Genomic DNA, 57,413 nt, shown 5'->3' on the forward strand with positions numbered 1-57,413 from the left:
GGTCCGAACTCACGATCGCAGCCATCATCCTCTGGCTCCGCGATTCACAGGACAGGCCCTAGTACGACGACCGTCTGGACCGGCCTCTCGCTCGCCTCCACCTGGCTGACCTCCCAAACTGAGAGGGACCGCATGCTCGCGGCCGTCACGGCGCAGCAACACGATGCTCTCTACCTTCTGGTCAACACCACACAGCCATCGTTCGCGCCCATGGGGGATGTCGAGGTTCTACGCGGCCTTCGCGACCTCATCGAAGTGATGACGGAGGCCTGCGTTCCGGTCATCGCTGGTCGGCGGGCAAGCAGCGGTCTGTTGCTTCTCGCGCTCGGCGCTGCCGGTTGGAGTACCGGTGTGAGCGCAAACCAGAAGAATGGGAGCGCACACCCCGAAGAGAGCCAGCAGGGCGGTCCGGGCCTCGACCGCATTTACGTGCCGCAACTTCTGAACCACATCAACCTGACGTCATACGTCCAACTTCTCAGCCTCCCGGCGGGCAGCGGCTTGTCCCCGACCACGAGTTACGGGCAGGGACTCGTGACCGCCAACCCGTCGCTGGATGACCTCACGACGCAGCAGCGTGTCCTGCTGAACCGGCACAACATTGCCGCGATGAAGATCCAGGTGGATACGCTGGCCGCCGCGCCTGAGCACGCCCGCCTAACCCGGATGCGGGAGTCCGTGGTTGAGGCGCGTGATCTCTACCAGCAACTCCCGCTGCAACGCTCCGGTGAGGACGGCGCGTTCTTGGATGCGTGGCTCCAGGTCCTGTAGGCCGGTGCTATCGAGGGCCAGTTCCAGCGAGTCGCGAGCGGTCCAGGCTTGCCTCAAGTACCCGCTCGGCTGCCATCCGGCGGCGCCAGGCGAACGCCGTCGAGTCTGTTGCGGGTTCGACGATCGCGTTCACGTGGCCGGGAAACACCGCGAGAAGTCCGATGCCGTGCCTACGCGCAATTTCCATCGTCCCTGCCTTGATGCGAGGACCTGGGAGGGCTAGGTAGGAGGCTTCTGCGAACGACCGGTAGCTGAAGGCCTGCGCGACGCCGCGGTTCACGTCCGAGAGCTTGAGTTCGACCGCGATGAGCACGTCGAAGGGGTCAGACGGGCATTGCTTTGAGCGCCACCGACCGGGTTCACGCTCTGAAAGCATCTCCGCCTGCACGAGCGGGAGGATCGCGCTGCGTCGTAGGTCCGACATTCCAATCGGCGCCCATTCGCGCAACTCGTCCTCAGTGCGAGTCGTTGCACAGAACTCGAGCAACTGGAGTTGCAACGACACGGTCACCGGGCGGGCTTGCCTACGCCGGTTTCGCAGCCGATTGAGCGGACCGACGCCAGCCACGAGGTCTGCCACGCCAACGCTTGCACCGACCTCGTGCGCGACACACGAACCGCCTTGGTCGCGGAGCCAGCGCACGACAGGCGCAGCCATCTGCGTCTCTCTGTCGAAGAGGGCCACGGCGCACCTCCTTGGATGCTCCAGCGTCGGGCAGGAACTCGCACGCGTTGAAGCCTGTCGTCGCGACGACACTCTCCTGCGTCTCGAACCGTGAAATGAGTCTGGCACTCCAGCACGGGGGACGCATTGCATCCGACTAACCACATGCGTCGAAGGGCGACGGTGTCACCCCCGGTAAACCGTAGCTGGAGCGCTGCGCCTCGTCCACGATCGCCCAGCCGACCTCCGGAGGCAGCCCGCCGCTATGGGTAGCCGTCACACCGTCGACAGAACTCTAGTCGTCGAGTCGGCGGGCCTTACTGCTGAGGCTTCCGTTCGACGGGGTGCACATTGCCCCCGACCAGGCGCAGGACCAGCTCACAAGGGTCCGCGGTTGCCATCACCGGCGCCCGATGGAAGTAGGCCCGGCTTCGGGATGTCGCATCTCGGTAGCACCTCCTCCTGCGGCGCGACGGTGAGTGTGCGCGAGCCATAGCCTCGACGGGTGGACGAATCGAAGCAGGAGACGGGACCGCTGCGCGCGCAGATGCTCGCGCGACTCGAGGCGATGCGCGGGTGGCCGCTTGCCGACGACGTGCGCGAGGTGATGCTCCGGGTACCGCGGCACGTGTTCGTCCCAGACGCTGCACTGTCGGAGGCATACGGACTGGGTGCGGTGGTGACACACCGGGACGACCAGCACGTTGCGACGAGCTCGGCGTCTGCCCCGGGAACGGTGGCGCGGATGCTGGAGCAGGCGGAGGTGCGGCCGGGGCACCGGGTACTGGAGGTCGGGTCCGGGACCGGCTACAACGCGGCGCTGCTTGCGGACCTCGTCGGGCCTGCGGGCCGGGTCATGACGATCGAGTTCGATCCCGAGGTTGCCGACGCTGCTCGCGCGCACCTGTCCGCCTGGGGCGCCAGCACGCTCACGGTGATCACAGGCGACGGCACCCTTGGCTCGGCGGAGCACGGACCGTTCGACCGGATCCTGGTCACTGCGGGCGCGTGGGACGTCGCCCCGGCGTGGGTCGAGCAGCTCGCCCCCGGCGGCCGGATCGTGCTGCCGTTGCGGCTACGTGGCCTGACCCGGGTGGTGGCGTTCGAGCGTGACGGGGATGGGTTGCGGAGCGTCTCGGTCGTCGAGGATGGGTTCATCCCGATGAAGGGCGTCGGCGCGGTGCCGGAGAAGAATGTCCCGCTCGGCGTGGGTCCGGATCTGGTGCTGCGGATCGACGACTGCCAGCGGGTCGACGCCTCCCTGCTGCGTGCCCTGGACGACCCGGCCGCACCGGTGTGGACCGAGGTGGAGGCGCCGTGGGCCTACACGCCCGAGCACGACTTCTGGGTCGCGACTGTGCCCGGCTTCTGCCGGGTCTTCCTCGACGACGCCGCGGTGGCCGCCGGTCGGGTCCCGCGTGGGAAGGACCCGTGGGGTGCGTGGGGCGCGTTCGACGGCGGGTCGCTGGCCTATCTCGCCGCCCGGCAGGTGGGCGGCACGGACGAGATGCCGATGCTGCAGGTCGGTGCCGCCGGCTTCGGGCCCGACGGCGCACGACTTGCCCAGCAGCTCGCCGACCGGGTCACGGCCTGGGCGCGGGACACCTGCGGCAGGATCGAGGTCTCGATCCAGGCGCGGCCTGTGTCAGAGGCGCTGGTAGCCGACGACGACGCGCTGCTCGTCGTAGAGAAGACCGACCACGTCTTCGTGGTGACGGCCTCGCGGCGGCCTGCCGCCGCCAGCGTGAGGGGTCGTGCTATCGGAGCTTGTCTCGGTCGTGGCTGACGGCTTGCTCGACGAGGCGGGGTCCCGGGAAGTCTGCGGGGATGGCGTCCATGAGGATCTCGTCGGCGGGTTGGCCGAGCCACATGTTGGACTGGCGGCGGGTGCCGATGGTGCGGAAGCCTGCCTTCTCGTAGGCCCGGACGGCGGCGGTGTTGTTGGCGATGACGGACAGGTACACGTTGCGCAATTGGGTGACGTGGAAGGCCCAGTCGAGGACCATCGTGGTGGCTTTCGTGCCGACGCCATGGCCGCGTGCTTCGTCGCCGAGATAGATGAAGAACTCGGCGGAGCGGTAGCGGTGGTCGATGACGAGTGAGGTCATCCCCACGGGGGCCCAGGTCTCGTTGTGCTGCCGGTAGACAGTGAAGCGGGTTTGTCCGTCGGTGTAGCGCATCTGGGACTGCAGGCCGTCGGTGCGGCCGGTGAGGGACTCGGGGGTCTGGCGGCCGTAGCCGGCCATGACGGGCAGGGTGTTCTCCCACCGCCAGTAGGTCTCGGCGAGGTCGGTGCGCAACGGGCCGAGTCCGACGCCGTCGTGGATGAGCCAGAGGTCGCGCTCGGTGATGTCGGTCATGCGGTCTCCTGGTGGTGTTCGGGGATGGTGCGCAGGGTGGTGAAGCGGCTGGTCGAGGGTGGCTCCGCGACAGGGGTCCGGTCGTGCTCGATCCAAGCGTGGAGGCTGTGGGGGTCGGTGGCAATGCCATGGCACCAGGTCACGCTTGCGCGGTCGAGGGCGAGCGCGATGACGGCCGCGACCGACTCTTCCAGGCAGGCGACGCGGACGGGGACCCAGCGTGCGACCGCGCGGACGGCGTGCACCGCCGTTGTCGCCTCGGTGGCGGTGGCTGGGCGTCGTGTGGTGCGGTGTATGCGCTCGACCAGGTGGAGGAGGCGGGCCATGGTGCCCGGCGTGCGTCCGGCGCCGCGGACGGTGAGCGTGAGGACGAGCGCCAGGACTGCTCGCAGGGCGAGGGTGGCTGGGACTCGTCGCCGGTGTTCTGTGGTCCCCGCTTGGTACTCCTCGTCGCCGAACGACAGCACGGTGGCCTTGCCGGGCACGGGTGGGCGGCTCGATCCGTGTTCGGTGAGCAGCCCGGCGTCGGCCAGCCTGGCATGGGCGGGTGTGATCGTCTCGGCACCGTCGGTAGCGGTCGCAGCCCAGATGTGCGCGGTCTGCCCGGTCAGGGCATGGACCGTCCCATGGCGGTAGTCGACGACAAGGGTGACGTGGTCGAAGCGGGCGCCCCGGAGGTACTCGGGGACGCCGAGTCGTGCCGGGCTCACGGGGCCGTCGCTCCTTGCGGGCGGGACATGGGAGCGGACCAGGACGGGGCGGGCTCGGACTCGAGGGCCGTGAACCATGCCTCGATGCCGAGGGCGGTGTCAAGCGTGTAGAGGGGGACGGCGGCTCCCGTGGCGGCCGACCGGAGGACGCCGCGGAGCCGGGCGGCGTCGACCAGGCCGAGGTCGGCAAGCCGGCCACCGGCGAGGTCGAGCAGGGCAGGGAGGTTCGTGCGCAGGCCTTGGAAGTAGTCCGAGGTGAAGGCGCCCTTGGTCGTCCTGGCCCTGAGCGATGGCGGGTACAGGCCGGCCAGGGCGTATCGGAGGACGGGCTTGTACTCGCTCGGCCCAGGCATGTCGGTGGCGGGGATCGAAAGGCACGCGTCGAGGACGCGGGAGTCGACGAACGGGTTGTGCAGGGTGATCCCGTGGTGGTCCGCGAGTTGCGCGTCGGCGAATGCGGTCCGTCCGACGTCGGCGGCTGCGTTCGCGATCAGGTGGCGACCAGCGTTCCCCGGCGCGATGGGTTGAGCGTCATAGGCCGCCTGGTCGGCGATATCTGCCGCGAGGCGGCGGGTCTCGTCGGTCAGCCAGGCTGGAGTGAGGGCCGGGGCGATCCATTCCCGGGCGGTGCGGGAAGCTCGGGCGGAGACGTGTTCGCCGCGCCAGATCCGGGCCTGGACGCTGAGAACATCGCCGGGCTGGGGTCGTACGTAGGCGGCCGCGCGCTCGAGGATCGCTCGCGGTGTCGTCTGCCGGACCCGAGCGAACCGCACGGCTTCGGAGACCGCACGTGCGATGAGGCCTCGGCTGAGCAGGTCGCCGATCCAGGCGAGCGGGGTCATGAGCACGGCGTCGCCACCGTCGCCGGTCAGGTGCGCGTCGCTCGCCACGAGGTCGTGCATGGCGTCGAGCTGGAACGCGAACCGGGCGTAGGCCTTGGCGGACGGTGCGGGTTCGTCCGTGGGTGGCAGCTGGTCGAGCCGACCGTAGGGCTGCTGGTCGGCGGGGATCGGGAGCGGGTGGTGCAGGATCCCCGGCCGTGTCGCGGCCTCGAGCGCGTAGAGCAGGTCACCTGACGGCGTATGGGTCGGCCTGTGCATGGTGAACGCTGCGACCGACCGGTCGGGGCTCAGGGCCTCGGCCGCGAGGAGCGTCAGTGCGGTTGAGTCCAGCCCGCCGGACAGGTCGGCGCTCGGAGACGTCGCGCCCGTGACGCGGAAACGCACGGCGCTGGCGAGCTCGCTGCGTAGAGCCTCGGCGCCGTCGGTCTGCCTGGCGATGGGAGCCCAGGCCCGGCGTCGATGGACCGTCCGGCCGGTGATTCGCACCTGGTGACCGGGCGGGAGCAGGCGGACGTCGTCGAAGTACGACCGGTCCGCGGAGAGCAGGGTCGCGGCCGGTGCGAGGAGCTCTGCCGCGATGCGGGGTAGGTCGATCCGCCCGACGGTCAGGCTGGCCAGGTGCCGGGAAGAGGTTGCCCAGTACACGCCGTCATCGGCCTGGTGAACGTAGATGGGGACCGCGTTCGCGAGGTCGGTCCAGATGGTCGTCGCAGCAGCGGTCCGCTCCACGACGGCGTACGCGCCCGACCAGCGGGTGACGACATCGTCTGGGACATCGCGCGAGGCGGCGAGCCTGTCGAGGTCATCGCGACCGGCACTGCAGGCGCCGATGATCAGGACGTCCCTCACCGGGGTCGATGCCGCTTGCAAGACTGCGCCCGGGAAGGCGCCGACCGCCCAGGCGCACGAGTCACTCACCGCCCAGAGCTGCTGGCCGTCGAGCGGGCGCCTCGGCTCCGGTGACGTTCCGTGGAATCCGGCGAACCAGCGCATAGCGTTCCTCCCTCCGAGTGGTGCGGTGGGGCCCGCCGTCGCCGGGCCCCACCGGGCCTGTCACTTGTAGGCGTACCGCTTGTCCTCGGTGCCGGCCTCCGGCGAACCGCCGAGCGTCAGCTCCACGACGTCACCGATCACGGTGACCTCCTCGAGGGTGCTCGCGGTCTCAGGCTGGTGCTTGATGTCCATGGCGATCTCCTTCCTGTGTCTGGCGGCAGGGAATCCCGCCCGCCTAGGGTGTGACCAGCCGTTCTGCACGACGCCGGGCGGTCCCGGCGCCACCGGAGCGGCCGTTTCGAACAAGTCGATTCAAGCCGTACGAGACCCGCGGTCCCATGCACCTGCGATGCACTCGCAGTGCACCGGAGCCGCACCAGGGTTCTGCCGACAGGGAGGCCGGATGACCGTCGTCGCCGAGTGGACCGGCCAGCACGCGATCACATTGCGGCGTGCGCTACGCCTGACGCACGAACGGTTCGCCGAAGAGCTCGGCACGGCGGTCCGAACCGTGGCCAAGTGGAGCGCCGAGCCCACCGTCGTCCCCACCCCAGAGATCCAACGAGCACTGGACACCCTGCTGAGCAGGTCGTCCGACGACGACCGGAAACGCTTCGCGCTGCTCGTCGCCAGCGCCGAACCCATCCCGGTCGGCGAAGTCCCGATCGAGAACCTCGCCGCGCTGGACCGCCTAGACACCGACCCCGACCTTCGCGGTGCACTCGACTGGATCGACCGCCTCACAGGTAACCCGAGCGGCAGCGCGAGACGACTTGTGATCGGCGCCATGAACGTCGGACCCCGACGATCCGGCGATCGGGCCGCGGCAGTGACCCGGGATCAGGTCGCGTCAGCACTGACCGGGTACTACGGCACGGACGGGACCCACACCCCCTATCGCGCTCGTACCGTGACCGGACCACTGCAGACCAGCATCCTGACGACCACCGACTGGCTCGACCTCGCCCAGCCGATCGGCCCCGACATCGACGACCTGACCCTCCGCTCTGCTGCCGTGGCCGACCGAGTCGAGCTCGATGCCCGGGCGGCCGTGGCCCGGCTCGCGCACGTCCTGCGATCGGACACCCAGCTCGTGAACGGGACGCTGTACCGCCTGACCGGGTACACAGCCGACCGCGAAGGCTTGCGGGGGACGGTTGCACCGACAGACTTCGTGCCCTACGCGCTCACGCTCGACCTCATGGACGGCGAGCTGACCGACGCGATCGCCCGCGACGACGCCACGACACGCGGCTTCCTGCCCCTGCGCGATCGCTACCTCCCCGACCTGAACAGCGTGCTTAACGTCGGCTCACGGCTCTGCGTAGGCGGGACACTGGCCCTGACCGCGATCGCCCGGCCTGCTAGCCGCCGACGACCTGCCGACTACGTCCTGCTCGTCCAGGAACGGTCGCAGCGCGTGCTCAACGCCAACGGTCGCCTGGCGGTGGTCCCCAAGGCATTCCACGGTCCCTTGGTCGACCACGCCGAAGATTCCTCGATCGGGTCCACGCTCGTGCGCGAGATGGAAGAAGAGCTCTTCGGTCGCACCGACGTCGACTCAACCCTCTCCCACCCCGTCCAGGCCGACCCCTTCCACCCGAGCCGCCTCTCAGCACCGATGGCGTGGCTTGTCGAGCAACCCGACACCTGGCGCATGGAGTGCACCGGATTCGGCTTCAACCTCGTTAACGGCAACTACGAGTTCGCCGACCTCGTCGTCATCCACGACGACGAGTGGTGGTCACGGTTCGGCGGCCGGATCGAGGCGAACTGGGAGTCCAGCGCACTGCGCAGATACTCAACGCTCGACCGGAATCTCCTCGATACACTCGCCCACAGCCCAGGCTGGAGCAACGAAGGCCTCTTCGCACTCCTCCAAGGCTTTCGCCGGCTGGCCGACCTCGGCGGCAGGCGTGTCGATCTGCCTGACGTCGATCTGGAGCTGTGAATGTCTGACAACTGGTACGCCGGGAACGCGAACGATGATGCCGACCAGCATCGCGGATGGCTCCTGGGCCACTTCATCGCTCCCGAGACTCCTGGCTCCACCGTGCGCCAGACCGGTGACCTTGAGATCAAGTGGGGCATCCACCCCGAGGGACAGCAGCGGCCGGAATGGACCGCCGACGACCAGCGCACCACCCTGCTCCTGCTCGTCAGCGGACGATTCCGCCTTGACCTGACCACCAGCAGTACCGTTCTGGAACGCCAGGGCGACTACGTCGTCTGGGGCCCCGGGATCGACCACAGCTGGCAGGCAGAGGCCGACTCCGTTGTCGTCACCGTCCGCTGGCCCTCTATCGGCTGACCAACCGGTGGGGCGACCGTCCGGCACCGCAGCGAGATCAACGCCGGCGTCTACCTCCAGTACGCCCACGCCCGGGTCCAGTCCATCCTGCGCAAGGCGGGCAACAACGCCGTCGGACAGGTGAACACCACGCTCCCGGCACACGCTGCCGAGAAGAACCTCGCGCTCACCCTCGACGCGTTCGACGTGACGCTCCGCGACGTCGCACAGACGCTGGAACCGCACCGGCTGTGCGGCTACCTCTACGACGTCGCCACCGCGTTCACCCGCTTCTATGAGGCATGCCCGGTCCTCAAAGCCGACGGCGTCGTCCGCGCCAACCGGCTCGCGCTTTGCGACCTCACTGGCCGCACCCTCGCGACCGGCCTCGACCTCCTCGGCATCGCGGCACCCGAACGTCTCTGATCCCGGCGAGCACAGAAGGGGCCCGGAACCGCAGAAGCCTGAGCGGTTCTGCCGATCCCCGCAACACCCTGAGCCCAGGAAGTTGCGGGGATCGTCTTTCGGAGGGGGCGCCCCCCCGAGGGTGAACTTCGCGCCAGCGGTTGGCTGTCCGGCGTGGAGAGGCAAACACTCCGAAGAAGTGAGTGACCTTCATCACACGCATGGCGTCTCGAACAGGCCGCTCCCGCCTCACTCCCAGTAAGAGGTCAGCCCAGCGCGACACAGGAGTCGTCATGTCCAGAAGGATCGGATCGCTCGTCGGAGCGACCACCGCAGCATCACTCGTGGCCACGGCCCTCGTCGCCACCCCCGCTGTCGCCGACGAGGACGACGTCTTCGCGGAGCAGGTGGCGGCCTGGGCCGTCGGGATCGGGGCCTCGGAGGTGCTGACGCAGCCGCTGCCCGTGGTGGGCGTCGCCCCCGGCGCCCTGCTCGCCGGCGCCGATCCCACCCTGAGCGGCGACCTGACGCGGGACGGCGACCGGTTCACGCTCGCCGTCACCGAGGCGGCGCCGACGTACCTGACGCTCGCGCCGGGGTTCCCCCTGTCCTCCCAGCCAGGGTCGATCACCACCGACGTGACGGTGAGCGTCGCGTTCACCGTCGCCACCGCCGACGTCGACGGCAGCCCTCACCGGTACGTCGTCGCCTCCGGACCCGACGCCCCCGCGATCACCGCGAGCGTCGCGCTCGACGGGCTCCCCGGACCGCTCGCCGCGTCCGTCGGCCTGCTCGGGGTGGACCTCACCGAGGCCGCGCCGGTCACCCTCACCGCCCAGTACGCCGGGAGCCTCGGCGACCCCGACGGCGACGGTCGCCTCGCGTTCGACGACCCCGGCGGCCTGCCCGCCGACGGCGAGCTGTCCGCCGCAGGCTCGGCCACCGGCCTCGCCACCGTCGAGCTCGCCTCCGCCGCCGCAGGCGGCACGCTCGCCGTGACGTCGTCGGGCGACGTGCTCGCCCAGCCCGTCTCCGCGCAGGTCGCGTTCTCCTGGACCGATCTCACCGACCCCGCGACGCTGACCGTGACGCCCACCGGCTTCGGCGCGGTCCAGGACTTCCTCACCATGAGCGTGCGCGACACCGCGGAGGGCCTGGTGCTGGTGAAGTCGGCGCTCGCGGCGTTCCAGCGCGCGCAGCTCCCGGGCACCGGCAACCTCGACCTGCCGTTCATGCGGGGCACGCTCGCCGACGCCCTCGTGCTCAACGAGCAGATCGTCGCGTTCCTCGAGGACAACCTCGACCCGGTCGAGCCCGGCGTGGTGGACCCCAACGACGGCCAGCCCGAGTGGACCAGCGTGCAGGAGCTCTTCACCCTGCTCGAGGCGGCCGAGGGCATCGACGTGCAGGTCGGGGAGTACGACGCCGTCGCGAAGCGCCTCCCGTACACCGTGTCGCTGGCCCGGTCGGCCACCGGCGAGCCGCTCGGCGACGCACCGGCCCCAGCCCCGGACACGGACATCGAGAACGACGCGAAGCCCGGCCTGGTCGAGCTGGGCGACGTGCTGACGGACGGCACGGGCCGGTCCGTGGGCGACGTGGTGGGGGCCGAGGCGGTCGCGACCGTCAGCCCGGACTACGCCGCGCAGCTCGAGCTCGCGCTCGACCTGTCGGCACCCGTCCAGCACGACCCGCCGCTCGCGGTGGAAGGCCCCGACGGCACCGTCACGCACTACGACGTCACGCCGATCGGCGTGGACCGCACGCTCCTGCGGGGCGCCACGGCGACCGCCGACTTCCCGGTGTCGACGGCCGTCGCGGCCTCCGGCTCCGTCGGCTTCGTCGGGGTCGACGTGGGCGGGCAGATCGACGTGGGGCGCCAGGACGTGGCCCAGCCCATGCTGTCGCTGACCGTCGGCGGCAGCGACTACCGGTCCGTCAGCGACGTGTTCGAGGAGCTGCGCGCCGACGCAGACGCGCTCCTCGACGTGGACCTGAACATCGCCGCCTCCGTGACGGACGGCACCATCGCCGTGACGGGGATGCCCGGCTTCCTCCCGAGCGAGGCCACCTGGTCCGTGCCGCCGTGTGCCATCGAGGACGTGCCCGCCGGGTGCAGCCCGCAGCTCGGCGGCCTCGCCGACCTCCTCGCGCTCGACGTCGACATCAACGAGCCGCGCGCCCTGCTGGGCCGGCTCGCCGACGTGCTGGCGCTGCTCGACGCCGGGCTCCGGTCGCCGTCGCTCATGGGTGAGGCGGCCCACGCGAGCCTGCCCCTCACGGGCACGAGCGTGGCCGAGATCCTGGCGGGTGACGGTGGCGGCCTGCCCACGTCCACCGCGCTCTCCCAGGCGGTGGATGCCCTGGTGACCAACCCGCCGACCACCCTTCAGGAGACGGTGACCGCGCTGGAGACCGCGCTCGGCACCGACCTGCCGGTACGCCTCACCGAGGTCGAGGGTGAGCCTTCGGTGGTGCTCGACGTCGACTTCGCCCGGTCGTACGAGCGCAGCGAGACGCTCGCGTTCGACGTGGACGGGGTGCCGCTCGTGGGCGCCTCCTCGAACGGGCAGGTGGACGTCTCCGCCGCCGTCGACGTCGAGACCGGCGTGGCCGTGCCCCTCGGCTCCGCGGCCTGGACCACGGGCGCCGACGCGATCCGCCTCGTGGACCCGGACATCACCGCCTCGGCGCAGGCCACCCTGGAGGGCTCGCTCGCGGTCTCGCTCGCCGGCCTCACGGCCCAGCTCGGCACCGAGGGAGACCCGGTCACGGGCGCCGTCGGGCTCACCGCCGCGTTCTCGCAGGACGGCGCCGTTGCCCTGGGCGACCTGCTCGGCGGCGACCTGGCGGTCACCGGCACCGACGCGTGCACGGGCGGCGCCGTGCTCTGCGCCGACCTGCCGGTGTACGTGCTGGGGCAGCCGCTGTCGGCGACGAGCAACTCGCTCGTGCTGAGCCTGCCGTCGCCCGGGACGCTCACCGGCGACTGGACCGGCCTGGACGTGACGCTGCCCGACACCGACGCGCTCGCCCAGCTCCTGTACTCGACGCCGTTCGACCTGAACAACCTGCCGTCCGGCATCCTCACCTACCTGCGGATGGTGGAGCAGGGCCTGCAGGCGGCGAGTCTCGGCGGCAAGGTACCGCTGCTGGGCGACCAGCTCGTGGAGGCGTCGAACGTCGTCGCCGAGGCGCGGGCCGCGCTCGAAGGGCTCGGCGACCTCTCCGGCCAGGCCTATGCCGACGCCAAGGCGGCGATCGAGTCCGCGCTCGGCGCCACGCTGACCGAGCAGTGCGGCGCGCTCCAGGCCACCACGGGGGTGGCCGCCCAGGCGGTGGTCGTCGCGCCGTCGGGCGACCCGCTGGTGAGCTACCGCTACGTGGTGGTGGGCCGTACCGGCGCCACGCCGACGCAGTACTCCGCGCCGAGCGAACCTGTGGACAACGAGGTGACGCTCAGCGCCGACAACCGCAACGAGGTGACCTGGGACGCGGACGGCCGCGCGAGCGGCTACCTCGTGCTCCGGTCGGTCGACGGCGGGGCGTGGGAGCAGGTGGCCGACGTCGCCGCCGGCACCACGACCTTCTCCGACGACGGCACCGCCACCCCGGTGGCCGCGCCGGCCGACCCGGGCGCCCCGGTGCAGGTCTCCGACTGTGGCGCGTCCAACCCGCTCGCCATCGAGGCGATCGTCGTGGACTGGGAGTTCGACCCGAACGGCCCCGACGGCGACCCCGAGCTGTGCCAGGTGGTGCCGCTCGACCTGGGCATCCCGGGCCTGGCGCTCCGCGCCTCCACCGTGCAGGGCGCGCAGGACCCGGTCGCGTGCGCCGACTCCCCGGGCGGCGGCCTGCGGGCCTCGCTGGACTACGGGTTCGGCATCGAGATCGCGCTCGACAAGACGGCCGGCGTCGTGGTCCTCACGGGCAACGAGGGCGCCACGGAGGACGACCCCGGCCGCCCGGAGGCGTACGTCGGCGCGGCGGTCGCACTCGACGCCGTCGACGGCGGTGACGACCTCACCGCCGAGCTGGCCATCCTCCAGGTCGACGTCGAGAAGAACGACCCGGCCGCCGAGGAGCTCTCGGGCTCCTTCTCGGTGGACCTCGTGGGCGAGCCGCTCGACGTGGCGGGCGCACCGGTCGAGGGCGTGCGGCTCGACGCGCTCGTCTCCTCCCCGGGCGACGTGGTCCACGTGGGCGCCGAGTTCGACGTGGACATCGACTGGCACCTGACCGCGGCGCCGTCGGTCAACGGGCAGACCCTGCCCGGCATCGCCACGGACTTCGAGCTGGCCTGGTCGGCGGACGCCGGGGCGGGGGCGTCGCCCACGTTCGGTGACCCCAACCCGGACGTGTCCACGGACCCGACCATCGCGTTCCGCAACATCAGCCTGGACCTCGGCAGCTTCCTCGACTCGCAGATCAAGCCCGCGGTCGACGAGGTCAACCGGGTCCTGGACCCGCTGCGGCCCATCATCGAGACGCTGTCGGCGCCCATCCCCGTGCTGACCGACCTGTCGACCATGGCGGGCGGTGACCCGGTGACGCTGCTGAGCATCGCCAAGGCGTACAACACGCTCACGGGTGGCACCGACACGCAGATGATCGACACGGTGGTCGGCGTGGTGCAGACCATCCAGAAGGTGGACCAGGCGGTGCAGGCCGTCGCCGCGGGCGACGGGATCCCGCTGCCCATCGGCGACCTGGTGGTGAACGGCGCCCAGGCGAAGACCACTGCGGCGACACCCGACCAGGTCCAGAACCTGAAGGGCGGCTTCACCGAGGCCGCTGTGCCTGACGGGTCCACCGCCGCCGAGGTGAAGGGCCTGCTCGGCCCTGACAGCGTCAGCGAGACCACCGACAAGGGCCGGTTCGGCTTCACGTTCACGCTCCTGGAGCAGCCGGAGCAGCTGGCCAACCTGCTGCTCAACGGCGACGTGGAGATCGTCCGGTTCGACACCGGCACGCTCGAGCTCGGGTTCTCCTTCGAGCAGTCGTTCGGCCCGGTGTACGCGCCGCCGCCCATCTTCATCACGCTGTCGGGCGCGGCCGGCGTCAAGGCCCGCCTCATCCTCGGGTTCGACACGTTCGGGTTCCGCCAGGCCATCCAGGCCGCCCGCGAGGGTGGCGGCGCGAGCTCCGCGCTGCACATCTTCGAGGGCCTCTACCTCGCGACCACCGACCTGGAGGGCAGGTCCATCCCCGTCCTCGAGTTCTACGGCGAGATCGCGGCGGGCCTGTCGCTCAACATCGTCATCATCCGGGTCGACGTGAGAGGCGGCTTCGGGCTCACTGTCGCCTTCTTCTGGAACGACCCGAACGACGACGGCAAGTTCCGCTTCAGCGAGTTCGGCGCGCAGGCCAAGATCAGCCCGATCTGCCTCTTCCGGACCGAGGGCAGGCTCTACCTGTTCCTCGAGCTCGGCGTCACCATCGGCATCAGCATCTTCTCGGTGTCGTTCGACGTGACGATCGCCAAGGTGACGATCCTCGACTTCACGGCCGAGCCGGACTGCGAGCCGGAGCCGCCCAAGCTCGCCGAGGTCAAGGACGGCGTGCTCGTCGTCTACCTCGGCAAGGCGGGCGGCCTGCGCGGCGGCTCGTGGGCGCCGTCGGGTGACAAGCCCGAGGTGTTCAAGGTGTACGAGCGTCACGACCACCACGCCGGCACCGAGGGCGACCGGCCTGTCACGGGCTACGCCGTCGAGGGCCTGGGCATCGTCCGGGAGTTCGAGGGCGCGGTCACCACGGTGGTGGTCGACGGCGGCGGGACGGCCACGCCGTTCCACCTCACCTTCCTCGGTGACTCGGACCGCGAGAACCCGGACCTGCGGGCGGGCTTCCGCACGCCCGTGGTCGTGGTGGGCTCCACCGGTCCCGACGAGATCAAGACGGACGAGGGTCCCGCGTACGTCGACGCCCGCGAGGGTGACGACGTGGTCACGGCCTCCAACGCGCCCGGCCGCCCCGCCCGTGTGGCAGGCGGGCCCGGCAAGGACCGCGTGACCACCGGCCAGGGCGACTCGGTCGCGGCGGGCGACTCTGCCCTGCCGGTCGAGAGCACCGTGAGCGTGGGCGGCCAGAACGTCGCCACCGCGCTCGGCTCGCCGTCCGCGGGGACGCTGACCGGCGACGACGAGGACGCGGTGGCCGTCGGCACCGGCGCCAACACCGCGTTCGGCAACGGCGGCAAGGACCGCGTGGGCGTGGTCGGCGAGCAGGGCGACCAGCGCTCGGCGCAGCCGAACATCCTGGTGGGCGGCGACGGGCCGGACCTCCTCACGGGTGGCCCGGGGCCCGACGTCATCTACCCGGGCATCGCGCCCGCAGGCGGGCTGCTCGACCTCGGTGGCGCGCCCTACACGCCGGGCGGCGGGCTCACGGACGCGCAGCGCGCGGCCCTGGCGGACGCCACCGGAACCGGCGACGTCGAGGGCCCCAACACCGTGGACACGGGCTCCGGGTCCGACGTGGTGATCGGGTCCGACAAGGTCGACCTGGTGCAGTCGTCGTCGCTCGGCTCCGAGGAGACGTCGTCGTACCTGTTCGGCGGGTCCGGCGAGGACGTCCTCGCGGGAGGCTTCGGCGGCGACCAGGTGTTCGGCGGGCCCGACGACGACTACGTGCTCGCCGAGCCCACCGACGTGGGCGCGCCCAGCAACCCGGGCGACGGCTACGGTCCGCAGCGCAGCCTGGACCGGCACGACCTGCCGGCGGGCGAGGTGGCGGCGCACGACCTGCTGGTCGGCGGCGCGGGCAACGACCACCTGCTCGGCGGCGACGGGGGAGCGGACGCCTGGGGCGACGCCTTCCGGCCGGCGGAGCTGTGCGCCGCGGGCGACCCGGTCGCCAGCGACGGGGACACCCCCGGCGCCGACGCCGTCCCGATCGCTCCCGACACGGGCGCGGCCGACGGCCAGGACACCATCACCGGTGGCCGGGGCGTGGACGTGGTCCGCGCGGGCGGCGGTCACGACCGCGCGACGCTCGCCGAGGCCGACGACCGCGGCTGCGGTCAGGGCGGCAACGACGTGGTGCGGGGCGGTGACGGCGCGGACGACCTCTGGGGCGGCGGCGACGTCGACACCCTCTACGGCGACGGCGGCACCGACGAGGTCTTCGGCAACGCTGGGGCCGACGTGGTCTACGCCGGTGAGCACGCCGACGTGGCCGAGGGCAACGACGGCGCGGACTCGCTGTTCGGCGGGGCCGAGGCCGACCTGCTCGTGGGCGGCACGCGCGCCGAGGGCCGCCCCGACACCGGTGACGCCCTCTACGGCGACGCGGGTACCGACACCCTGATCGGCGACAACGGCGCGGCCGACGCGGATGCTCCGCTCGGGTACCGGCCGTTCGACCTGACCGGCCCGGACACGGCGGGCGGCGCCGACCAGCTCTACGGGGCCGCGGGCGCCGACCTCGGGTTCGGCGGGATCGGTTCGGACCTCCTCGTGGGGGCCGACGACGCCGACCACCTCGAGGGCGGGCCCAACCCGCTCGGCACGCCGGACGTGGTGCTGGGCCAGGGCGGTGCCGACGAGCTCGTGGGCGGGTCCTTCCTCTCCGCCCCCGACGCGGACGACGTCGTCGAGGGCGGCGAGGGCGCGGACGTCCAGCTCGGCGACAACGCCTCGGTGGTGCCGACGTCCGTCGACCCCGCCGGGACGCCGGTCCTGACGGGCCGCGCCACGGCGGCGCACACGGTGGTCGAGCTCGACACCGAGGCAGCACCCCCGGCCGGGACCTCCGGCCCGGACGTGCTCCGCGGCGGTCCGGCCGACGACGCCCTGTTCGCGCAGGGCGGCGACGACCCCGAGGTCGCGGGCGGCGACGGCGACGACCTCGCCGTCGGCGGCCGCGGCTCGGACACCGTGACCGGCGACGCCGGGCGCGACGACCTCGTGGGCGGCTCCGTCACCCCGCTGGGGACCACGGTCCCCGGTGGGCCGGGCACCGACGGTCAGCCCGACCAGGGCGACGTGGTGCGCGGTGGTACCGAGGGCGACATCGCGCTCGGCGACAACGCGGTGGTCACGGTGGCGGCGGGCGCTCCGCCGTCGGTCACCCCGCTGCTCGCGGGACGCGAACGGGCCGACCAGGCCCCGCGCGTGCTGCGCCTCCTCGACCTGGGCGGCGACGCCGGGCCCGCCGAGGGCCCGGGGGCCGACGCCGGGGGTGACCTCGTCCAGGGCGAGGCGGGCGAGGACGTGCTGCTCGGCCAGGCCGGCGACGACCGCGTCCAGGGCGGCGACGCCGACGACGCGGCCGAGGGCGGACCCGGCACCGACTGGATCGAGGGTGGCACCGGCGACGACGACCTCGTCGGCGGATCGACCACCCCGGCCGCGGCGCCTGCGTCGAGCGAGCCCGGTACGGGCAGCACGGCGTCGACGGGCCAGCCGGACGCGGGCGACTACGTCTTCGGCGGCTCGGGCGACGACGCGGCGATCGGCGACGACGGAGCGATCCTCCGTGGCGCCGGAGCGACCACGTCGGTGCTCGAACGGAGCTCGACGGACGGCACGCTCGTACGGCAGCGCGGGGTGGTGCTCTACGACCTCACCGCGGAGCTCGGCGGCGGCGACTACCTGCTGGGCGGCGACGGCGTCGACGCCCTGTGGGGCCAGGACGCCCGGGACGCGATCACGGGCGGCCCGGACGACGACTACGCGGAGGGTGACGGTGCCGGCGACGTGATCTACGGCGACGCCCCGGTCCTCACGCTGACCGAGGCGGGGGAGCCGGCGTCGGGCGTGGTCGAGGTGCCGCTCCCGGTGGCGACGTGGCCGGGCGCTGCGGCGCCCGAGGCCGAGATGGGCCCGCACGGTCAGGACGACCTGATCGGCGGGGCTTCGCTGGCCGGGTTCCGCGACGCGGGCGACCGCATCGCGGGCGACGGCGAGTCGGACGTGGCCCTCGGCGACGACGGCACGCTCCTCCGCGACCCGGTCGAGGCGGGCGGGCTCTGGTCCGACCGCGTCGAGCCGGACCGCTACCCGGTGAACGTGGCCGACCCGGCCTACCCGGCCCGCCTGTTCGCGGTGCGGCTGCACGACCCGGGCAAGGTCCCGGCCGGGCAGGACGGCACCACGAGGTTCTGCGCGCAGGTTCCCGACCGGACCACCTGCGAGCCCGCGGGCGCGTGGGGCGGCGACACCGTCTCCGGCGGAGACGGCGACGACCGGCTCTGGGGCCAGGACGGCGACGACACCATGACCGGCGGCGCCGGCAACGACGACCTGACCGGTGAGCTCGGCGACGACACGCTGTCGGGCGAGGGCGGCGAGGACACGATCCTGGGCGACCGGGGCGGCGTCGTCGGCCAGTGGATCGACTCCGCCGCGGAAGGCACGTTCACCACCTCGGTGAGCGGCACCCCGCAGGAGTCGTACACGGGCCTGCGGCCCGGGACGCTGGACCGGCGGGTGGACCTGCTGTCCGACGTCGAGGACCGGGCCTGGGTCGACACCGACGCCCAGCCCATGCCGTACCCGGGCCTCCGGGTGGGCGGGAACGACCGCATCCGCGGCGGCGACGACCACGACGTGGTCTTCGGCGGCGCGGGGGCCGACCTCGCCAACGGCGACAGCGGAGGCGACTTCCTGTTCGGCGGCACCGGGTCCGACGTGGTCTGGGGCGGGCGCGGCCTGGCCGACGGAGCACCCGACCGGGGGGCTCAGGACGAGCACCTCGACCTCGTGTTCGGCGGCTCGTCGGTGGCGGGGGCCGGCACGGACTCCGTGCTCGGGGCCGACATCCTCGACTGGAACCCGCGGGGCTCGGCCGACGTGCCGGGAACCACCTGCGCGGTCTCCGGGGCGCCCGCCGAGGTGCCGGGGACGGTGGTAGACCCGTGCGTCTGGTTCGCCATGACGGACACGGACGACGCCGACCCGGCGAACGACCAGCACCACCACGGCACCGACTGGATCTACGGCGGCTGGGACCGTGACGTGATGCAGGGCAACGAGACGGCCAACGGTCCGAGCGACCACGACGACCGCCTCATCGACTGGAACGGCGCCTTCAACCTCTACTCGCACTGCAACGCGGCGTACGGAGGTTGGAACGACATCCGGCAGCACAGCCCGTCGATGAAGTCCTTCCTGCGGGCGGTGGCCTACGCGGCCGGCGCGGGCCGGGACGCGGACGACGTCACCACCCCGGGCAGCTCGGCGTTCGTCGAGGTGGCCGTGGTGGAGCCGTCGGACAACGGGCAGCACGGGACCGGCAAGGCGTTCCCGACCACGCCGGGGCACTTCGACGACCCGGCGGCGTGCGCGGTGCCGTAGCCCTGATCACCTTCGGGCGCGGCCTGCAGAAGCGGCCCCGTCGTTCGGTCTCTGCCGGACGACGGGGCCGTGGTACGGGTCAGCAGGGTCAAGGCCCGACGCGGGCCGGTGAGCGGTGCCGCGGTTGCGTGCTGAAGATCTCGCTGTTGTGCAGGTCAGGGCGTTCGAGAAGGTGGAGCTTCGACTCGTACGTGAGTCGACCGTGGACAGCGGACCGGAACGTGCGACCGGACCACTCGAACTCGGATTCCTCGACCATCTGGAAGTGTGAGGCCCGACTGATGAGGCCGCAGATCCAGTCGGCGAACTGGATGCCAGAGTTGAGCTTGCTCTCGATGTGCAGGGGAGCTTCGATCACTCGCTTCATCTCGGGCTTCGGCCGGGAGTAGATGTGGGCATACATCTTGGCGGCCAACTCTTGTCGGCTCTTGTCGGTGAACGCGTCCGCGAGGATCAGGAGGTCGTTGCCCGCGCTCTCAGCGTGCCGGCACAAGCGATTGATCGTCTCTCGAAGGGCATCGCTCATGATGGTCGCCGAGTCACGACCGGTCTGCTTGAGGGTGCCGCGCGCCTTCTCGTCGCCGTAGTAGAAGAGTTTGCCGTCGTAAGAGTCGAGGCGTCGGAGGAGTCCGTTGAAGGCTCGGACCTGCTCGGGACGGCTCCTGATGCTGCCTGTGCTGAAGTACTCGGAGCCTTTGCGCTCCCATTGGGCAGGCGCCTTCGAACTCTCGATCTCGGTCTTGAACAGCGTGGTCTTGACGCGCTTGAACTCGGCGCCGAGGTAGCGCGCGTTCTGTGCCGGCAGGACGAAGCCGGCATAGCCGAAGATCGGGTGCTGCCCGAACTTCGGGTGCCCGTGCTCGATGTAGGGCCCGACATGGCCGAACTCATCCAGGTAAGCGATCAGCATGGGGCCCCCTCCCATCCTGTCAACGCAAGAACCCACGCACGAGTGCGTGGGTTCTTCGGAGTGGCGCGTGTTCCGTGTCTCAGGAGTCGCTACCGGGTCACACCTTACCCACGGGGAGCGGCGACCGCCATCGGTGAGTCCTTCCGGAGGAAATTCGGAAGGACTCTGGCGTTATTCGCGTGCGGCCGCTACGGTCGTCCCAACTCGGACAAAGACGTCCGGTCGACATCGAGGTCCGGCACAGGCCGTTCGCAAGGAGCCCCCATGCGCCACCACCATCCCAGCACCACGAGACGTCGCGTCGCGGCCGCCGCAAGCATCGCGGCGGCACTCACCCTCGGCCCGGCCGCGCTGAGCGCGACCGCGGCCTCCCCGCAGAAGGCCCCCGAGGCGCCGTCGGGCACCGTCACCCAGGGTGCCGACGGCATCAACGGCTACAAGGCCGTGGGCTACTTCCCCGGCTGGGCCCCCCAGTCGAACGACTACCAGGTGTCCGACCTGGTCCGCACGGGGACCGTCGAGGACCTGACGCACCTCAACTACGCGTTCGGCAACGTCACCACCGACCTGGTGTGCGACATCGCCGACACCACAGGCCCCGAGGGCATCGAGGGCGACCCGTCTGCCGACTACCTGCACCTGGTCTCCGCCGAGGACTCCGTGGACGGCGTGGCCGACACGGCCGACCAGGTGCTCGCGGGCAACTTCAACCAGCTCCGCAAGCTGAAGGAGGTGGCGCCCGACCTGCAGGTGCTCATCTCGCTGGGCGGCTGGACCTGGTCGGACAACTTCTCCGACGCGGTGTCGACGCCGGAGAACCGGGCCCGCCTCGTCGAGTCGTGCGTGGACCTGTACATCCGCGGCAACCTGCCGGTGTACGGGGCGCAGGGCGGCGAGGGCGCCGCGGCCGGCATCTTCGACGGCATCGACATCGACTGGGAGTGGCCGGGAGCCGACGGCGAGCACCCCTCGCCCCGGCCTGCCGAGGACAAGGCGAACTTCCTCGCGTTCATGGAGCTGCTGCGCGCCGAGCTCGACGCCGTCGAGGCGGAGACTGGCGAGGACTACCTGATCACGGGCTTCGCGCCCGCCGGCTGGGCGCCGCGCACCAACGGCGGCTGGGTGGACCCCCGGCTGTCCGCGGTGGTCGACTTCCTCAACGTCCAGGGCTACGACTACCACGGCACCTGGGTGTCGAACCGGACGGGCCACCAGGGCAACCTGCACAAGTACGAGTGGCCGGACACCCCGGGCACCTGGGCCAACTGGGGCCTCGCCGCCGACGACCTGCTCGGCGCGTACCGCGCCGCCGGGTACCGGGGCGACCAGATCAACCTGGGCATCGCCGCGTACGGCCAGGGCTGGAGCGGGGTCACGGACCCGACGCCGGGCGCCGCGGCCGGTGCCGCCGTCGGGACGCGCAACTACAACCTGCTGCGTGACGTGGGCGAGGAGTTCTACGACGAGACCGCCATGGCCGGCTACCGCTGGGACGGCGACGAGTGGTGGAGCCTCGACACGCCCCGCTCGGTGACCGACAAGGCCGAGTTCGTGGCCGTCAACGGGTTCGGCGGCGCGTTCTTCTGGGACCTGTCCGGTGACTACGAGAACGAGCTCGGCAACGCGCTGACCGACACGCTCCGGGCTGCGACGCCGGGACCGCTCGTCGCTGAGGGCGGGGCGAACCCGTGGTACGCGACCGGGGTATACACCCGCGGTGACGTGGTGACGTTCGACGGCGTGGAGTACAAGGCCAAGTGGTGGACGCGGAACCAGGAGCCGGGCGAGGCCGCTGGCCCCTGGGCTCCGACCGGGACCGTGACGCCCGCACCCGCGGCTGAGGAGTGCGCTCCGGCGTGGTCCGCTGACACGGTCTACCGCAAGGGTGCCGTGGTCTCGCGGGCCGGGGTCAGCTACACGGCCATGTGGTACACGGTCGGGTCGCGGCCCGGCGACGACGTGACGGGCGCGTGGGACGCGGGAGCGCCCTGCGTGTGACCTGGCGCGCGTGATGCGGTGCCCTGCGGGCCCGTGATCCGGTGCCCCACTGGCCCGTGATCGGCAGAACGTCGGATGATCGGCAGCTCGGGCTGCCGATCATCCGACGTTCTGCCGTTCAGGCGGGTGCTGCGTGAGTCACCGGCGGTGCCCGGTCACGGGCGGCGCTGGACCGTCAGCTCGGCCGGCTCGCTCGTCTCGCGGCCGTGCGCGTTGGTGGCGGTCGTGCGGACCAGGAGACCGTCGTGGGTCGGGTTCACGCGGCCCAGGCTGAGGGTCGACGTCGTGCCGTCGACGCTGACCTTGCCGTCGGCGGGCTGCCAGGTGGCGCCGTCGTCGGCCGAGGTCTCCCAGAGCACGAGCGGGCGCGGCGTGCCCTCGGCCGTGGCCGAGAAGGTGGCGACCCGGCCCGGGCGGACGGTGCTGTCCTGCGGGCTGCTCGCGATGGTGGCCGCGCCGACCGTCTGGTCGACGACGGGCCAGCCGTCCTCCCAGCCGAGGCGGTGCAGGCCGAGGGTCGGGAAGTAGGGGATCGCCTCGTTGAGGGCGTCGTAGTAGTGGAAGGCGAGGACGCCGTCGTGCACGGACTGCCCGCCCGGGCCCACCATCGCGCCGTGCTGCTCGAGGATCACCGTGCCGCCGCCACCGAACATGTCGCGGCCGGCCATGTCGAGGAACGGGCCGGTGACGCTGCGTGAGCGGCCCACAGCCACCTGGTAGGTGCTGTCGCCGCCGCGGCAGCAGAAGTTGAACGAGACGAACATGTAGTACCAGCCGTCGTGCTCGTAGACGAACGGCGCCTCGACGGGGTTGCCCGGCATGAAGCGGTCGACGACGTGCTTCGCGTTCGCGAGGGCGTTCGGGGCGAGCTTGCCGCTGGGCCACTCGAGCTCGACCATGAAGATGCCGTACCAGAACGAGCCGATCGCCATGTAGGGCGTGCCGTCGGCGTCCTCGACGATGCCGGCGTCGATCGCGTTGAACGTCTTGTTGTTCTCGATCGGGTTGGGCGACGTGATGACCGCGCCCTGGTCGACCCACTCGTAGTCGGGGTCGTCGGGGTTCAGGGTGGTGTTCGTGGCGAGAGCCGTCAGCGAGTTGTTGGTGCCGAAGCGGCTCGCCGAGTAGTAGAGGTAGTACGTGCCGTCGTGCTCGTAGATCTCCGGCGCCCACAGGTTGCCGGGCAGGTCGCCGTCGGCGAAGTGCTCGTCGATCCACGCCGGGATCTGGTCCCAGACCGTGCCCTCGTAGGCCCAGGTGGTGCCCTCGTCCTCGGACGCCCAGATTTGGATGGTGCCGCCGTTCTCGCGGTTCACCAGGCCGGTGGAGTAGACGTACCAGGTGCCGTCCTCGTCGTCGACGATGAGGGCCGGGTCGTGGACGGGCGAGGTCTCGCCGGTGATGCTGATGCCGCCGGGGGCGGTGCTGGTGCTCGCGGCTGTGGGGCTTCCGGCTGAGGTGGTCGCGGTGGTCGTGGCGCCGGCCGCCGACACCGCTGGCGCGACCAGGAGAAGGCTGGTCAGCGCGGCTGCCGCGATCCGGACGGGGGGACGGGAACGGCTCATGGGGTGTTTCCTCTCGATCCACGGCGCGTGGCGCCGGTGTCGTCATCGACCTGTGTCCCGATCTGTACAACGTTGTAAACCGTGGACGACATGAGGTTAGCCAGCCGCGTCCCGGGCGGTCAAGGGGACGATTCGGTGTTCGGGCCCGGGACCAGGTATCCTTCTACGGCCCGGTCAACCCGGGCGAGGTAGCGTGTCCGAGTGGCCTAAGGAGCACGCCTCGAAAGCGTGTGTGGGTGAAAGTCCACCGTGAGTTCGAATCTCACCGCTACCGCCTTCTGTAAGCGTAAGAGCCCCTGACCAGCGGAAACGCAGGCAGGGGCTCTCGCGTTCTCGGGGGTCCTCGATCAGGCTCGGGAGGTGGCCCGATGGCTGAGGGTCCCGAGCGCACGGTCTACTCGAAGAGCCAGGGCGGCCACGTCGTCGGCCATAGCCGTCGCGCCGAGCGCTCGGTAAGCCTCCAGCGCTTTGCCCAGCTCCTCGTCCGCACGCATGAGGCAGCGCTCGACGTTCACCAGTGCATCGGCCCTGTCTCCCCGCGGCCGGTCCTCGAGACGACGGGCCTCGTGCGCGACCTCGGCAGCACGGGCTCGAAGCACCTCCAGGTGGCCGGCCGCAGCCGGCTCGATGCCTTCGAGATGGCGCATTGCCGCGCTGACGTCGTCGGCCGCGTTCGCCAGCCACCGCGCGGCGTCGGCTCCCTCGTAGGGGAATGCGGGAAGCCCGCTCTGCCCCGGCCCACGTTCCATCATTGCCCCCTGTGGTTGTTGCCGATCCAGCGGCCGTGCTCGTCGTACGCGTCGGGGTTCTGCTCCCGGTGCGCCGCGTCGGCCTCCATGCGCACGAGCAGGTAGAGCTCGTTCGTGTTCTGCTCCAGCGACCGGGCCTGGGCCGCGTGGACCGTGAGCCCATGGAGATCGAGGGCTCGGACCGTGCTGCGCAGGTCGAGCGATGCCCGCGAGAGCAGGTCCCAGGCGAGCGACAGGGCTTCGGCGCGGCCCATGTCAGGACGCCTGCTCGTGCGGGTGCTTCACCGGTGACTGGCCCTCGATCGTCATGTGCCCCCTGTCATCAAGTCCTCATTAAGAGTTAGGCCAGCACAACATGACGTCCGACTGTCGTCAAGTCCTCATGAGGACATAGCCTGACGTGGGTTGGTCAAGGGAGAAGGTGAGCAGATGGCCGACGTCGGCCCCCGCGCGAAGAAGTACCACGTGATCGCGGACGCGATCCGTGCCCAGCTGCGCGACGGCGAGTACAAGCCGGGCGACCGTCTGCCCGCGGAGACTGTGCTCGCCGAGCGGAACAGCACGAGCGTGCCGACGGTGCGCCAGGCCCTCGGAGTTCTGCGCGGGGAGGGTCTGATCGAGTCTCGGCACGGAAGCGGCACGTTCGTGCGCGAGACCAGGCGCCGGGAGCGTCGGTCACGGAGCCGCTATGGCGACGCTCGAGGCAGGTCGGGCCTGCTGACCAACGCGCTCCGGCACGACATCGTCGCTGCCGGGCCAGCCCCCGTGCCGGTGCACATCGCCGACACCATGGGCGTCCCGGCCGGCTCCGAGGTGATCGTGCGACGGCGGCACTTGTACGACGAGGGTGGTCACCTGCAGGAGATCGGTGCTTCGTACCTACCTGCCGAGTTCGCGCGGGGCACCTATCTCGCTGAGCCTGCCGTCGTGCCCAAGGCTCTCTTCCGCTGTGTCGAGGAGTTGACGGGAAGGACCTATGCCCACGCCGTGGACCGGTGGATCGCCCGCCCGGCAGCGATGGAGGAAGCCGAGCTGTTCGGGCTCGTGATCGGCGAGCACGTGATCCACGTGGTGCACACTGCGACGGACGAAGCCGGCGCAGTCCTCGAGGTCTCGGAGTCGATCTGGCCCGCGGATCGCATGACGTTCGTCGACGAGTACGACATCCCCGCTCATGCAGAGACGGCCAACCCGAAGTCCGACATCTGATGACCGACTACGACGCCCTGTACGCCGACCAGCCCGCGATGCGCGATCACTGGTGGTGGCGTCCGGGCTGGGGTGTTGGCACGCGGTTCTACGCGTTCCACATCACGCAGGCCGAGCACCCCGGTGTGGTGGAGCTGGCTCAGGCGTACCAGGGGGCCGTGAGCGGTTTTCCGACTCTCGACCCGATCCCGGCCGAGTGGCTGCACATGACCCTGCAGGGACTCGGTCACGTCGAGGATGTCGACGACGTGACGGTCGAAGCCGTCCTCAGAACCGTGGGCACAGCGCTTCAGGGATTCGGCCCGATCGTCGCGTCGTACCACCGGGCGCACATCTCTCGTGAGGCGCTGATCCTGCCGCCGTCGGAGCCGAAGCGGTTCTCCGAGCTGCGCCGGCTCATCCGCCAGGGGATTGCGGAAGTCCTCGGGACCGCACCCGAACCGGAGGAGGGCTTTCGACCGCATGTCTCGGTGGCATATGGCAACGGGCCCAGCGATGCGGCACCGATTCGCCCGGTGCTCAACGGCGTTGAGGCAGACACGGAGCCGCCGACTGCGGTCTATGACCAGGTCCCGCTCATCCGGATGCACCGAGACCGGCGCATGTATGTGTGGGAAACCGTTGCCTCACTTCAGTTGGCCGAGTAGGAGGGCGTGACGCTTTGCGCAATGCACGGCGATCGGGTACCGGGCATATAGGTCGCAAGGCGTGACCTCGCTCGGCCGCCCACCTCCTGCACCGTGGCGTCCTCCTGCGAGTGGCTGCACTTCCGTGCGACCACCGGCCTGCCCAGCTGGACAACGACTGCGTCGCTAACCTTGCCTGCATGGGGCTATTCGACCTGTTCAAGAGGCCTGTCCGGACGTCGTCAGCAGGCGGTCCGAATCCAACGGCCACTGCGGCTGCCAATCCGAAGTCTGCACGAGAACTCGCACATGAACTCTTCGAACGTCACCCGGACGGCGGTGTCAACTGGCATGAGGTGGACTGTTTGGGGCTCGACTTTGAGGACGTCGCGAACGAGTACGACGCGCTTGTCGACGCGGCACGGGTTGAGGTGGTGACCGTCGAGCCCGGATCGCTCCGCGTCCTGGACCTGACGGACCTGGAGTCGACCCGTACTCGGATCAAGGGGCTGGCCCACTGGTTGCAGGCCGCGGAGCGGAGCGCTTTCGGGGGACGTCAGTACCTGTTGATCCGCGAACCAAACAATGAGCACGATGCTTCGGCCGTTGCTGTGTTCAGCACATCCGGCCGGAAGGTCGGCCACATTTCCGCATCGCGCGCGGCGTCGATGGCCCCGCTCCTGGACGAAGTCGATGTAGATGCGTTTCGCGTGAACGGGACTGGTGTGACGCCGAACAGCTCGCAGCTGTGGGTCGACGTCCCGAAGATGGGGCCACTGCGCAAGCGCCTACGGGGTTGAGGGATCGCGACGGGCGGGCCCCCGTGCTCAGCTGGGGTTATGACCAGCAGAAGCGCCGGGCCGGTGCTTCCGCCTCCTGTTGCATGTATGCAACGGTGTCGCTGTGCGCGTGTTCGACGACGAGGGTGCAGAGGTCGACTCGACCTTCATGATCGAGGTGCACGGTGACGACCTGTCGCTCGTGGTGGAGAGCCGGGGCGGCACCGTGGGCACTGCCAGCGCGCGGAACACCGAGTACACCTACGGGTTCACGATCCTGCTCCGCCGGTTGAGCGACCTCGGGGCGACGGTGACCGACGCGGCTGTGGACTCGCGCGGGACGAAGAACGTCGCCTGGGACGACCGCCGGCTCAGCCCCGTCCCCGCACCGCTCGGCGAGATCACGAACATCGACGACCTCGCCAAGGCTCTGATGCGCTCGCAGGGCCGGATCGGTCAGGTGCCCGGAGCCAAGGGCGGCAACACCACGAGGCGGATGCGCCTCCTGCTCGACGTGCCGGGATACACGACGGACGACGCCACGAGGTTGGAACGAGACCTCGCCCACGCGCCCAGCCCGGAGCAGCGCCGAGCCACCCGCGACCCGGTCGTAGCCGCGCCGGTCGGTCGCGACGACATCCCCGCCACCTACGACGGCCCCACCGATCTCGCCGTCCGACTGATGCGCCGCGGCGAGCAGCCGACCCTGCGACGAGGCCTTCTTCAGGGCCGGACCGAGGCGCCCTGCGCACTCTGCGGTGAGGTGCTGCCCGTGAACGCGCTGTGGGCGGCCCACATCAAGCGTCGGTCGGCCTGCACGGAGGACGAGCGCCGCGACCTGGCCAACGTCGCCATGCTCGCGTGTCTCTTCGGGTGCGACTGGCTGTTCGAGCTGGGATACGTCACGGGTGCAGACGGTCACTACGTGGCGACGGACGAGGCTGTCGCGCCGGCAATCTCCGCGCGCCTCGACTCCCTCGACGGTCGGGCGATCCCCGGGTGGGACGGTCGCGCAGAGTACTTCGCCTGGCACCGCGAGCACGTCTTCCGCGGCCGAGCCGCCCCGGCCGGCCCCGCCTGATCACCCGTCCGAGAACGCCCACCCCGTCCACCGCGTCACCGCGATCCGGATGACCGGGCCGCGCGGCGGGTCGTCGTCGTACTGCGGGTAGCGCCGCGTCAGCAGGTCGATCGCCGCCTGCCGTGCCGGGCCCTCCGCCTCTACCGTGGCGGTCCCGTCCGCGCGGACCCACCAGAGCTGCGTCCAGTCGTCGGCGTAGTGGTCGCACAGCACGGCGACGCGCGGGTTCTCGGCGAGGTTCCGCAGTCGGCGGAGGTTCGTCGTGGTCTTGGGCTTCTGGTCGATGGCGATCGAGATGACGTCGTCGGCCAGCGCGAAGACCACGGGCACGACGTGCGGCGCGAGGTCCGCGCCCACCGTCGCGAGGTACGCCGAGCGGGCGGCGCCCAGGCGCTCGCGGCACTCGTCGGGATCCAGGCGCACCGGCCCTCCTACCGCGGCGCGTACATGATGACGCCCACCCCGGCCAGGCAGATCAGCGCGCCGACGACGTCCCACCGGTCCGGCCGGAAGCCGTCCACGATCATGCCCCACGCCAGGGAGCCCGCCACGAACACGCCGCCGTATGCGGCGAGGATGCGGCCGAAGTTCGCGTCCGGCTGCAGGGTGGCGAAGACGCCGTAGATCCCGAGCGCGATCACGCCGGCGCCCACCCACAGCCAGCCCTTGTGCTCCCGTAGGCCTTGCCACACCAGCCAGGCGCCGCCGATCTCGAACAGCGCGGCGGCGACGAACAGGATGATCGAGCGCGTGACGGTCATGGGACCAGGGTGTCAGGCGGGGCCGGTGGGCCGCGCGGCCTCGGCGGGCAGCAGGTCGGCAGGCAGCAGGTCCGCGAGCAGCGGGCCGGCGTCGGGCGGCGCCGTGATGGTGAGGTCGAAGACCGGGCCGCGCAGGTCGAGGCGGAAAGAGTAGAAGGTGCAGCACCCCTGCTCCTGGGCGGCGAGCGCGGCGGTGCGCTCGAGGACGGCCAGGGGGAGGGTGGCGCGGACGCCGTCGGCCACCTCCTCCAGGAGCGCGCCCGCGAGGAGGGCGTGCCACTCGGCGGTCCTGGCGGCGTAGTCGCCGGCGCCGAGGGTGCAGGCGACGGGTGCGTCGGCTACCGCGGCAGCGTCCGGCGCAGGCCCGACCACCGCAGCGGCGACCTCCGCAGGGACCCCGCCCGAGGCCGCCGTCGGCCCGTCGAGGTGGACGCACGTGTCGTCGCAGGGCGCGTCCCGCTCGGGCAGGGCGTCGAGCCGGGCGACCGCCTGGGCGAGCGTGTCGCGGAGCGCCCCCAGCGCGACGAGGCGCTCCGCGACCTGCGCGGACCGCTCGACGAGCAGGGGCCGGTACGCGTCCCGGACGCTGTGGCACGGCTCGGACTCCCACGCGGTCACGAGCTCGCGCACGGCGGCGAGCGGAAGGTCGAGGTGCCGTGCCTGGGCGATGAATGCCAGGCGGTCGACGGCGTCCGGACCGTATGCGCGGTAGCCGTTCCCAGCCCGCGGAGCCGGGAGCAGGCCTTCCTTCTCGTAGTAGCGGAGCGTCGTCGCGGGCATCCCGGTGCGACGGGCCAGCTCGGAGATCCTCATGCCTGCGACGCTAGACCTTGGACCCGGCTCGAAGGTCAAGCGTGGTCGTGCTCCTCGACGAGCTCGCCCTCCCACGCCTCCTTGCCCTCGTGGATCGCGAACACGGCGATGACGAAGCCGGCGACGGGGTCGAGCCAGGCGGCGCCCGTCCAGGCGAACAGCAGCAGGCCCGCGAGCGTCGACACGGAGAGGAGGACGCAGATGCGGGTCTCCGCGGCGTCGGCCAGGATCAGGCGGTCGCCGCCCAGGGCGCGGCCCACGCGTTCCTTCGCGGCGGCGAGCAGCGGCATCACGATGAGCGACGCGACCAGGAGGCCGATCGCGAGCGGCGACGTCTCCGGCGTCTCCCCCGTGAGCAGCGCGCGCACGCCCTCCACCGTGACGAAGCCGGCGAGGAGGAAGAACGTCACCGCGACGAGCCGCAGGGTGAGCTTCTCCTTGCGCTCGTCGGGCTCGGCGTCGGGTCCCTGGCGCAGGCGGGCGGCGAGGCGGAGCCCTACGAGGACCGCCGAGATCGACTCGATCGCCGAGTCGATGCCGAACCCCACCACGGAGACCAGCCCCGCCAGGACGCCCGCCGTGATCGCGACCGCGCCCTCCACCACGTTGTAGCCGACCGTCACCTGAGCCAGGCGCAGCCCTCGCCGGGTCAGCCGCTCGGTCTCGACCGACGTGGGGTTGTTGGGGCTGCTCATGACGCGCTCCCGTCCACCCCGTACACCGGGCACAGGACGACGGCGTCGCCGGTGAGGCCGAGCAGCCGCTCGGCGGCGGCGAGCAGGTCCAGCGTGGCCTCCGGGTGGGACAGCGAGTACACCGAGGCGCGTCCCTGTGGCCTCGAGTCGACGAGACCGCAGTCACGCAGGCAGGCGAGGTGCTGGGAGACGGTCGACTGGGCGAGCCCGAGGTGCCGGGTCAGGTCGACGACGCGGTGCTCACCGAGGGCGAGGTGGCGCAGGATCCCGAGCCGGGCGGGTTCGGAGAAGCCGTGGAACAGGCAGGCGGCGGCTTCCAGGCTGCGTCTGGTATCGGCTTCGGTCTCTGTCATCGTCACAGGACGATGCTAGCCGATCGCCGCCGGCCCCCGGACCGCGTTGACCACCAGCACGCGCGACTCGTCGGTGACCGGCTCGTCGTGCCAGCCGCCCGCGACGCGGACCTCGCCGAAGCCGGCGGCGGCCAGCGCTTCACGCACCGCGAACTCGTCGCGGAAGTGCAGCTCCGTCGTGTACACACGGTCCTCGCCGCTCGGGAGCTCGTTGTGCGCGTCGAAGACGACCCGGCCGTCCGACGCCGAGGTCACCTCGATCCACTCGCGCAGGAGGCCGAGGTGCGTCGTCCGCTCGCCGAAGGTCGCCTCGCGGGTCCATCGTTCCCACTCGCGGAAGGCGGGGTTGCGCGTCTCGAACGCGAGCACGCCGCCGGGGCGAAGGCTGTGGACGACGGCGTCGAGCGCCGCGGGCAGCTCCTCCGGTCCGATGTGCATGACCGCGTTTCCGGTGCAGACCACCAGGTCCGCCGCCGCGTCGCCGGGAAGGGCGGAGGCGTCGCCCAGGATCCAGGTGACGGCGTCGGCCCCGGGCTGCGCCTGGGCGTGGCTGAGCATGGTGCGGCTCGGGTCGACGCCGACCACCCGCCGCCCCGCCGTGGCCAGCGCACGGGTGAGCAGGCCGGTGCCGCAGCCGAGGTCGAGGACCGTTCGCGCGTCCAGGGCGTCCGCGAGGGCGCGGTAGTAGGTGTGGTCGGCTCCGGCGGGGTTGTCGAGGTCGTAGAGCGCGACGAGGTCGGGGTCGCCATAGGGGTCGTGATCGGGCATGACGTGAGGCTACGGCGGGGGTGGGGTGGTGGGCCTGGGATTTCCGGTCCGCTTCGAGAACGTCATGGGGTCATGCTTCGGGCGGCGAAGCATGGCCCCATGACGTTCTCGAAGCGGACCGGCACCCGCCGTCCTGCTGGGAGCCCACCGGCCCCGCCACGACGACCGACGCCGGCCGGTCACCTTCTCAGGAAAGGCGACCGACCGGCGTCGGGCGAGAGCGTCAGAACAAGACGAGCAGAACCTCAGCCACGCCCCCGCGCCAGGTCCACCTGGAACAGCGTCGTGGTGCCGGACACCTCGTTGGCGACCGCGAGGAGCGGCTTGTGCGTCGGCGAGCCGGCGGCGGGGATGAACGCGAGGCCCTCGGGCCCGAGGTCACCGGCGGCAGCCAGCGCGGCGGAGGTGTCGTCGGCGTCCTCGACGGAGACGGAGTAGTCGCGGTTCGACACGTAGGTCACGAACTCGGACCGCGCCGGCGAGCTGATGTCGTAGACGATCACGCCCGAGGCGCGCTCCAGCCCGATGAACGCGTACGTCCGGCCACCCACGGCACCGATCGCGAGGTTCTCCGGCTCGGGACCCTTGTCGTCGGAGCGGCCCTCGAAGTTGGTCTCGGTGTGGTTCGTGTTGAACGCGTCGCCGAGCGCGGCGGACGTGATCTCCTCGAGCTCGGTGCCCGAATCGAAGACGAGCTCGCCGTCGGTGGTCCAGATGGAGAACGAGCGGCTGCCGAAGGAGTACAGCTGCTCGTAGCAGGTGCCGTCGTCGGACAGGCCGGACGCCGTGGTGATGTTGAGGCGTCCGAGGTCCGCGTCGCCGCGGAGCGCGGCGGCGGGGGAGTCGGCGCAGACGGGGGCGAGGCCCTTCTTGCCCAGGTCCTTCACGCGGGCCGGCTCGGCGTAGTCGCCCCACTCGCGGGCGTCGCCCTCGTTCGCGGAGACCAGGTAGGTCTCGCCGCGCACGGTGTAGGCGGTGAGGCCGTCCGGCATGTAGAGGCCCTGGACGGGGACCTCGCGGATCGCGGCCACGCCGTCCTTGTCGGACGGGTCGATGCCCTGCCCCACGACGGAGTGGTCCTTGCTGCCGAGCGGCCGGATCGTGGTGACCGTCGCGGACGCGAGGTCCACCTCGGCGACGGCGTTGGCCTCCTGCAGTGCCACGTAGGCGGTGACGGAGTGCTTGTCGACGGCCACGTACTCCGGCTCCAGGTTCCGCGAGACGCGGTACGTGAGCGACCCGTCGGAGCCGGCGACGTCCGGCCCGAAGACGCGCACGCCCGCGGGCAGCGCGTCGCCCTCGAAGGCGTGGAAGTCCGCCGTGCGGACGGCGGACTGGCCCGGTGCCGCGACGCGGCGGGGCAGCGCCACGACGGAGACGGTGCCCTCGGGGTCGACGGTGAAGTCGTCGTCGGGCTCGCCCTCGTTCGCGACGACGGCGGTGCGACCGTCGGGCGTGATCGTCACCATGTCGGGCAGCGCGCCCACGCGGACGGCGCCCAGCGCCGCGCCGTCGCCGGCCGCGTCGAAGAACACGAGCCAGCCCTGCGAGACCTTGTCGGGGGCCTCGACGGCGACGACGGCGAGGCCGTCGGCGCGGACGGTCACCGAGTTGGCGACGGCACCCTCGGGCACCGTCGAGCCGTCGGCGGCGGGGACGCCCGTGGTCTGCAGGGCGAAGAGACGGGCGGGCGCGGTGACGCGGGACACGTCGAGGACCGTCACCTCGCCGGCCTCCGCGTTCACGGAGAAGAGGCGCTCGCTCTTGGCGTGGTAGGCCACGATCTCGGCCGACGCCTCGTCGAACAGGCCCGTGGAATAGGAGCCGAGGGGGCGCAGCGACAGCGCGGCGCGGTCGGCGGAGTAGGTGACCGGGTCGGCGACGACACCGGCGCCGGGGGCGGACGACCCACCCGCACCGGCGGGCAGGGCGGTCGCTGCGGGCAGGGCGAAGGCGCCCAGCACGAGGCCGCCGGCGCACGCGCCCACGGCGAGAAGGTTCAGGGAGCGGGACATGCCGCGGACGCTAGGGCTCCGGGGTGTCGCAGTCCGGACGCGCCGATGTCGCAGGGGTGTACCGCCGGTGAACGAGCAGATTCACCCGCCGGTCCGCGACCACGGCCCGCACCAGCCCGGGCAGGAAGTCCCCGCCCCGCCGGACGCACCACGGCACGCCCGCGGTGACGAGCCAGGCGACCCGCTCGGGCAGGCTGGGCGGCGGCGGCGCGGCGGGGAGCAGGGCCGCAAGCCGGTGCCCGACGGCGGACGGGTCGCCTCCCGGCACCGCCTCGCCTCCGGCCACCGCCGCGTCCTCTCCCGGCGCCGCGTCCCCGTCCACGGCCGCGTACCGCCGGTCCAGGCGCGCCAGCGCCGCGGCGACCGACAGGGCGAGGTGGCGGTGCCCGGTGGGCGAGGGGTGGACCCGGTCGATGTGCCAGGCGCTCTTCCCGGCGGGCGCGACCGCGGCGACGCTGTCGACGACCAGGAGGCGGCCGAACGGGCCGTCGGGAGACCCCGCCGCGTTCGACCCGGCCATGTTCGACCCGGCCGCGTTCGAGACCGCGGCGTTCAGTGCGGCCACCCTCCGCCGCATCACCGAGCGGACGACCGTCGGCGCGAGCTCGAACAGGCCGATCCGGGGCAGGGTGGCGAGCACCACGTCGGTCCCGGCGGCTCGCAGGGCGGCGACGGTGGACCGCAGGTCGCGCTCCACCGCCAGGGCGCCGAAGTCGCTGCGCAGCACATCGTTGCCGCCCGTGAAGACGGTGGCGAGCGACGGCCGCAGCGCGAGCGCGCGAGGGAGCTGGTCGCGCCGGACGTCCCGGGCCCGGGCGCCGTTGGTGGCGAGGTTGGTGAACGCGTCGACCTGCAGGAGGGCGGCGAGGTGCGCGGCCCAGCCGGGCCCGTGGACGGCGTCGGGCCCCACGGTGTCGCCGACGCCCACGGTGATCGAGTCGCCGAGGGCCACCATCACGCCGGACTCACCCTCACACCGGGCTCACCGCGAGCTCGGGCACGCTGAGGTGCGTCTCGAACGCCGCCCGGGTGTGCAGCGCGACCATCGCCGCGCCCGTCGCGTCCCAGGGGAAGAGCTCGGCGCGGGCGCGGGCGGCGACCCGGCGGGCCACGGGGTCGCGGTCGAGGACGTCGTGCAGGGCGAGGGCGAGCGCGCCGGGCTCGGGCGCGCCGGCGGCTCCGGCGTCGGCCACCACCTCGGGGAGCGCGCTCGTGGACGAGCAGACCACCGGTGTGCCGGAGGCGAGCGCCTCGAGCGCCGCCAGCCCGAAGGTCTCGATCGGCCCGGGGGCGACGACGACGTCGGCGCACGCCAGCAGTGTCGCGAGACGCTCCCGGTCGGGGACGAACGAGAGGAACCGGTTCGGCAGGCCCGCCTGCTCGGCGCGGAGGCGGAGCGCGGGGAGGAGCGGCCCGGCCCCGGCCACGACGAGCCGGACGGGGCGGCCGTCGCGCAGCACCTGGGCCGCGGCGTCGACGGCCAGGTCGACCCGCTTCTCCTTCGAGAGCCGGCTGGCGACCACGACGAGCGCCGTCCCGCGGGGTGCAAGCTCGTCCCGCGCGGCGGTGGACCGGCGGTCGGGCCGGAAGAGGCCGAGGTCCACGCCGAGCGGCACGCGGTGCAGGGGCGGGAGGCGCAGGCCGGACCGCTGGGTACCGGGGCGGGCGCGCAGCCGCTCCACCTCGGCGGCCGCGTACCCGGTGGTGGCCACGAGCCGGTCGTACAGGGGGAGCGTCCGCGCGTTGTAGGTGTCGGCGAGCCGGGGCATGGTGCGGGCGCCCACCTCGCGGATGCGGCCGTCGGGCCCGCCGCCGGGGAGGAAGGCCCGCAGGACGCCGTCGACCCGCTCGTGCAGCAGGAGGACCGACGGCACCCCGGCCTCGTGCGCCCAGGTGCCGGTGCCGACCAGGGTGGTGCGGTCGCTCACCTCGAGCCGGTCCGGCTGGAGGGCGTCGAGGAGGCGGTGGACCTGCGCCGGGCGGGCCACGGCGCGGTAGCCGCCGCTGAACGGGACGCGCGGCGCGGCGACGGTCACCACCCGGACGTCGTCCACGACCGCGACCCCGGACCGCTCTCCGGGCACCACGAGCACCGGCTCGTGCCCCCGCCGCAGGTACTGCGCGGCGAGAGCGTGCATGGCGGTGCGGATGCCTCCGGAGCGCGGCCCGTAGAAGTTCGCGACGTGGACTATCCGCACGTCATACCTCCGCTGACCCGGCCCGTTCATGCACGCGTATCGCGTGCTCGTAGTGTCCTACGAGGTCCTCGCACACATCGTGCCAGGACCGGCTGGCGGCGTGCTCGCGCGCGGCCTCGCCGAACGCCTGGCGCTTGCGCTCGTCGCCCACGAGGTCGGCCACGTGGCCGCGCAGCGCCTGGTGGTCGCCGGGCGGGTAGAGCCAGCCGTCGTGCGAGTGGCGCACGATGTCGAGCGGGCCGCCGGCGGCCGGGGCCACCACGGGAACGCCGCTGGCGTGCGCCTCCTGGAGGGTCTGGCCGAACGTCTCGAGCTCGCCCGGGTGGACGAAGACGTCGAGGCTCGCCATCGCACGGGACAGCTCGGCCCCGCGGAGCAGGCCCGTGAAGTGCGCGTCGGGCAGGATCTCCTGCAGGTCGGCCCGCTCCGGCCCGTCGCCGACGACGACGAGGCGCACGCCGGGCAGGTCGGACAGCACGGCGAGGGCCTCGACCTGCTTCTCGGCGGCGAGCCGCCCCACGTAGCCGACGAGCACGTCGCGGCCTGCGCCGACACGGGCCCGCCAGGCCGGGTCGCGGAACCGGGGGTGGAACGTGGTGGTGTCCACCCCGCGGCCCCAGAGCCGGAGGTTGGGGATGCCGCGGCGGGCCAGGTGCGTCATCGTCGCCGTGGACGGCGCGAGGTTGAGGGTGGCGCGCTCGTGGATGTTCTTGACGCGCCGCCAGAGCAGCGACTCGAGGTGGGGCAGCCCGTAGCGCGCCGCGTACCCGGGCACCTCGGTCTGGTAGACGGCGACCGTGGGCAGCCGCAGCTGCTCGGCCGCGAGCACGCCCTGCCAGCCCAGGACGAAGGGCGACGCCAGGTGCACCACGTCGGGCGCGAACGCCGCGAGGGTGCGCTCGGTGCGCCACTTCTTGCCGACGACGAGCCGCACGTCCGGGTAGCCCGGCAGCCCGATGGACCCGAGCTCGACCACCGGGGCGCCGTTGACGAAGGGCGGCACCGGGCCAGAGTCGGCGTCAGGGGCGAGCACGAGAGCCTCGTCGCCCCGCCGCTCCAGGTGTTCGAGCACGCGCAGGACGGAGTTGGTGACGCCGTTGACCTGCGGGAGGAAGCTCTCTGCCACGATAGCTACGCGCACAAGAAAAACTTGACCAGCCGACGGTGACGACTGGGGGAGTTCTGGGCGGCGAACCGGAGAACGGCGGGCGACGGTATGGTGACGGCCCGGCGAGGCCGGGCAGGTCACGGCGTGGCGCCGGCCGTGGTCTCAGGTTCCTCGGTGGGTTCCGGCTTCTCCGTGGCTTCCGGTTCGTCCGCGACCGGACGCGCGAACGGCGTCGCCCCCAGCGCGAGCTGGAAGAGCCGGACCACGGCGCCCAGGAGCAGCACCACGATGAGGCCGTTGCGGATCCCGCCGATCCAGACCATGTGCGGCCAGCCGCCGAGGAACTCGCCGTACTGGGCGGGGAAGATCTCGAAGGTCAGGCGGCCGATCACCAGCGCCACCAGCAGGGGCGGCGCCCAGGTGCGCAGGAACGCGAGGCCTCGCAGCTGGGACAGGGCGATCCCGGCCACGAGCGGCGGGCCGATCCACGCGATGAACTGCGGGGAGCCCACCTTGTTGAAGACGATCAGGGCGAGCAGCTGGGCCGCGGCGCCCAGGAGCAGCACGTCCTGCAGCCGGTCGGGACGACGGCGGCCCGCCCACCACGTGAGGGCCGCGACCAGGAGCACCGCGATCGGGAGCACCACGTCGAGCGCGGCGGCGACCCGTGCGGCGCCGTCGGTCAGCACCTCGTAGGTGAAGATCTGGTCGTTGAACTCGATGAGGATCGTCGGGTCCCAGCGGTGCGCGACGACGAACGGGGTGGCCGCCACCGACTCGACCTGGAGGCCGCGGGCGCCCTGCTCGCCGAACACGTCGAGCACCCGGGTGCCGGAGCCGCCGATCAGCGCCCAGCCGACGGCCACGGCGGTGACTGCGGCGCCGGGCAGCACGACCTCACGCAGGGGGCGGCGGCTCACGGCCAGGAGCGCGACGGCGACGGCCCCGGGGGCGATCTTGATCCAGGCGCCCACCGTGGCGAGCGCCATCGCGGCGGCCGGGTGGCGCGCGGCGATCAGGAGCGAGACCAGGATGAACGGCGCGATGACGCCGTCGAGCCGCCCCAGGAAGATGGGCCCGAGCGCCACGAGGAAGACGAGCCAGGACCAGGCGGCGATCCGGCCGCGCGGCCGGGTGGACCCGAGCGCCAGGAGCGAGAGGGCGTCGAGCATGGTGACCATCGAGGTCCACGCGATCTTGTAACCCTCGGCGTCCTGGGTCCACAGGGCGGGGAGCGTGATGGGGATCAGCGCTCCGACGGGGTAGACGAACTCGCCGTCGAAGACAGGCCACCAGCCGGCGTCGAGGCCGTTCCGCGCCCACCACTCGTACAGCGCCACGTCGCCGTAGATCTGCGGCTCCCAGAGCCAGGCCTGCTGGATGAGGTACACGTGGACCAGGGCGAACCCGAGCCAGAGCGCGGGCCACGACCCCAGCACGCGCGCGGCGAGGTGGCCGGCGGCGCCCAGTCGCGTCGCGGGGCGGGTCGTCGGGGTCGGGTCGGTGTCGCTCGTCGGGTCGGCCACGCGGACATCCTGCCACCGGCGGGCGTCGCGTGGTGCAAAACGGGTGACCGCGAGTTAGAGTTCGGGTCACCGAACTTTATGGAGGATCAGTGCACCAGGTCCCGATCGCGACGCGCCGCCTGCACGGCGCCCGCCTCGTGATGCTCCTCGGCCCCGCGTTCGTCGCTGCGATCGCCTACGTGGACCCGGGCAACGTGGCGGCGAACCTCACGGCCGGCGCCCGGTTCGGGTACCTCCTCGTGTGGGTCCTCGTCGCGGCCAACGCGATGGCGGTGCTGGTCCAGTACCTGTCCGCCAAGCTCGGGGTCGTCACCGGCCGCTCCCTGCCGCAGGTGCTCGGGGAGCGGCTGCCACGCCCGGCCCGGCTCGCCTACTGGGTGCAGGCGGAGGTGGTGGCGGCCGCCACGGACCTCGCCGAGGTGATCGGTGGCGCGATCGCCCTCCACCTCCTGTTCGGCGTGCCTCTCGTGGCGGGCGGGCTCATCACCGGTCTGGTGTCGCTCCTGCTCCTCGCGATCCAGCAACGGCGTGGCCAGCGGGCCTTCGAGGCGGTCATCACCTCGATGCTGGTGATCCTCACGGTCGGCTTCTGCGCCGGCCTGTTCTTCGCGCCGCCGGACCCGGCCGGGGTGCTCGGCGGGCTCGTGCCCCGGCTCGCGGGGACCGACTCCGTCCTGCTCGCCGCCTCCATGCTCGGCGCCACCGTGATGCCGCACGCCATCTACCTGCACTCGTCGCTCGCCCGCGACCGGCACCACCCCGAGGAAGGGCCCGAGCCGGGGCAGACCCGCGTGCGGCAGCTCCTCCGGGCCACCCGGTACGACGTCGTACTGGCGCTCCTGCTCGCGGGCGGCGTGAACATCGGCATGCTGCTGCTCGCCGCGGCGAACCTGGGCGGCACCGCGGGCACGGACTCGATCGAGGGGGCATACGCGGCCATCGCGGGCACCCTCGGCCCGGTGATCGCCGTGCTCTTCGCCGTGGGTCTCCTCGCGTCGGGCCTCGCCTCGACCTCCGTCGGCGCCTACGCGGGCGCCGAGATCATGGCGGGCCTGCTCAAGGTGCGGGTACCGCTGCTCGCCCGCCGGCTCGTCACGCTGATCCCGGCGATCGTGCTGCTGACCACGGGCCTGTCGCCCACGTGGCTGCTCGTCGTGAGCCAGGTGGTGCTCAGCTTCGGCATCCCGTTCGCGATGATCCCGCTCGTGGTCCTGACCCGGGACCGCGCCCTCCTGGGCGAGCACCGGAACGCCGCGACCACCCAGGCGGTGGCCTGGGTGGTCGCGGCGGTGATCGTGGCGCTCAACGTGACGCTGCTGTGGCTCACGCTCACGGGCGGCTGAGTCAGCCGGCGGCTCGGGCGAGGTACGACACGTCGCCGTTGCTGCTCGTGATCCGCACCGTCCGGTCGGCAGCCGGGTCGGTGGGCGCCTCGATGACCTGGCTGCCGTTGGACGTGCTGATCGTCAGCGCCACAGGCTCGTCGGTCCCGTACACGGTGACGTCGCCGTTGCTGCTCTCGGCCCGGACGTCGCCGGTCACGCCCTCGACCTCGACCTCGCCGTTGTCCGTCACGGCCTCGGCCTCGCCGTCCACGTCGCGCACCGCGACGTCGCCGTTGTTCGACCGGGCGACCACCGCGCCGCCCGCGTCCACGACCTCGATGTCCCCGTTGCTCGACGTGGCCTCGACCTCGCCGCTCGCGTCGCGGACGGTGACGCGGCCGTTGCTCGAGCGGGCGGCGACGTCGCCGTCGATCGCCGTGACCTCGATCCGCCCGTTGCTCGACGCCACGTCGAGGTCGCGCGCCAGGCCCGTCGCCTCGATGCGGCCGTTCGAGGTGCGGACCACCACCTCGGTGTCCGCCGGGACGGTCACCTCGAAGGAGCCCGAGCACCGCCAGGACAGCCAGCCGCGGCACTCGTGCGACAGCACGAGCCGGTCGCTGCGCTCGTCGGCCCGGAACTCCGGGCTCACGAGGCCGAGCCGGGCGACCCGGTCCACCTCGATGTCGCCCTCCGCCGCCACGACCGTGACGTGGCCGTCCGCGACCAGCTCGACGGTGCCGACAGGCGAGTAGGTCTCGTGGACGGTCTCGGTGCGGGTCATCGTCAGGTCGACGACGAAGAGCGCACCCCACAGCGCGCCCAGGGCGGCGAGGCCGATACCGACCCAGAGGAGGACGCGTCCGCCCGGGGTGGTGCCGGGGCGCGTGTCGGGGGGACTGTCGACGATGGTCATGAGGGACTCCTTCAGTTGGGCTGGTGCTCGAGCCAGCGCAGGACCGCGAGCACGCGGCGATGGTCGTCCGAGTCCGGGGGGAGCCCGAGCTTCCCGAGGATGGACGTGACGTGCTTCTCGACGGCGGGCAGGCCCACCACGAGACGTTCGGCGATGGCGCTGTTGGACCGGCCCTCGGCCATGAGCGCGAGCACCTCGCGCTCGCGCGGCGTCAGGGCGTCCAGGCCCGTGCGGCGGGTCCGGGTGAGGATCTGGGTCACGACCTCGGGGTCCACGACCGTCCCGCCCGCGGCCACGCGGGCGAGGGCGTCGAGGAACTCGTCGACGTCGGCCACGCGGTCCTTGAGCACGTAGCCCAGGCCGCGTGCGCCGCGGGCGAACAGCTCGGAGGCGTAGCGCTGCTCCACGTACTGCGAGAGCACCAGGACAGGCAGGTCGGGGTGCAGGCTGCGGAGGTGCACCGCGGCACGGAGGCCCTCGTCGGTGTGGGACGGCGGCATCCGGACGTCGGTGATCAGCGCGTCGGGCAGGACGGCGTCCGGCGCGGAGAGCGCGTGGACCAGCTCGTCCGCCGTGCGGAAGCCCTCGACCTCGTGCCCCTCGGTCGTGAGCAGACGGGTGAGCCCGTCCAGGAGGAGGACGGAGTCCTCGGCGATCAGGATGCGCACGGCACCTCCACGGTGAGACGGGTGCCGGCACCGGCAGGGCTCGAGAGCTGGAACGTGCCGTCGAGGGCAGCCACGCGGCCGCGCAGGCCGAGCAGCCCGCTGCCGGCGGCGAGGTCGGCGCCCCCGCAGCCGTCGTCGGACACGACGACGCGCAGCCGGCAGGGCGCGCCCGGGACGATCTCCGCAAGGACCGCCGCGCTCTGCGCGTCGGCGTGCTTGGCCACGTTGGTGAGGGCCTCGGCGACGACGAAGTACGCGGCGGCCTGCGCTGTGGGGCCGGCCTGGGTCAGGGAGTCCGGGTCGGGGACGTCGACGCGGACGGGCACGGGGCTGCGGGCCGCGAGGGACGAGAGCGCGGCGTCGAGCCCGCGGTCGGCGAGCACGGCGGGGTGGATGCCGCGCACCAGGTCACGCAGCTCGGAGAGCGTCTCCTTGATCTCGCGGTGCGCGTGCTCCAGGGCGGCAGCAGCGGCCTCCGGGTCGGCGGCGGCCCGGCGCCGGGCGCTGCCGAGCTCGACGCCCAGGGCGACGAGGCGCTGCTGCGCGCCGTCGTGCAGGTCGCGCTCGATGCGGCGGCGCTCTGTGTCGGCGGCGTCGACGGCGAGGGTGCGGGTGGTCTGGAGCACGACGGCGCGGCGCTCGGCCACCTGCTGCGCGGCGCGCGCCGCCTGCGAGGCCGACGGGCCGAGCAGGGTCCGCGCCAGGCGCACCAGGAGCAGGGTGCCGCCCTGGGCGGCGAGCGCGGCGACCCAGGTCAGGACGAGCCCGGCGCCCACCGCTCCGGCCGCCTCGACGACGAACGGCTGGTCGTCGAGGCCGAGGTCGAGGTCGGTCCGACCCCAGCCGGGGAACAGGAGGAAGGCCACAGCCCCGCCGGCCGCGGTCATGGAGAGGCCGGCCGTGACCGAGGTGAGCAGGACGCCCACGAACGCGTAGAGGACGTGCGCCCAGGTGCGGCCGTCGGTGAGGACGGTCCACCAGGCGGCCCAGACCCCGGCGCGGCGGGGCGTCCGGTACTCCGGGCGCCCCACGTCCACGCCGGTCTGCAGCAGGAGGCGGGCGCGCTCGGTCGCGGCGAACCAGCGGGCGGCGTACAGGGCGAGCACCAGCAGCGGCAGGCCTGCGCCCAGGGCGGGCACGGCCCCGGCACCGGCGGAGACGAGGACGACCACGACGAGACCGGCCGTCAGCATCCAGGCCCAGCTGACCCAGACCTGGGCGACGGCCCGCCAGGTGGCCGGGGAGAACGGCGCCGCGAAGAAGCCGTCTCGGGACGCCCAGCCGGGCGCGACCAGCGCCAGGTCCGGCGAGGGTGCCTCGGCGGCGGCACGGGGATTCTCCATGCGACCGACAGTAGGCCGTGGCCTGCGGGGAAGGGCACCCGGTGGTCCCACAGACCGAGGGTAGGGCTAACCCCCGGTCCGCGGGAACGGACGGTCACACGAAGGCGGAAAGACCAGTGATCTCGCGGCCCAGGATGAGCGCCTGGACGCTCTCGGTGCCCTCGTACGTGTGCAGGGCCTCGATGTCGGCGAAGTGCCGGGCCACCCGGTTCTGCAGCAGGATGCCGTTCCCGCCCAGCATGTCGCGCGCGGACGCGGCGATCTCTCGGGCCCCGCGCGTGGTCGTGTACTTGGCGAGCGACGCCTGCGGCCCGGTGAGCTTGCCGGCCTCGTCGAGACGGGTCAGCTGCGCCACGAGCAGCTGCATCTGGGTGAGGGTGGAGAGCATCTTCGCCAGGCGCTCCTGCACCATCTGGCTCGCCGCCAGCGGGCGGCCGAACTGGATGCGCTGCTTCGAGTACGCCACCGCGGCCTCGTAGCAGGCCACGGCCTGGCCGACGGCGGACCAGGCGACCCCCAGGCGCGTCGCGAACAGCACCCGGCTGGTGTCCTTGAACGACCGGGCGCCGACGAGGGCGTTCTCGGCCGGGACGAACACGTCCTCCAGCAGGATGTGGGCCTGCCAGATGGCGCGCAGCGACACCTTGCCCTCGATGGTGGTGCCCGTGTAGCCGGGGGCGTCCTGCGGCACGACGAAGCCGTGCACCTGGTTGTCGCCGCCCTCGCCGACGAGGCGCGCCCACACCACCGTGATGTCGCCGCACGAACCGAAGCCGATCCACTTCTTCTCGCCGTTGAGGACGTAGCCCTCCACGCCGTCCCGGACCGTCTTCACGGCCGTGGTCTCGAGCGACACCGAGTCCGAGCCGTGGGTGGGCTCGGTCAGCGCGAAGGCACCCAGGATCTCCCCGCGCGCCATGGGCTCGGCCCAGCGCTCCACCTGCTCCGGGGAGCCGAGCATGACGATCGAGCGCAGCGCCAGGCCGCCCTGCACGCCGCAGATCGTGGAGACCGACGCGTCGCCGCGCGACATCTCCATGGCGGCGAGGCCCTCGGCCATCAGGCTGACCGTGGGGTGGCCGGGCACGTCCACGCCGTCGCGCAGGAAGTCCAGCTCGGCCAGGCGCTTGACGAGGTCGAAGGGGACCTCGGCACGCTCCCAGTAGCCGTCGATGACCGGCAGGACCTCGTCCTGCACGAACTGGCGGACGGCGAGCTGGTGGGCCCGCTCCTCCTCCGTGATCCCGGCGAACGCACCGGCGAAGTCGATGTCGAGCGGCTGAGCCACGTCGTAGGCGGGCGCCGTCACCCCAGGAGTCTGCGTCATGAAGTCATCGTGCGCCGGTACGTGGTATCAGGTCAAGCGAGACTGCGTATCACTGGGCGTGTCTCTCCGTGGCCCGGGCAGCCGCGCCAGTGCGCCCACGGCTGCGGGGACGTCCGGACCGGGAGGCCGGTCTCTGCGGCCCGCCGCACCTCGAGCTGGAGGTACTGGTCCTGCGCTGCCTCGGCCACCTCGTAGGGCGCCGGGCCGCCGGCCAGCACGTGCCGGCCCATGCGGTCGAAGAGGCGCGCGATCGACAGCTCGTCGTCGGCGAGACGGGCCGGGAGCAGGTCGTTCCGGTCGGCCCACCGGCCCTCGAACAGGTATCCGCGCAGGAAGAGACCCTCGTGGCTGCCTGCCCCGCCGGCGGCGACCCGCTCCAGGCGCGACCGGACCGGGGTGCCGTCGGGGGTGACGTAGCGGACCGTCTCGTCGCGGACCTCGCCGAGCGGGCCGCGCACCACGAGCGTGGGCGAGCGCACCCAGGAGCGGTACTGCTGGTCGTCGAACTCGTAGACGCCGAGCCGGTCGCCGAGGTCGAGCCACGCGGTGCTGTGCACGGTGCCGACGAGCGACAGGCCCTCGGGGTCACCCTCCCGGCCGGGGCTCGCGGCGATGCGGCGCACGTCGCGGCGGGCCGTGATCACCGCGTCGTCGGCGGTGGCGCCGAGCGCCCGGCGCAGCACCGACAGGCCGTGGTAGTCGTGGGCCACGCTCACGTGCGCGTCGGTCACCGCACCCAGCAGGCCCGACGCGGCGACCGCGAGCTGGGCGGAGACCAGCGGCTCCAGGTGGTACTGCTCGGCGACCTGGATGCACGCGCCGCCGTCGACCAGCTCCTGGAGCGCCGCCAGCTCGGGGACGGTCCCCGCGGCGGGCGTCTCCTGGAGCACGGGCACACCCGCCGCCGCGAGCGACCGGACCACCGGCTGGGCCGCGCCCGCGGGCAGGGTCAGCGCCACGAAGTCCGGCGCGCCGCCCGCCACGAGGTCGTCGGGGGAGGCGAACACCGGGGCCGGCAGCCCCGGGAGGCCTGCCGCCGGGAGGCCGGACGTGGCGAGGGCCTCCCGGTCGGCCGCGTTGCGGGTGGCGACCCCCGCCACCTCGAAGCGGCCCGGGAGAGCATGGAGCACGCGCAGCATCGTCCGGGCCCGGAAGCCCGAGCCGACGACCCCGACCCGGACGGGGCGGCCGGGCAGAGCGGGCCCCGTCACGCCCGCACCGGCTCACCGTCCGCGGCCCCCGCCGACGCGAGGCGCTCCAGGCGGTTCACCCGCCACCAGACGAAGAAGCCCACGAGGGTGAAGCCGCCGTAGAACAGGTACATCGCGGCCGTCGCGTAGTACCCGCCTGCGAGCAGCAGCGGCACCCCGACGGCGTCGACCGCCACCCAGATCAGCCAGAACTCGACCCACCCCTTCGCCATGCCGTAGGTGGCGAGGAGGGAGCCCATGAAGATCCACGCGTCGGGCAGCGGGGCCCAGGAGCCGAGCCGGCCGAAGACCCAGGCGAAGCCGAACGTGCCGGCCGCCATCGCGACGACGATCCCCGCCCGCTCGGCCCACGACGCCCACCGCGGGTGCACCGCGACGGCCCCCGCGCCGCCGTCGGCCTGCTGCGCCTGGCGCCAGCGGACCCAGCCGTAGACGGAGACGGCGATGAACATGACCTGGCGCCCCGCCTGCCCGAGCATGTCGGGCAGCGGCGAGCCGCCGAACCACGAGCCCAGGAACACTGTGAAGAGGAGCACATTCCCCACGATGCCGACGGGCCAGGCCCACACCTTGCGGCGCAGGCCGCCGAGCGCCGAGGCGAGGCCGAACGCGTTCCCGATCACCTCGCGCCACAGGATGTGCTCCGTGCCGACGGTGAACGTGGCGTCGAACAGCCAGCGGATGATGTCCATGGTTCCTCCCGGTCTGCCGCAACGGGACACCGGGGAACGGCACGCCCCAGGGCAGGGGCGCGCCGACGTGCTTCCTCCCATCCGGACTTTCACCGTCGGTCCTGGAGTTCCACCAGGTCAACCGCACCGAAGCGCGGGTCGCGGACTGTCACCGCCGGCTCGGAATTACACCGACCCCGGAGCACGTGCGTGCGTGATGCACAACGACTACTGGAACACAGGATGCCACGGCGGCATTCCGCGGGAGAAAGCCGTTCAGCCGAGCGCGTCGCGCACGGCGCGGGCCACCTCGTCGGCGCCCGCGGCGGCGTCCACGACGGCGACGACGACCCGGCGGCCCGTCGGCGCCTGGCCGCCCGCCGGAGCCGTCCCGCCGGAGCCCAGGATCGCCGCACGGCGCAGGTCGGCGAACGCCTCCTCGAGGTCCGGCCGCAGGTCCAGGCCGGGGTTGCGGAGCCAGCGCCGCAGGATCGCGTTGTGCACGGCCACGACCGAGGCGGCGAACGCGATCGACGCGGTCGACGTGGACCGGTCGGGCGACAGGGTGTCGCGCAGGTAGTGCGTGAAGGCCCGCTCGTACCGGTGCGTCGTCACGAGCTCGCGGTCGCGCAGCTGAGGCACCTGCTGGAGCAGGGCGTAGCGGGCCAGGGACGTCTCCCGCTGGCCCACGTGGTGGTCGAACACCATCCGGGCCGCCCGGCAGACCTCCAGGTAGGGGTCCACGTCGGGGTCCCAGGCGCGGCCGACGTCGGCCATCGACTCCTCGCTCTGCCGTGCCTCCGGGCGGGTCGCGGCCAGCATCACGACCACCTCCTCGAGCAGCAGCTCGTGGTCCGCGAAGACGACGTCCTCCTTGGAGCGGAACCGGCGGAAGAACGTCGCCCTGCTCACGCGCGCGGCGTCGGCGATCTCCTCGACGGTGGTCCTCTCGTACCCCTGCCGGGTGAAGAGGTCGATCGCGGCGTCGACCGCCTGCGCGTGCGTGTGAGTACGAACGGCAGTCATGCCAGGCAGGCTACCGCGCCTCTGGTCGCGTTAGGGTGCGGATCGTGACCGAGTCAACCGTTCCCGTCGTCGACGTGTACGTCGACCCCCTGTGCCCCTTCGCCTGGATCACGTCCCGCTGGGCCCTCGAGGTCGCGGCGCAGCGCGAGGTCGAGCTCACGTTCAAGCTGATGAGCCTGTACCTGCTCAACAAGGATCGTGAGCTCCCCGCCGACTACCGCGCCAAGATCGACGCGTCGCGCGGGATCGGCCGCGTGGCCGCCGCGGTCCAGGCCGACCACGGCCCCGAGGCCTTCTCGGCCTTCTACACCGCTGCCGGCACCCGGATCCACAACCAGGGCGACACGGACTACGCGTCCGTCGCCGCCGCGGCGCTCGCCGAGGCGGGGCTGCCCCCAGCCCTGGCCGACGCCGCAGGCTCCGACGCCTACGACGAGGCCCTCGCCCTCAGCCACAAGGCCGGCATGGCCCCCGTCGGGGAGGACGTCGGCACGCCGACCCTCCACGTCGACGGCGTCGCCTTCTTCGGCCCGGTGCTGACCCGCATCCCCCGCGGCGAGGACGCGCTGCGGATCTTCGAGGGGGCGCTGGCGCTCGCGGCGTACCCCCACTTCTTCGAGCTCAAGCGCAGCCGTACCGAAAGGCCCGAGTTCTCATGACCCTCGACCTCCGCATCTTCACCGAGCCCCAGCAGGGCGCGTCCTACGACGACCAGCTCGCCGTCGCGCAGGCGACCGAGGCGCTCGGGTTCAGCGCGTTCTTCCGGTCCGACCACTACCTCGCGATGGGCGGCGACGGCCTGCCCGGCCCCACCGACGCGTGGACCACGCTGGCGGGGCTCGCCCGCGAGACGTCGACCGTGCGGCTCGGCACGCTCGTCTCGTCGGCGACGTTCCGCCACCCCGGCGTCCTCGCGATCCAGGTGGCCCAGGTGGACCAGATGTCGGGCGGGCGCGTCGAGCTCGGCCTCGGCGCCGGCTGGTTCGAGGCCGAGCACGCCGCGTACGGCATCCCCTTCCCGGCCAAGCGCTTCGGCCTGCTCGAGGAGCAGCTCGAGGTGCTCACCGGCCTGTGGGGCACGCCGGTGGGCTCGACGTACTCGTTCGAGGGCGAGCACTACACGCTGACCGACTCGCCCGCGCTGCCCAAGCCCGCGCAGGAGAAGATCCCGGTGATCGTGGGCGGCGGCGGGCCTCGCCGCACGCCGGCGCTGGCCGCCCGGTTCGCCGACGAGTTCAACCTCGCGTTCCCGGAGATCGACTCCATCCCCGCACGGCTCGACGTGATCCGGGCCGCGTGCAAGGACGCCGGGCGCGACCCGGGGACGCTGACCTTCTCGGCTGCGCTCGTGGTCGCCGTCGGCGCGGACGAGGCGGAGTTCACCCGCCGGGCCGCGGCGATCGGCCGGGAGCCCGCGGAGCTCCGCGAGCACGGCGTCGCCGGCACCGTCGCGGAGGCGGCGGAGCGTCTCGTCGCCCTGCGCGACGCCGGCCTGTCGCGCGTCTACCTGCAGGTGCTGGACCTGCACGACCTCGATCACCTGGACCTGGTCGCCCGTGAGGTGCGGCCGCAGCTCGGCTGAGCACCCTGAACAACCCTGAGGAGTCGGAATGAAGCTGGGCTGGACTACCCACGGCGACGGGGCGCGCGTCGCGCCGGGCGAGGTCGTCGCCCCCGGGGAACGGCTCACGTGGCCGCGCACCATCGGCATCGGCCTGCAGCACATCGTCGCCATGTTCGGCGCCACGTTCCTGGTGCCGATCCTGACCGGCTTCCCGCCGGCCACGACGCTGTTCTTCTCGGCGATCGGCACCGTGGCGTTCCTGCTGATCACCGGGAACCGCCTGCCGAGCTACCTGGGCTCCAGCTTCGCGTTCCTCGCTCCGATCGGCGCGGCCACGGCGGCCGGCGGTCAGTCGGTCGCCGTGGGCGGCATCCTCGTCACCGGCCTGGCGCTCATGGCGGTGGGCGCCGTGGTGCACTTCGCCGGGGCGCGCTGGATCGACGTGGTGATGCCGCCGGTCGTGACGGGCGTCATCGTGGCCCTCATCGGCCTCAACCTGGCTCCGGCCGCCTGGAACAACTTCAAGGTCTCGCCGGTCACCGCCGTGGTGACGCTCGCTGCCGTGATCCTCATCTCGGTGCTGTTCAAGGGCATCCTGGGCCGCCTCTCCATCCTGCTGGGCGTGCTGGTGGGCTACGCGTTCGCCGTGGTGCGCGGCGAGGTGGACTTCACGGCGGTCCGTGAGGCGGCGTGGTTCGGCCTGCCGCAGTTCACCGCGCCGTCGTTCGACCTGTCGGTGCTCGGGCTCTTCCTCCCGGTGGTGCTCGTGCTGGTCGCGGAGAACGTGGGGCACGTGAAGTCCGTGGCCGCGATGACCGGCCAGGACTTCGACGACGTGACCGGGCGTGCCCTCTTCGCCGACGGCGTCGCGACCACCCTCGCGGGTGTGGGCGGCGGCTCGGGCACCACCACGTACGCGGAGAACATCGGGGTCATGGCGGCCACCCGGGTCTACTCGACCGCCGCCTACTGGGTCGCTGCCGCGGGCGCGCTCGTGCTGAGCCTCTCGCCCAAGTTCGGCGAGCTGATCAACACTGTCCCGCAGGGCGTCCTGGGCGGTGTCACCACCATGCTCTACGGGATGATCGGCGTGCTCGGCGCGCGCATCTGGGTGCAGAACCGCGTCGACTTCTCCGACCCGGTCAACCTCACCACCGCCGCCGTGCCGCTGGTCATCGGCATCGCGAACTACACCTGGGTGGCCGGCGGGCTCACCTTCGAGGGCATCGCCCTCGGCACCGCCGCGGCGCTCGGGATCTACCACCTCATGCGGGCCGTCTCCCGCTGGCGCGGCACGGCCGTCACGACACGCTGAGCAGGGCTTCCCTGCGGCTGAACGCATGAGTAGTCTGCTGAACATGCGTTCAGCCCCAGACCGTAGCGACCTCACGGCACGCGCCCGGATCCGGGACGCGGCCGTGGCGCGCTTCGCGGTGGAGGGGTTCGCTGTCCCGGTCCGGACCATCGCCGCCGACGCCGGGGTGAGCCCCGGGCTGGTGCTGCACCACTTCGGGTCCAAGGACGGGCTCCGGGCGGAGTGCGACGAGCACGTGCTCGGCCTCATCCGGACCGCCAAGCGCGACGTCCTGTCGACGCAGTCCGGGCCGGCCACGTTCCTGGCGGAGATCGCGACGGTCGCCGACCGCGCACCGCTGGTGGGCTATGTGCTGCGCAGCCTCCAGGCCGGCGGCCCGGTGGGCCGGGCGTTCGTGGAGCACATGATCCAGGACGCCGTCGAGTACCTGCGGGAGGGCGTCGCCGCGGGCCTGATCAAGCCGAGCGTCGACGAGGAGGCTCGGGCGCGCTATCTCACCATGAGCTCGCTGGGCGCACTCCTCGCCGAGGTCGTGCTCTCGCCGACGGAGACCCTTGACGACCTCACGAGCGTCGTCACCACCTACTTCGACCGCATCGCCCTCCCGGCGCTGGAGCTGTACACGGAGGGCTTCCTCACCACGCGGCGCATGCTCGACGACTACCTGATGTACGTCCCCGACCCGCCCGGCGCTCCTGGCGCGGAACCCGGAAGCTGACGACAACAGAGAGCGAAGAGCCCATGACCAGCCCCAGCACGCCCGCGGTCGAGATCCGCGGCCTGTCCAAGTCCTTCGGACAGGTCAAGGCCCTCGACGGCCTCGACCTGACGGTCCGCCCCGGAGAGGTGGCCGGGTTCCTCGGCCCCAACGGGGCCGGCAAGTCGACCACGATCCGCGTCCTCCTGGGCCTCCTCCGGGCCGACGCCGGCACCGCCCGCCTCTTCGGCGGCGACGTCTGGCGTGACGCGGTGGCCCTCCACCGCCGGCTCGCCTACGTGCCCGGCGACGTCAGCCTGTGGCCCAACCTCACCGGCGGCGAGGCGATCGACCTCCTCACCCGGCTCCGCGGCCGCGCCGACGCCGCGCGCAAGGCCGAGCTGCTCGAGCGCTTCGAGCTCGACCCCACCAAGAAGGCGCGCACCTACTCGAAGGGCAACCGGCAGAAGGTCGCGCTCGTGGCGGCCTTCGCCTCCCGGGCGGACCTCCTCGTCCTGGACGAGCCCACCTCGGGCCTGGACCCCCTGATGGAGGCGGTCTTCACGGACTACGTGCGCCAGGCCAAGGCCGACGGCGTCTCGGTGCTGCTGTCCAGCCACATCCTGAGCGAGGTGGAGAAGGTGTGCGACACCGTCACCATCATCCGCAACGGCGTGGCGGTCGAGTCCGGCACGCTGGACTCCCTGCGGCACCTCACGCGCTCCAGCGTCACGGCGGTCGTGACCGGTGACCCGGCAGCGGTGGCCTCGGCCGAGGGGGTGCACGACCTGGTGGCCACCCCGGCCGACGGCGGCACGCGCGTCACCTTCGACGTCGACAACACCCGGATCGGGGCGGTGCTCCGCCTGCTCGGCGAGCTCGACGTGCACAGCCTCACCGCGGCCCCGCCGTCGCTCGAGGAGCTCTTCATGCGCCACTACGGCGACGCCGTCGCGGCGGACGCGCGATGAGCGCCGACACCCTGGCGGGCACCGGCAGGCTGGTGCGGTTCATGCTCCGGCGCGACCGGGTGCGGCTCCTCGTGTGGACGGCGTCGGTCGTCCTGCTCTACGCGGCGTCCATGGGGGAGTACACGCTCCTCGACGCGGACGACCTCGCGGCCCGTGCCCAGCTCATGCGGACCCCCGCCATGATCTCCATGGCCGGTCCCGGCTACGGCCTCGACGACTACACGGTGGGCGCCGCCCTCGCCAACGAGCTCATCCTCTGGATCGTCATGACCCTCGCGGTCATGAGCATCCTCGAGGTGGTGCGGCACACGCGCGCCGAGGAGGAGAGCGGCCGGTCCGAGCTGGTCCGGGCGGGTGCCGTCGGCCGGCACGCGCCCTCCGTCGCGGCGCTCCTGACGGTCCTGGTCGTCAACGCCATGATCGCCCTGGTCACCGGTGCCGTGCTGGTCTCCGGCGGGCTCCCCGCCGCCGACGCGTTCGTCATGACCACCGCGATCGGCCTTGCGGCGCTGGTGTTCGGCGCCGTCGCCCTCGTCGCCTGCCAGGTCACCGAGCACAGCCGGGGCGCCACCGGTCTCGCCCTGGCCGTCTTCGGCGCGGCGTTCGTGGCGCGCGCTCTGGGCGACATCCAGGAACCGCACGGGAGCTGGGTCTCGTGGCTCTCGCCGATCGCCTGGGCGCAGCAGTCCCGGCCGTTCGTGGACCTTCGGTGGTGGCCGCTGGTGCTGTCGCTCGCCGCCATCGTGCTGCTGCTCCTGCTGGCCGCGTTCCTCGCCTCCCGCCGGGACTTCGGCGGCGGGCTCGTCGCCACCCGCGGCGGGCGCCCCGAGGCCCTCCCGTCGCTGCGCGGGCCGGTCGCCGTCGCCTGGGTGCAGCAGCGTGCGGCCTTCGGGTGGACCACCCTGGGGCTCGGCGCCATGTGGTTCGCGTGCGGCGCCATCCTGGAGGCCGTCCCGGACCTGATGGAGAGCATGGCGGACAACCCCCTCTACGGCGCGGTGCTCGGCACAGAGGGCGACATGGTCAACGCCTTCGTGGGCATCGTCGGGCTGTACGTGGGCCTCTGCGCCGCCGGATACGCGCTGTCCATGACGCTGCGCGCCAAGGCGGAGGAGGCGGCCGGCCGGGCCGAGCTCATGCTCTCAGCCCCGGTGTCACGGTCGCGGTGGCTCGCCGGGACCCTCGTCGTCGCCGGGCTCGGCACGGTCGTCGTCATGATGACCGGCGCCCTCGCGATCTGGCTCGGCGGCGTCGTAGCCGGCCTGACGGAGCCGACGTTCGGCGACTACGCGCTCTTCGGCGCGGTCCACCTCCCGGCGCTCGCCGTGCTGATCGGCGCCGCGGCGGCCCTCTACGCGTGGTTGCCACGCGCCACGCCGCTGCTGTGGGCGCTCCTGGCCTACATGCTCGTCGTGGGCATGTTCGCCGACCTGTTCGGCCTGCCCGACTGGGCGCGTGGGCTCTCGCCGTTCTGGTGGGTGCCCCACACCCTGACGGAGGAGGTCGAGGCGTCGCACCTGGTCGGGCTGTCGGTGGTCGCGGTCGTGCTCTTCGCCGCCGCGTTCGTCGGCTTCCGGCGCCGGGACGTGCCGCAGTAGGGGCCACCTCTAGGATGAACCCATGATCTTCAAGGCCGTAGGAGACGGCCGTCCGTATCCTGACCACGGACGGACGCGGACCCGGGACTGGGTGGACGTGCCGCCCCGCCAGGTCCGGCTCGACGAGCTGGTGACCACCAAGCGGACCCTCGACCTCGACAACCTCCTGTCCGAGGACTCCACGTTCTACGGCGACCTGTTCGCCCACGTCGTGGAGTTCGAGGGCGTGCTCTACCTGGAGGACGGCCTGCACCGGGCGGTCCGGGCGGCGCTGCACCAGCGCCCGGTGCTGCACGCCCGGGTGCTGGTCCTCCGCTGACGTCCAGGACCCCGCTGCTGACGCGGTCCGGGGGGTCGTTCTCCGGTAAGTTCGTCGCGTGACTGTCCCGACCTACGACCAGGCGCGCACCGACCGCCGCCGCCGCGAGCACGAGCGCCAGGCCGTGATCTTCGGGGTGCTGATCGCGTTCCTGGCGCTCTGCGGCATCTTCTCCCTGGCCGTGTACTCGGGGGCTATCAGCTCGCCGTTCGACCGGCCGCTCAAGTCGCCGGGCACCGGCACGGAGGCGCTGCCCGCGCCGTGCCTCCCCGCAGTCGAGGGGCAGCCCGACGGCGCCCTGCCCGTGGCCTACCCGGACGTCCAGGTGCGGGTGCTCAACGCGTCCGGCCAGGCAGGCGTGGCGAAGGCCTACCACGACGTGCTGGCCGAGCGACAGTTCACGATGGTCGCCGAGCCGGGCAACTTCGACCAGACCCTCACCGTCACGGAGCTGCGGTTCGGCGTCCCGGGCATCACGGCGGCGTACACGCTGTGGGCGCACGTCCCGGATGCCCGCCTGGTGCTGGACTCCCGCCAGGACGCGACAGTCGACCTGCTCCCAGGGGTGGAGTTCGACTCCCCGGTCCCCGAGGAGGAGGTCGAGATCCAGGCGGACCGGCCGCTCGAGAATGCCCCGGACTGCCTTCCCGTGGACGAGATCACCCCTCAGCCGGCCCCCGCTGCTGCCGGCTGAGGGCCCCGCACCCTTGACGTGAGGTGCGCCACTTGCCAGGCTGGTACCCAGCCTGCGGGTGGGAGCGCTACCACACCTCCCACCCGCGGGCACGCAAGACACAGCTGTCTTCGCACTCTGCAGGTCGAAGGAGATCTCATGCACCACCACAGGAGCACCCCTGTGCGCCGTCCCGCAGCAGTCCTGGCCGGCGCCGCCGTCCTCGCCGCGGGCGCCTTCCTCAGCGCTCCCGCGACGGCCGCCCCCGCGGCCACCGCGGAGCCGTCGCCCGGTCTGTACGTCGACCCGTTCAGCTCGACGTACTCCGCGGCTGCCGGGCTCACCGGACAGGCCAAGGCCGACGCCCAGCTGCTGGGCAGCTTCCCCACAGCCACCTGGCTCACCTCCGGCTCGCCCGAGGCGGTCGCCGCGCAGGCGGCCGACGTCGTGTCCCGCGCCGAGGCCGAGAACGCGCTGCCCACCCTGGTGGCGTACAACATCCCGTTCCGTGACTGCGCCCAGTACTCGTCGGGCGGAGCCACCACCCCCGCCGAGTACGAGGCCTGGATCGACGGCGTCGTGGAGGGCATCGGCGACGGCGAGGCCCTCGTGATCCTCGAGCCCGACGGGCTCGGGATCATCCCGCACTACACCACCATCGAGGGCACGCAGGAGTGGTGCCAGCCCGCCGAGGCGAACCCGGCCACGGCCGCGCAGGAGCGGTTCGACATGCTCAACTACGCGGTTGACGCGTTCGCCGCGCTTCCCGGCGTGAAGGTCTACCTCGACGCCGGCCACAGCGGCTGGCTGAACGTGGGCGACAACGCCTCGCGGCTGGTGCGCGCGGGCGTCGAGCGTACGGACGGCTTCTTCCTGAACGCCTCCAACTACCAGTTCACGGCCAACCTCACGGCCTACGGCACGTGGGTCTCGCAGTGCATCGCGTACGTCACCGAGGTCAACCCGGGCGACTACGGCAGCTGCGGCAACCAGTACTGGAACGGCGGCCCGGCGACGGGCTGGTCGGGCGTGGCGATGAACAACAACGCCGAGTGGTCCGCGGGCAACCCCGATCCGGCGCTCAACACCTCGGGGGTCGACTCGCGCTACGAGTCCATCCTCGGCGGCGTGGAGCCCACGGCGCACTTCGTCATCGACACGTCGCGCAACGGCCGGGGCCCGTGGGCGGCACCGGAGGGCGTGTACAGCGACCCCGAGGTCTGGTGCAACCCGCCGGCACGTGGCCTGGGCAGCGTGCCCACGCTCGACACGGGCAACGAGCTCGTCGACGCGCACCTGTGGATCAAGGTCCCCGGTGAGTCGGACGGCCAGTGCTACCGCGGCACCGGCGGCCCGCTCGACCCCGAGCGCGGCATCCAGGCCCCCCGTGCCGGCGGCTGGTTCGTGGAGCAGGCACGCGAGCTCATCGAGCTGGCGGCCACGCCTGTCGAGCCGCAGCAGTGCGCCGTCGAGTACACGGTGCACGGCACGTGGCGCACCGGCTTCACGACGCAGGTGCTGCTCACCAACACCGGGACCGCGCCGGTCTCCGACTGGACGCTGCGCTTCGACCTGCCGACCGGCACGGAGCTCACGCGCAGCTGGAGCGCCGACTGGAGCCAGGACGGCACCATCGTGACCGCGGGGCACTCGCGCTGGGTGCGCACGCTCGACCCGGGCGAGCGCACGTCGTTCGGCTTCAACGCGAGCGGTCCCGCCTTCGAGCCGGGCTACGCGACGCTGAACGGTGAGCCCTGCACGGTGAACGTCGGCTGACCGGCAGGTTCGCTGTCCCGGGTAGGTCGTCGGGGGCGTAAGGTCGGGGCGTGCTGACGCCGTCCTCAGGAGCCGTGCGGTTCGGCCGCGCGCTCCTGTGGGCGGCCGTCGTGGTCGCACTCTCCGCGGCCGCCCACCTGCGCGCCGACGGCCACCTGCCTCCCGGCGAGGTTCTCGCGGCCCTCGCCGCACTGACCCTGGCGGCCACCTCGGTGGCCGCCAGGCGTCAGATCCGCCTGCCCGCCGGCCTGGCGCTGGTGGGCCTGGCGCAGGTGGTCTTCCACCAGGTCTTCGCCTTCCTCGCGGGGGCCGGCTGCACGGCGTCGCTCGCTGCCGTGCGTACGCTGCCCGGCGGTCCCACGGTGGACGCCGGGGGCGGCCACCTTGCCGGGCACGGCGGGGGAGCGGTGCTGACCACCGGCGCCTGCCACGCCCCGCCCACCGAGCTCCTGGACCCGGCCATGGCCGGGTGGCACGCCGTTGCGACGGTGGCCGCCGTCGCGCTCCTCGTGGGCGTGGAGCGCGGCGTCTGGTGGCTCGCCACCTGGTGGGTGCGCCCGCTGAGCCTGGTCGTCGTGCCGTTGACGACGCCTCCGGCCGTCCCCTTCGTGGCGGCCCGGCCCGTGGTGGCCCGCTCCGCCGACCTCGGGGTCGCGCCGAGCCGCGGCCCGCCGTGCGGAGCCCTGACGAGCGCCTTCGCCCTGGCAGCCTGACGCGGCCGGGCGAGGCGCGCCGTCGCGCGCTCTCCCACACCCGGCTGCGAACGAAGGATCACCATGACCCGCTCCACCCTGCCCACCCACGGGCGCCCTGCGCCTGCCTCTGCCCCTTCCCCCGCCTCGGCCCGACGGCGTGTCCGGCTCGCCCTGGCCCTGCCGGCCGCCGTCGCACTGGTCGTGCTCCCGGCCGCCGTGGCGTCGGCCCACGTGACCGTCAACCCGGACACGACCGCCGCGGGCGGGCGTGCCTCGCTCACGTTCCGCGTGCCCACCGAGTCCGACACGGCCTCCACCTCCCAGGTGGTGGTCGACCTGCCGACCGCGGAGCCGTTCCTCTCCGTGTCGGCCAAGGCGGTGCCGGGCTGGGACGTCACCGTCGAGCGCGGCGCGCTGCCCGAGCCGGTCGACGTCGACGGCACCACCCTGACCGAGGCGCCGTTCCGGGTGGTCTGGACCGCCCGGCCCGGCAGCGAGATCCCGCCCCACCAGTACCAGGAGCTCGCGATCCGCGTGGGCATGCTGCCCGGCGAGGGCACCGACGTGGTGCTCCCCGCCCACCAGACGTACACCGACGGGTCGGTCGTCGACTGGGCCGACGTGCCGGTGGACGGGGAGGAGCCGGAGCTGCCGGCGCCGTCGTTCACCACGACGGCGGCGGAGGGCGAGGACCTGGCTGCGGCGACGCCTGAGGTGAGCGTCGCGCCTGAGGCGGCCGCCCCGCCGTCGGGCACCGATCCGCTCGGGCGCGTCCTGGGCGGGACCGGCCTGGCGCTCGGGGCCGGGGCGCTCGGCGTGGCGCTCCGCTCA

Annotated in this window: 50 protein-coding genes, 1 tRNA gene and 1 riboswitch (1 of these 52 running past the window's edge); of the genes, 24 read left to right on the top strand and 27 right to left on the bottom strand. The window is 72.4% G+C overall.

Annotated features, from left to right (window positions below):
• Nucleotides 1-132: 132 nt before the first annotated feature.
• On the top strand, nt 133-771 hold the full coding sequence (locus AC060K_RS15815; protein ID WP_483766364.1) for a hypothetical protein: 639 nt from the start codon (nt 133-135) through the stop codon (nt 769-771).
• A 7-nt stretch (nt 772-778) separates the two neighbouring features.
• On the opposite strand, the gene AC060K_RS15820 is transcribed toward AC060K_RS15815, so the two are convergent.
• Nucleotides 779-1,456, bottom strand: coding sequence for a hypothetical protein (locus tag AC060K_RS15820; protein WP_483766365.1), 678 nt, complete (start codon nt 1,454-1,456; stop codon nt 779-781).
• 484 nt (nt 1,457-1,940) lie between these two features.
• Between AC060K_RS15820 and fxlM the strand changes: the two genes are divergently transcribed.
• Nucleotides 1,941-3,221 carry a methyltransferase, FxLD system gene (fxlM, locus tag AC060K_RS15825; RefSeq protein WP_483766366.1) on the top strand — a complete coding sequence of 427 codons (1,281 nt, stop codon included), beginning with the start codon at nt 1,941-1,943 and terminating at the stop codon, nt 3,219-3,221.
• Here the strand turns inward: fxlM and AC060K_RS15830 are convergent.
• From AC060K_RS15830 to AC060K_RS15845, 4 genes are read right to left on the bottom strand one after another with little or no spacing between them, the layout of a single operon-like run.
• Entirely contained in the window at nt 3,193-3,795 is a 603-nt protein-coding gene (locus tag AC060K_RS15830; protein ID WP_483766367.1) for a GNAT family N-acetyltransferase, read from the bottom strand. The two genes, fxlM and AC060K_RS15830, sit on opposite strands and share 29 nt — an antisense overlap.
• Nucleotides 3,792-4,505: a lasso peptide biosynthesis B2 protein gene (locus AC060K_RS15835; protein WP_483766368.1), complete on the bottom strand. Its 714-nt coding sequence runs from the start codon at nt 4,503-4,505 to the stop codon at nt 3,792-3,794. Before AC060K_RS15835 ends, AC060K_RS15830 begins: the two co-directional genes overlap by 4 nt.
• A complete protein-coding gene (locus tag AC060K_RS15840) occupies nt 4,502-6,340 on the bottom strand; it encodes an albusnodin/ikarugamycin family macrolactam cyclase (RefSeq protein WP_483766369.1) in 1,839 nt (612 codons plus the stop codon). Before AC060K_RS15840 ends, AC060K_RS15835 begins: the two co-directional genes overlap by 4 nt.
• A gap of 60 nt (nt 6,341-6,400) precedes the next feature.
• Complete coding sequence (locus AC060K_RS15845) at nt 6,401-6,532, bottom strand: hypothetical protein (RefSeq protein WP_483766370.1); 132 nt, start codon at nt 6,530-6,532, stop codon at nt 6,401-6,403.
• Here AC060K_RS15845 and AC060K_RS15850 point away from each other — a divergent pair.
• The 4 genes from AC060K_RS15850 (at nt 6,531) to AC060K_RS15865 (ending at nt 19,333) form a co-directional block, all read left to right on the top strand.
• The gene (locus AC060K_RS15850; RefSeq protein WP_483766371.1) at nt 6,531-8,291 is read left to right on the top strand and encodes a helix-turn-helix domain-containing protein; all 1,761 of its coding nucleotides are present in this window, start codon (nt 6,531-6,533) and stop codon (nt 8,289-8,291) included. The two genes, AC060K_RS15845 and AC060K_RS15850, sit on opposite strands and share 2 nt — an antisense overlap.
• Nucleotides 8,292-8,651, top strand: a complete 360-nt coding sequence (locus AC060K_RS15855) for a signal peptidase I (RefSeq protein ID WP_483766372.1) — start codon at nt 8,292-8,294, stop codon at nt 8,649-8,651. It abuts the gene before it with no gap.
• A 36-nt stretch (nt 8,652-8,687) separates the two neighbouring features.
• Nucleotides 8,688-9,056 (top strand): DALR anticodon-binding domain-containing protein, encoded by a 369-nt coding sequence (locus tag AC060K_RS15860; RefSeq protein WP_483766450.1) that lies wholly within the window; start codon nt 8,688-8,690, stop codon nt 9,054-9,056.
• Nucleotides 9,057-9,328: 272 nt separating this feature from the next.
• Complete coding sequence (locus AC060K_RS15865; RefSeq protein ID WP_483766373.1) at nt 9,329-19,333, top strand: hypothetical protein; 10,005 nt, start codon at nt 9,329-9,331, stop codon at nt 19,331-19,333.
• A gap of 88 nt (nt 19,334-19,421) precedes the next feature.
• Here AC060K_RS15865 and AC060K_RS15870 read toward each other — a convergent pair whose 3' ends face one another.
• A complete protein-coding gene (locus tag AC060K_RS15870) occupies nt 19,422-20,243 on the bottom strand; it encodes a DUF3800 domain-containing protein (protein ID WP_483766374.1) in 822 nt (273 codons plus the stop codon).
• A 264-nt stretch (nt 20,244-20,507) separates the two neighbouring features.
• Between AC060K_RS15870 and AC060K_RS15875 the strand changes: the two genes are divergently transcribed.
• Nucleotides 20,508-22,241, top strand: a complete 1,734-nt coding sequence (locus AC060K_RS15875) for a glycosyl hydrolase family 18 protein (RefSeq protein ID WP_483766375.1) — start codon at nt 20,508-20,510, stop codon at nt 22,239-22,241.
• Nucleotides 22,242-22,396: 155 nt separating this feature from the next.
• Here the strand turns inward: AC060K_RS15875 and AC060K_RS15880 are convergent, their stop codons facing one another.
• On the bottom strand, nt 22,397-23,806 hold the full coding sequence (locus tag AC060K_RS15880; RefSeq protein WP_483766376.1) for a glycoside hydrolase family 43 protein: 1,410 nt from the start codon (nt 23,804-23,806) through the stop codon (nt 22,397-22,399).
• Between the two features lie 187 nt (nt 23,807-23,993).
• Between AC060K_RS15880 and AC060K_RS15885 the strand changes: the two genes are divergently transcribed.
• A tRNA-Ser gene (locus AC060K_RS15885) sits at nt 23,994-24,080 on the top strand.
• Nucleotides 24,081-24,153: 73 nt separating this feature from the next.
• Here the strand turns inward: AC060K_RS15885 and AC060K_RS15890 are convergent.
• On the bottom strand, nt 24,154-24,555 hold the full coding sequence (locus tag AC060K_RS15890; protein ID WP_483766377.1) for a hypothetical protein: 402 nt from the start codon (nt 24,553-24,555) through the stop codon (nt 24,154-24,156).
• Nucleotides 24,555-24,809, bottom strand: a complete 255-nt coding sequence (locus AC060K_RS15895; RefSeq protein WP_483766378.1) for a hypothetical protein — start codon at nt 24,807-24,809, stop codon at nt 24,555-24,557. The genes AC060K_RS15890 and AC060K_RS15895 overlap by 1 nt, the downstream gene beginning before the upstream one ends.
• Before the next feature lie 175 nt (nt 24,810-24,984).
• On the opposite strand from AC060K_RS15895, the gene AC060K_RS15900 reads away from it, so the two are divergent.
• The 4 genes from AC060K_RS15900 to AC060K_RS15915 all read left to right on the top strand — a co-directional run bounded on the left by AC060K_RS15900 (nt 24,985) and on the right by AC060K_RS15915 (nt 28,250).
• Nucleotides 24,985-25,764, top strand: a complete 780-nt coding sequence (locus AC060K_RS15900; protein ID WP_483766379.1) for a GntR family transcriptional regulator — start codon at nt 24,985-24,987, stop codon at nt 25,762-25,764.
• On the top strand, nt 25,764-26,411 hold the full coding sequence (locus AC060K_RS15905; protein WP_483766380.1) for a 2'-5' RNA ligase family protein: 648 nt from the start codon (nt 25,764-25,766) through the stop codon (nt 26,409-26,411). The genes AC060K_RS15900 and AC060K_RS15905 overlap by 1 nt, the downstream gene beginning before the upstream one ends.
• A 179-nt stretch (nt 26,412-26,590) precedes the next feature.
• Nucleotides 26,591-27,190, top strand: a complete 600-nt coding sequence (locus tag AC060K_RS15910; protein ID WP_483766381.1) for an HIRAN domain-containing protein — start codon at nt 26,591-26,593, stop codon at nt 27,188-27,190.
• Nucleotides 27,191-27,293: 103 nt separating this feature from the next.
• Complete coding sequence (locus tag AC060K_RS15915) at nt 27,294-28,250, top strand: hypothetical protein (RefSeq protein ID WP_483766382.1); 957 nt, start codon at nt 27,294-27,296, stop codon at nt 28,248-28,250.
• On the opposite strand, the gene AC060K_RS15920 is transcribed toward AC060K_RS15915, so the two are convergent.
• The 11 genes from AC060K_RS15920 to AC060K_RS15970 form a co-directional block, all read right to left on the bottom strand.
• Entirely contained in the window at nt 28,251-28,673 is a 423-nt protein-coding gene (locus AC060K_RS15920; protein ID WP_483766383.1) for a TIGR03668 family PPOX class F420-dependent oxidoreductase, read from the bottom strand. It abuts the gene before it with no gap.
• 8 nt (nt 28,674-28,681) lie between these two features.
• Nucleotides 28,682-29,011: a YnfA family protein gene (locus AC060K_RS15925; protein ID WP_483766384.1), complete on the bottom strand. Its 330-nt coding sequence runs from the start codon at nt 29,009-29,011 to the stop codon at nt 28,682-28,684.
• A gap of 12 nt (nt 29,012-29,023) precedes the next feature.
• The gene (locus AC060K_RS15930) at nt 29,024-29,824 is read right to left on the bottom strand and encodes a MerR family transcriptional regulator (RefSeq protein ID WP_483766385.1); all 801 of its coding nucleotides are present in this window, start codon (nt 29,822-29,824) and stop codon (nt 29,024-29,026) included.
• A 35-nt stretch (nt 29,825-29,859) separates the two neighbouring features.
• Nucleotides 29,860-30,519, bottom strand: a complete 660-nt coding sequence (locus tag AC060K_RS15935) for a cation diffusion facilitator family transporter (RefSeq protein ID WP_483766386.1) — start codon at nt 30,517-30,519, stop codon at nt 29,860-29,862.
• The gene (locus tag AC060K_RS15940; protein WP_483766387.1) at nt 30,516-30,872 is read right to left on the bottom strand and encodes an ArsR/SmtB family transcription factor; all 357 of its coding nucleotides are present in this window, start codon (nt 30,870-30,872) and stop codon (nt 30,516-30,518) included. Before AC060K_RS15940 ends, AC060K_RS15935 begins: the two co-directional genes overlap by 4 nt.
• 15 nt (nt 30,873-30,887) lie before the next feature.
• Nucleotides 30,888-31,640: a class I SAM-dependent methyltransferase gene (locus AC060K_RS15945; RefSeq protein WP_483766388.1), complete on the bottom strand. Its 753-nt coding sequence runs from the start codon at nt 31,638-31,640 to the stop codon at nt 30,888-30,890.
• Between the two features lie 245 nt (nt 31,641-31,885).
• Complete coding sequence (locus AC060K_RS15950) at nt 31,886-33,655, bottom strand: choice-of-anchor I family protein (RefSeq protein WP_483766389.1); 1,770 nt, start codon at nt 33,653-33,655, stop codon at nt 31,886-31,888.
• 10 nt (nt 33,656-33,665) lie between these two features.
• Nucleotides 33,666-34,610: an SGNH/GDSL hydrolase family protein gene (locus tag AC060K_RS15955; protein ID WP_483766451.1), complete on the bottom strand. Its 945-nt coding sequence runs from the start codon at nt 34,608-34,610 to the stop codon at nt 33,666-33,668.
• A 16-nt stretch (nt 34,611-34,626) separates the two neighbouring features.
• On the bottom strand, nt 34,627-35,853 hold the full coding sequence (locus AC060K_RS15960; RefSeq protein ID WP_483766390.1) for a glycosyltransferase: 1,227 nt from the start codon (nt 35,851-35,853) through the stop codon (nt 34,627-34,629).
• 1 nt (nt 35,854) lies between these two features.
• Nucleotides 35,855-36,979: a glycosyltransferase family 4 protein gene (locus AC060K_RS15965; RefSeq protein WP_483766391.1), complete on the bottom strand. Its 1,125-nt coding sequence runs from the start codon at nt 36,977-36,979 to the stop codon at nt 35,855-35,857.
• Between the two features lie 119 nt (nt 36,980-37,098).
• Nucleotides 37,099-38,487 (bottom strand): glycosyltransferase 87 family protein, encoded by a 1,389-nt coding sequence (locus AC060K_RS15970; protein WP_483766392.1) that lies wholly within the window; start codon nt 38,485-38,487, stop codon nt 37,099-37,101.
• Nucleotides 38,488-38,576: 89 nt separating this feature from the next.
• On the opposite strand from AC060K_RS15970, the gene AC060K_RS15975 reads away from it, so the two are divergent.
• Nucleotides 38,577-39,830 carry an Nramp family divalent metal transporter gene (locus AC060K_RS15975; RefSeq protein ID WP_483766393.1) on the top strand — a complete coding sequence of 418 codons (1,254 nt, stop codon included), beginning with the start codon at nt 38,577-38,579 and terminating at the stop codon, nt 39,828-39,830.
• Between the two features lies 1 nt (nt 39,831).
• Here AC060K_RS15975 and AC060K_RS15980 read toward each other — a convergent pair whose 3' ends face one another.
• The 7 genes from AC060K_RS15980 to AC060K_RS16010 form a co-directional block, all read right to left on the bottom strand.
• The gene (locus AC060K_RS15980) at nt 39,832-40,728 is read right to left on the bottom strand and encodes a DUF4097 family beta strand repeat-containing protein (protein WP_483766394.1); all 897 of its coding nucleotides are present in this window, start codon (nt 40,726-40,728) and stop codon (nt 39,832-39,834) included.
• Between the two features lie 11 nt (nt 40,729-40,739).
• Nucleotides 40,740-41,396, bottom strand: coding sequence for a response regulator (locus tag AC060K_RS15985; protein ID WP_483766395.1), 657 nt, complete (start codon nt 41,394-41,396; stop codon nt 40,740-40,742).
• Nucleotides 41,384-42,739 carry a sensor histidine kinase gene (locus AC060K_RS15990; protein WP_483766396.1) on the bottom strand — a complete coding sequence of 452 codons (1,356 nt, stop codon included), beginning with the start codon at nt 42,737-42,739 and terminating at the stop codon, nt 41,384-41,386. Before AC060K_RS15990 ends, AC060K_RS15985 begins: the two co-directional genes overlap by 13 nt.
• A gap of 94 nt (nt 42,740-42,833) precedes the next feature.
• Nucleotides 42,834-44,066, bottom strand: coding sequence for an acyl-CoA dehydrogenase family protein (locus AC060K_RS15995; protein ID WP_483766397.1), 1,233 nt, complete (start codon nt 44,064-44,066; stop codon nt 42,834-42,836).
• 32 nt (nt 44,067-44,098) lie between these two features.
• Nucleotides 44,099-45,277 (bottom strand): Gfo/Idh/MocA family protein, encoded by a 1,179-nt coding sequence (locus AC060K_RS16000; protein WP_483766398.1) that lies wholly within the window; start codon nt 45,275-45,277, stop codon nt 44,099-44,101.
• A complete protein-coding gene (pnuC, locus tag AC060K_RS16005) occupies nt 45,274-45,969 on the bottom strand; it encodes a nicotinamide riboside transporter PnuC (protein ID WP_483766399.1) in 696 nt (231 codons plus the stop codon). Before pnuC ends, AC060K_RS16000 begins: the two co-directional genes overlap by 4 nt.
• 63 nt (nt 45,970-46,032) lie before the next feature.
• A riboswitch (FMN riboswitch) is annotated at nt 46,033-46,158 on the bottom strand.
• 66 nt (nt 46,159-46,224) lie between these two features.
• Nucleotides 46,225-46,974 (bottom strand): TetR/AcrR family transcriptional regulator, encoded by a 750-nt coding sequence (locus AC060K_RS16010; protein ID WP_483766400.1) that lies wholly within the window; start codon nt 46,972-46,974, stop codon nt 46,225-46,227.
• A 44-nt stretch (nt 46,975-47,018) separates the two neighbouring features.
• On the opposite strand from AC060K_RS16010, the gene AC060K_RS16015 reads away from it, so the two are divergent.
• The 11 genes from AC060K_RS16015 to AC060K_RS16065 form a co-directional block, all read left to right on the top strand.
• Nucleotides 47,019-47,633, top strand: a complete 615-nt coding sequence (locus AC060K_RS16015) for a mycothiol-dependent nitroreductase Rv2466c family protein (protein ID WP_483766401.1) — start codon at nt 47,019-47,021, stop codon at nt 47,631-47,633.
• The gene (locus AC060K_RS16020) at nt 47,630-48,556 is read left to right on the top strand and encodes an LLM class F420-dependent oxidoreductase (RefSeq protein WP_483766402.1); all 927 of its coding nucleotides are present in this window, start codon (nt 47,630-47,632) and stop codon (nt 48,554-48,556) included. The genes AC060K_RS16015 and AC060K_RS16020 overlap by 4 nt, the downstream gene beginning before the upstream one ends.
• Before the next feature lie 28 nt (nt 48,557-48,584).
• A complete protein-coding gene (locus AC060K_RS16025) occupies nt 48,585-49,853 on the top strand; it encodes a uracil-xanthine permease family protein (RefSeq protein ID WP_483766403.1) in 1,269 nt (422 codons plus the stop codon).
• A gap of 43 nt (nt 49,854-49,896) precedes the next feature.
• Nucleotides 49,897-50,571 (top strand): TetR/AcrR family transcriptional regulator, encoded by a 675-nt coding sequence (locus AC060K_RS16030; RefSeq protein ID WP_483766404.1) that lies wholly within the window; start codon nt 49,897-49,899, stop codon nt 50,569-50,571.
• Between the two features lie 23 nt (nt 50,572-50,594).
• Nucleotides 50,595-51,521 carry an ABC transporter ATP-binding protein gene (locus AC060K_RS16035; protein WP_483766405.1) on the top strand — a complete coding sequence of 309 codons (927 nt, stop codon included), beginning with the start codon at nt 50,595-50,597 and terminating at the stop codon, nt 51,519-51,521.
• Entirely contained in the window at nt 51,518-53,119 is a 1,602-nt protein-coding gene (locus AC060K_RS16040) for an ABC transporter permease (RefSeq protein WP_483766406.1), read from the top strand. Before AC060K_RS16035 ends, AC060K_RS16040 begins: the two co-directional genes overlap by 4 nt.
• Nucleotides 53,120-53,141: 22 nt before the next feature.
• Entirely contained in the window at nt 53,142-53,438 is a 297-nt protein-coding gene (locus AC060K_RS16045) for a type II toxin-antitoxin system VapB family antitoxin (RefSeq protein ID WP_125777852.1), read from the top strand.
• 58 nt (nt 53,439-53,496) lie between these two features.
• A complete protein-coding gene (locus AC060K_RS16050) occupies nt 53,497-54,132 on the top strand; it encodes a LytR C-terminal domain-containing protein (RefSeq protein WP_483766407.1) in 636 nt (211 codons plus the stop codon).
• 138 nt (nt 54,133-54,270) lie between these two features.
• On the top strand, nt 54,271-55,887 hold the full coding sequence (locus tag AC060K_RS16055; protein ID WP_483766408.1) for a glycoside hydrolase family 6 protein: 1,617 nt from the start codon (nt 54,271-54,273) through the stop codon (nt 55,885-55,887).
• 50 nt (nt 55,888-55,937) lie between these two features.
• Nucleotides 55,938-56,600 carry a hypothetical protein gene (locus AC060K_RS16060; RefSeq protein WP_483766409.1) on the top strand — a complete coding sequence of 221 codons (663 nt, stop codon included), beginning with the start codon at nt 55,938-55,940 and terminating at the stop codon, nt 56,598-56,600.
• 63 nt (nt 56,601-56,663) lie between these two features.
• Nucleotides 56,664-57,413, top strand: partial view of a YcnI family copper-binding membrane protein gene (locus tag AC060K_RS16065; protein WP_483766410.1) — the 5' portion only. Its footprint extends 18 nt past the window's final position; 750 of the gene's 768 nt are visible here — the first part of the coding sequence; the start codon lies at nt 56,664-56,666; the stop codon falls past the right edge of the window.

It is taken from the genome of Antribacter sp. NEAU-D49 (genome assembly GCF_057158775.1).

Bases quoted from the DNA above. Each gene is read 5' to 3' on its own strand.
- AC060K_RS15815 (WP_483766364.1), top strand. From the start codon at position 133: ATGCTCGCGGCCGTCACGGCGCAGCAACACGATGCTCTCTACCTTCTG.
- AC060K_RS15830 (WP_483766367.1), bottom strand. From the start codon at position 3,795: ATGACCGACATCACCGAGCGCGACCTCTGGCTCATCCACGACGGCGTC.
- AC060K_RS15840 (WP_483766369.1), bottom strand. From the start codon at position 6,340: ATGCGCTGGTTCGCCGGATTCCACGGAACGTCACCGGAGCCGAGGCGC.
- AC060K_RS15850 (WP_483766371.1), top strand. From the start codon at position 6,531: ATGGCGATCTCCTTCCTGTGTCTGGCGGCAGGGAATCCCGCCCGCCTA.
- AC060K_RS15845 (WP_483766370.1), bottom strand. From the start codon at position 6,532: ATGGACATCAAGCACCAGCCTGAGACCGCGAGCACCCTCGAGGAGGTC.
- AC060K_RS15855 (WP_483766372.1), top strand. From the start codon at position 8,292: ATGTCTGACAACTGGTACGCCGGGAACGCGAACGATGATGCCGACCAG.
- AC060K_RS15865 (WP_483766373.1), top strand. From the start codon at position 9,329: ATGTCCAGAAGGATCGGATCGCTCGTCGGAGCGACCACCGCAGCATCA.
- AC060K_RS15870 (WP_483766374.1), bottom strand. From the start codon at position 20,243: ATGCTGATCGCTTACCTGGATGAGTTCGGCCATGTCGGGCCCTACATC.
- AC060K_RS15875 (WP_483766375.1), top strand. From the start codon at position 20,508: ATGCGCCACCACCATCCCAGCACCACGAGACGTCGCGTCGCGGCCGCC.
- AC060K_RS15880 (WP_483766376.1), bottom strand. From the start codon at position 23,806: ATGAGCCGTTCCCGTCCCCCCGTCCGGATCGCGGCAGCCGCGCTGACC.
- AC060K_RS15890 (WP_483766377.1), bottom strand. From the start codon at position 24,555: ATGGAACGTGGGCCGGGGCAGAGCGGGCTTCCCGCATTCCCCTACGAG.
- AC060K_RS15895 (WP_483766378.1), bottom strand. From the start codon at position 24,809: ATGGGCCGCGCCGAAGCCCTGTCGCTCGCCTGGGACCTGCTCTCGCGG.
- AC060K_RS15900 (WP_483766379.1), top strand. From the start codon at position 24,985: ATGGCCGACGTCGGCCCCCGCGCGAAGAAGTACCACGTGATCGCGGAC.
- AC060K_RS15905 (WP_483766380.1), top strand. From the start codon at position 25,764: ATGACCGACTACGACGCCCTGTACGCCGACCAGCCCGCGATGCGCGAT.
- AC060K_RS15910 (WP_483766381.1), top strand. From the start codon at position 26,591: ATGGGGCTATTCGACCTGTTCAAGAGGCCTGTCCGGACGTCGTCAGCA.
- AC060K_RS15925 (WP_483766384.1), bottom strand. From the start codon at position 29,011: ATGACCGTCACGCGCTCGATCATCCTGTTCGTCGCCGCCGCGCTGTTC.
- AC060K_RS15930 (WP_483766385.1), bottom strand. From the start codon at position 29,824: ATGAGGATCTCCGAGCTGGCCCGTCGCACCGGGATGCCCGCGACGACG.
- AC060K_RS15935 (WP_483766386.1), bottom strand. From the start codon at position 30,519: ATGAGCAGCCCCAACAACCCCACGTCGGTCGAGACCGAGCGGCTGACC.
- AC060K_RS15940 (WP_483766387.1), bottom strand. From the start codon at position 30,872: ATGACAGAGACCGAAGCCGATACCAGACGCAGCCTGGAAGCCGCCGCC.
- AC060K_RS15945 (WP_483766388.1), bottom strand. From the start codon at position 31,640: ATGCCCGATCACGACCCCTATGGCGACCCCGACCTCGTCGCGCTCTAC.
- AC060K_RS15950 (WP_483766389.1), bottom strand. From the start codon at position 33,655: ATGTCCCGCTCCCTGAACCTTCTCGCCGTGGGCGCGTGCGCCGGCGGC.
- AC060K_RS15955 (WP_483766451.1), bottom strand. From the start codon at position 34,610: ATGGTGGCCCTCGGCGACTCGATCACCGTGGGCGTCGGCGACACCGTG.
- AC060K_RS15980 (WP_483766394.1), bottom strand. From the start codon at position 40,728: ATGACCATCGTCGACAGTCCCCCCGACACGCGCCCCGGCACCACCCCG.
- AC060K_RS15990 (WP_483766396.1), bottom strand. From the start codon at position 42,739: ATGGAGAATCCCCGTGCCGCCGCCGAGGCACCCTCGCCGGACCTGGCG.
- AC060K_RS15995 (WP_483766397.1), bottom strand. From the start codon at position 44,066: ATGACGCAGACTCCTGGGGTGACGGCGCCCGCCTACGACGTGGCTCAG.
- pnuC (WP_483766399.1), bottom strand. From the start codon at position 45,969: ATGGACATCATCCGCTGGCTGTTCGACGCCACGTTCACCGTCGGCACG.
- AC060K_RS16010 (WP_483766400.1), bottom strand. From the start codon at position 46,974: ATGACTGCCGTTCGTACTCACACGCACGCGCAGGCGGTCGACGCCGCG.
- AC060K_RS16020 (WP_483766402.1), top strand. From the start codon at position 47,630: ATGACCCTCGACCTCCGCATCTTCACCGAGCCCCAGCAGGGCGCGTCC.
- AC060K_RS16025 (WP_483766403.1), top strand. From the start codon at position 48,585: ATGAAGCTGGGCTGGACTACCCACGGCGACGGGGCGCGCGTCGCGCCG.
- AC060K_RS16030 (WP_483766404.1), top strand. From the start codon at position 49,897: ATGCGTTCAGCCCCAGACCGTAGCGACCTCACGGCACGCGCCCGGATC.
- AC060K_RS16035 (WP_483766405.1), top strand. From the start codon at position 50,595: ATGACCAGCCCCAGCACGCCCGCGGTCGAGATCCGCGGCCTGTCCAAG.
- AC060K_RS16040 (WP_483766406.1), top strand. From the start codon at position 51,518: ATGAGCGCCGACACCCTGGCGGGCACCGGCAGGCTGGTGCGGTTCATG.
- AC060K_RS16045 (WP_125777852.1), top strand. From the start codon at position 53,142: ATGATCTTCAAGGCCGTAGGAGACGGCCGTCCGTATCCTGACCACGGA.
- AC060K_RS16055 (WP_483766408.1), top strand. From the start codon at position 54,271: ATGCACCACCACAGGAGCACCCCTGTGCGCCGTCCCGCAGCAGTCCTG.